This window comes from Mesorhizobium sp. M7A.F.Ca.US.011.01.1.1, assembly GCF_003998295.1.
In the GTDB taxonomy this organism is placed as follows: Bacteria; Pseudomonadota; Alphaproteobacteria; order Rhizobiales; family Rhizobiaceae; genus Mesorhizobium.
In genome coordinates this window covers 1-56,017 of the sequence record NZ_RZRT01000004.1, presented here as the reverse complement: position 1 = coordinate 56,017, position 56,017 = coordinate 1, and the positions used below count along the sequence as shown (strand labels likewise).

Sequence of the window (56,017 nt, the reverse complement as noted above, 5' to 3'; positions counted from 1 at the left end):
GTGCGCAGCACGACGACCGACAGTCCCATCTCGGGACGGTCCTCGGCGACGACGTTCTGCATCATCACGCATTGTTCCGAGGTGGCGCCGGCCGGTGTGTCGCAGATGATCGACCATGCGCCATGCGTCGAGCGCACGGTGCCGCTCGGCTGCGCGGCGTTGGCCGTGCCGGACACGATCGCGGACAAGCCGATGCCAGACAGGGCGGCGAGAAAGATGACCTTCGCCCAGTTTCTCGAAAACCGAGAGTTTCTCGAAAGCCAGTAATTCATGACGGCTCCATTGCGAATCACGGCACTTTAAGCCGCGCCAAAGCCAAGTAAAGGACGAGACCGCACCAGGTCTGCCCCGAAAAAGCCAATAGGGCGCTTTTCCCTGCCAATTTCGCCCGAATTGCGACGTTCGGCACCTGCGGCCCGCGGGAATGCTGCTACGGGCTCACTGTAGGCGATTCGGTGCTGCCGCGGCTGCCGCCAAAGGCACATCCGGGCTTGCGCGCAAAAATGCCGCACGGTTTCGTCCGCTCCTTTCTTGCGGAGGGAAAAAGAGTATGGTTTGAACCAGCTTGAAACTGTCGGGATTCCCGTCCCGGCATTGTTCGTTATTCTCGTGGGTACCGCAGCGAGGAACTGGGAGACGATGAGGGCGATGAGAAATTTCCTGGCAAACGCCAAGGTTCCAGCAAGTGCCAAGTTTCTAAGTGCTTGTGCCGCTATCACGTTTTTCGCCGGCGCATCCGCCCATGCCGACCAGCCCAAGAACTGGGAGACAACCTTCCAGGCGCCGGCGACCGACATGATGCGGCAGATCGAGTGGTTCGGGAACTACACCATGTGGTTCATCGTCCCGATCACCATCCTGGTGCTGCTTCTGCTCGCCTATTGCATCGTCAGATTTCGTGCGAGCGCGAACCCGGTTCCGTCCAAGACCAGCCACAACACGCTGATCGAGGTGATCTGGACTGTCGGTCCGGTCGTCATCCTGCTTTGCCTGGCTATTCCCTCGTTCCAGTTGCTGACCGCGCAATATACGCCGCCGGAAGAAGCAAAGCTGACCGTCAAGGCGACCGGCAACCAGTGGAACTGGGACTACGAGTACCAGACCGAAAACACGCTCTCCTTCAACTCCGCGATCCTCCAGGACGGTGATCGGGCCGGCGCCGGCAAGGAGGACCGCAAGGTCTATCCGCGCCTGCTGGCCGTCGACAACGAACTGGTGGTGCCGGTCAACACCATGACCCGCGTGCTCGTCACCGCGACCGACGTGATCCACTCCTTTGCCATGCCGTCGTTCGGTATCAAGATCGATGCCATTCCGGGCCGCACCAACGAGACCTGGTTCAAGGCGGAGAAGGAAGGTATTTTTTACGGCCAGTGCTCGCAGCTCTGCGGCAAGGATCATGCCTTCATGCCGATCGCCATCCGCGTCGTCTCCGATGCGCAGTTCAAGACCTGGCTGGCGGCAGCCAAGACCGATCTGCCCGGCGCCAACAAGACGCTGATGGCCGAGGTCAATGGCCAGAACAAGGTAGCGGCCGCCGGCAACTGATGCCGCGGTTAGCAAGATTTAGGGAACGGAGCGGAATATGGCAGACGCTGCAGCTCACGACGGGCACGACCACAAGCCTTATCACGGCTGGGTGCGCTGGGTTTATTCGACCAACCACAAGGACATCGGCACGCTCTACCTGATCTTCGCGATCATGGCCGGCATCATCGGCGGTGCCTTGTCGGTCGCCATCCGCATGGAGCTGCAGGAGCCCGGCATCCAGATCTTCAGCGGTCTGGCGCAGATGGTCTACGGCATGAACGGTGACGCCGCGATCGACGGCGGCAAGAGCATGTACAATGCCTTCGCCACCGCGCACGCCCTGATCATGATCTTCTTCATGGTCATGCCGGCGCTGATCGGCGGTTTTGCCAACTGGATGGTGCCGATCATGATCGGTGCGCCCGACATGGCGTTCCCGCGCATGAACAACATCTCCTTCTGGCTGCTGCCGCCGGCCTTCATCCTGCTGCTCACCTCGATGTTCGTGCCGAGCGCGCCGGGCGCCTTCGGCGTCGGTGGCGGCTGGACGCTCTATCCGCCGCTGTCGACCTCGGGCCAGCCCGGGCCGGCCATGGATCTGGCGATCCTGTCGATCCACATTGCCGGTGCGTCGTCGATCCTCGGCGCCATCAACTTCATCACCACCATCTTCAACATGCGCGCGCCTGGCATGACGCTGCACAAGATGCCGCTGTTTGCCTGGTCGGTGCTGATCACCGCCTTCCTGCTCCTGCTGTCGTTGCCGGTTCTGGCCGGCGGCATCACCATGCTGCTCACCGACCGCAATTTCGGCACCACCTTCTTTGCGCCGGATGGCGGCGGCGACCCGATCCTGTTCCAGCACCTGTTCTGGTTCTTCGGTCACCCTGAAGTGTACATCCTGATCCTGCCGGGCTTCGGCATCATCAGCCACGTCATCTCGACCTTCTCGAGGAAGCCGGTGTTCGGCTATCTCGGCATGGCCTATGCCATGGTGGCGATCGGCGCCGTCGGCTTCATCGTGTGGGCGCACCACATGTACACGACCGGCCTGTCGCTCGACACGCAGCGCTATTTCGTCTTCGCCACCATGGTCATCGCGGTGCCGACAGGCGTGAAGATCTTCTCCTGGATCGCCACGATGTGGGGCGGGTCGATTTCGTTCAAGACGCCGATGCTGTGGGCGCTGGGCTTCATCTTCCTGTTCACCATCGGCGGCGTCACCGGCGTCCAGCTGGCCAATGCCGGTCTCGACCGCTCGCTGCATGACACCTATTTCGTCATTGCCCACTTCCACTACGTGCTGTCACTGGGCGCGGTGTTCGCCATCTTCGCCGGCTGGTACTACTGGTTCCCGAAGATGACCGGCTACATGTATTCGCCCGTCATCGCCAACACCCATTTCTGGGTCACCTTCGTCGGCGTGAACCTGATCTTCTTCCCGCAGCACTTCCTCGGTCTCGCCGGCATGCCGCGCCGCACCATCGACTACCCCGATGCGTTTGCCGGCTGGAATTATGTGTCGTCCATCGGCTCCTATATCTCGGCCATCGGCGTCCTGATCTTCCTCTATGGCGTGTTCGAGGCCTTCCAGAAGAAGCGGATCGCCGGCGCCAACCCATGGGGCGAGGGCGCAACGACGCTCGAATGGCAGCTGCCTTCGCCGCCGCCCTTCCACCAGTGGGAACAGCTGCCGAAAATCAAGTAAGGCGGCTGCCCGCTCGAATACGAAACCGCCGGTCCGCCGGCGGTTTTGGCCAACGGATGATGGACTTAAGTACGCATGGCCCTTGTCGACGACCCATTGATTGACGAAGCGGGCTTTCGCATGTCGGAAGCGACGGCGGGCGATTTCTTCGCGCTGCTGAAGCCGCGCGTCATGTCGCTTGTGGTGTTCACCGCCTTTGTCGGCCTTGTCGCCGCACCCGTGACCATCAACCCTCTGCTGGCGGTGATCGCCATCCTGGCTATTGCAATAGGTGCTGGTGCCTCCGGCGCGCTCAACATGTGGTACGATGCCGACATCGATGCGGTGATGACCAGGACCGCCACCCGCCCGGTCCCGGCCGGTCGCATCCAGCCGCACGAAGCGCTGACCTTCGGGCTGGTGCTGTCGGTGCTGTCGGTGATGACGCTCGGCGTGCTGGTTAACTGGCTGGCGGCGACGCTGCTGGCCTTCACCATCTTTTTCTACGCCGTCGTCTACACGATGTGGCTGAAGCGCTGGACGCCGCAGAACATCGTCATCGGCGGGGCCGCCGGTGCCATTCCGCCTGTGATCGGCTGGGCCGCGGTGACCGGGACAGTCAGCCTCGAAAGCATTGTCCTGTTCCTGATCATCTTCCTGTGGACGCCGCCGCATTTCTGGGCGCTGGCGCTGTTCAAGTCCGAGGACTATGCCAAGGCCGGCATTCCGATGATGCCCAACGTCGCCGGCCACGCTTCGACCCGCCGCCAGATCTTCGCCTATGCGCTGGTGCTGGCCCCGGTCGGCGTGCTGCCGTGGCTGCTTGGCTACACCACGCCGTTCTATGGCGTGGCCGCCCTGCTTCTGGGAGTCGGTTTTGTCTGGTACGCGTGGAAAGTGCTTGGCATGGCCGACGATGACCGCGTCATGAAACCGGCCAAGGCCCTGTTCGCCTATTCGCTGCTTTATCTCTTCGCCATCTTCGCTGCCTATCTGGCCGACAGCGTTGTCGAACGCGCGCTTGCCATGGGTGGAGCATGACCATGATCGAGGAAAAGCTCGAGACCGTCACGTTGACCGAGCGTCAGAAGAAGGCGCAGCGCAGCCGTTCTATCGCCATCGGTGTGGCGCTGGCGCTGCTGGTGGTCATTTTCTACATCGCGACGATCGTGAAGTTCGGCCACAATCTGGGCACGATGTGATGAGCGTCGAGACCTCAAAAAAAGCGGCTGGCAAGAACGGCAACGTCATCGTCGCGGCTGTCTGCCTCGCCTTTTTCACCGGCATGATCGGCATGGCCTATGCCGCGGTGCCGCTTTACAAAATGTTTTGCCAGGCCACCGGCTATGGCGGCACGACGCAACGTGCCGAGAAGCAGTATGCCGGCCGCGTGCTCGACCGCGAGATCACTGTCCGCTTCGATGCCAACATCGCTGGCGTGCCGTGGGAGTTCCAGCCGGTCCAGCGCTCGATGACGATGAAGATCGGCGAGACCGTGCAGGCGCACTATCAGGCGACCAACAAGTTCGATCGTCCCGTGACCGGCCGCGCCACCTTCAACGTGCAGCCTGAACTGGCAGGTCCCTATTTCAACAAGGTCGAGTGCTTCTGCTTCACCGACACGACGCTGAAGCCCGGGGAGACGCTGGACATGCCGGTGCTGTTCTACGTGGACCCCGACATCGTCAATGTGCCGGAGCTCAAGGACGTGAAGACGATCACGCTGTCCTACACGATGTTCCCGGTCGAGAAGACCAAGCCGGTCGCCTCCTCGGAGCCGGCCGAGGGCAATAGCAAGACAATTTCGAATACCGAAGCAAATCTCGGGGGTTGATATGGCAGACGCGCACGCAAAACCACAGCATGATTATCATCTCGTCGACCCGAGCCCGTGGCCTTTCCTGGGATCGGTAGGCGCACTTGTCACCGCCTTTGGCGGCGTCTGCCTGATGGAGTACCTGAAGGGCGGCTCGTTCCCGATCTTCGGCTTCAACATCGCCAATCCATGGCTGTTCTTCATCGGCCTCGTGATCATCCTCTACACCATGTTCGCCTGGTGGTCGGACACCATCAAGGAAGCGCATGAGGGCCATCACACGCGTGTCGTGTCGCTGCATCTGCGCTACGGCATGATCATGTTCATCGCCTCTGAGGTGATGTTCTTCGTTGCCTGGTTCTGGGCCTATTTCGATGCCAGCCTGTTTCCGAGCGAAGCCCAGCAATATGCCCGCACCGCGTTTACCGGCGGTGTCTGGCCGCCGAAGGGCATGGAAGTTCTCGATCCTTTCCATTTGCCGCTCTACAACACCGTCATCCTGCTGCTGTCCGGCACCACGGTGACCTGGGCGCACCATTCGCTCATCCATGGCGATCGCAAAGGCCTGATCAACGGCCTGCTGCTGACTGTTGGCCTCGGCATGCTGTTCACCATGGTGCAGGCCTACGAGTACATGCATGCTCCGTTCGCCTTCAAGGATTCCATCTATGGCGCCACCTTTTTCATGGCGACCGGCTTCCACGGTTTCCACGTCATCATCGGCACCATCTTCCTGTTGGTCTGCCTGATCCGGGCGATGAAGGGTGATTTCACCCCCAAGCAGCATTTCGGCTTCGAGGCGGCCGCCTGGTACTGGCACTTCGTCGACGTGGTCTGGCTTTTCCTGTTCGCCTCGATCTACGTCTGGGGATCAGTCGGCGCGGTGATCGAGGGCCACTGATCCTGGCCTGAGGAATTTCCATTTCGAGAAGGCGGCCGCGGCAACGTGGCCGCCTTCCTTTTTTTGGCGCAATGATCGCTGATCGATAGCCGATGCGGCTGACAATTTTCCGGGCCATTTGCGCATTGATGATCGCGGCACTCCCGGCCTTTGCCGGCGAGAAGGTGGATCTGGTGCGTGTCCACAAAGCCGAACGACGGCTGGAACTGATCGGCGACGCCAAGATCCTGCGCAGCTACGGCATCGCACTCGGTGGCGATCCTGTCGGGCACAAGCACCAGGAGGGCGATCAACGCACGCCCGAGGGGAACTATGTCCTCGACTGGCGGAACCCGAACAGCATCGCGCACAGGTCGATCCATATTTCCTACCCCAATGCCGACGATGAGGCCGCCGCCAAGGCGCGCAATGTCGACGCGGGCGGCATGATCATGATCCACGGCCAGCCAAACGGTTATGGCTGGTGGGGCTGGCTGCTTCAATTGGTCGACTGGACCGACGGCTGCATTGCGGTTACGGACTCCGATATGGACGAAATCTGGGCGATGGTGGCCGATGGCACACCGATCGAGATCGAGCGGTAGGCAATGAGCGGCGACTCTTCCAAGAGTGAAGATAGGGCGATCTGGCCGCCGATCGATCCAATCTCGGCCGGCCTGCATGGCCGCTGCCCGCGTTGCGGCGAGGGGCGGTTGTTCTCCGGCTTCCTCACCGTCGGCAAGCGATGCGTCAATTGCGGCCTCGATTATTCCTACGCTGATGCCGGCGACGGGCCGGCGGTGTTCGTGATCCTGATCATCGGCTTTATCATCGTCGGCCTGGCGCTCTGGGTAGAAGTCACGCTCAGCCCGCCGCTCTGGCTGCATCTGCTGGTCTGGATTCCGCTAGCTGTTGTGCTGTGCTTGACGGCGCTGCGGCTGATCAAGGGCGTGCTGCTGACGCTGCAATACCGCAACAAGGCGGCCGAGGGCCGGCTGGATCGCGGCGAATGAGCGAGGCTTCCGTTAAAACTGACGGTCGTTCGCGGCCGCGATCGGCATTGCTGCTCGGCCTTGGCCTTATGCTGTTCCTGATCCTGCTGGTGCTCGGCACCTGGCAAGTGCAGCGCCTGTATTGGAAGGAAGGCCTTCTGCAGACCATCGACCAGCGTACCCATTCGGCGCCCTTGCCGTTGGTTGCGGTCGAGAAAGAGTTCGCCGCCACCGGGGATGTCGATTATACGCCGGTTACCGTCACCGGCACGTTCCTGCATCAAGGCGAACGCCATTTCTACGCAACCTGGGAAGGTGACGCCGGCTTCAATGTCTACACGCCGCTGGCGCTCGACGACGGCCGCTTCGTCCTGATCAATCGCGGCTTCGTGCCTTACGATCTGAAGGACGCCGCCAAGCGCGCCAAGGGACAGGTGACTGGCAGAGTGACCGTGACCGGGCTGGCCCGCAACCCGCTGCCGGCGAAGCCGTCGATGATGCTGCCCGACAACGACGTGGCGAAGAACATCTTCTACTGGAAGGACCGCGACGTGATGGCTGCGAGCGCCGGTCTGCCGGCGGGCGCCGCGCTGGTGCCGATTTTCATCGACGCAGACAAGACGCCAAACCCAGGCGGCTTGCCGGTTGGCGGAGTCACCATCATCGACCTCCCGAACAGCCATCTGCAATATGCGATGACTTGGTACGGGCTTGCCGCGGCGCTCGCAGCCGTGCTCATCCTGCGGCTTCGCCGTCCCGCGAAAGACGAATGAACGCGGCTGATGCCCTTGACAGGGCAGGGGTGCGCACCTCATTTCGGCTTTGATCAACCGGCCCGAATTTAATGCTTCAGACAACCACCAAACCACCTCTGACGATCCGGCTCTGCCAGCCGCGCGGTTTCTGCGCCGGTGTCGACCGTGCCATCCAGATCGTCGTGCTGGCGCTGAAGAAATATGGCGCGCCGGTCTATGTCCGCCATGAGATCGTGCACAACCGCTACGTCGTCGAGGGGCTGCAAAGCCTTGGCGCCGTCTTCATCGAGGAACTCTCCGAGATACCGGCCGAACATCGGCAGTCGCCCGTCGTGTTCTCGGCGCATGGCGTGCCGAAATCGGTGCCGGCGGATGCGAAGGCGCGCAATCTCTTCTATCTCGATGCCACCTGCCCGCTGGTGTCGAAGGTCCACAAGCAAGCGATGCGCCATCAGCGGCTCGGCCGTCATGTGCTGTTGATTGGTCACGCCGGACATCCCGAGGTGATCGGCACCATGGGCCAGCTGCCGGACGGAGCGGTGACGCTGATCGAAACCGAAGCCGATGCCGCAAAGCTCTCGCCCGCCGATCCGCAGGCGCTCGGCTTCGTTACCCAGACCACATTGTCGGTCGAGGACACCGCCGGCATCATCCGCGCCTTGCAGGATCGCTTTCCGGCGCTGCAGGCACCGGCGGCGGAATCGATCTGCTATGCCACCACCAACCGCCAGGAAGCCGTCAAGGACACCGCGCCGGGCGCCGATCTCTATCTGATCGTCGGCGCGCCGAATTCCTCCAATTCGCGACGACTTGTCGAAGTCGCGGAGCGTGCAGGCGCCACCATGTCGCTTCTCGTGCAGCGCGCCGCCGAGATTCCGTGGAATGACATCGGCAACATCTCGACGCTCGGCCTGTCGGCCGGCGCGTCGGCGCCCGAAATCATTGTCGACGAGATCATCGACGCGTTCCGGCAGCGCTTCGATGTCACGATCGATCTGGCCATCACGGCCACGGAAACGGAGGATTTTCCGGTCATGCGGGTATTGCGCGATGTCGAACTGACGCGGGCCGACATGGCCTTCGTCAATGGAGCCGCGTAAGCCACATGGCGGTCTACACCGACGTTGCGGAAGGCGAACTCGGCGCGTTGCTGAAAAACTATCCGGTCGGCGATCTCCTGTCCTACAAGGGCATCGCCGAAGGTACCGAGAACTCGAACTTTCTGCTGCACACCTCCAGCGGCTCCTACATCCTGACGCTCTACGAGAAGCGCGTCGAGAAGGCGGATTTGCCGTTTTTCCTAGGGCTAATGGGCCATCTCGCCAACAAGGGCGTGTCCTGCCCGCTGCCGGTGACCGCGCATGACGGCAGCGTCATCGGCACGCTCGCCGGCCGGCCGGCGGTCATCATCACCTTCCTGGAAGGGCTTTCGTTGCGGCGGCCCACAGCAACGCATTGTGCCGAGGTCGGCAAGGCGCTGGCGCAATTGCATCTGGCCGGCGCCGATTTTTCGATGACGCGTCCGAATGCCCTCGCCATCGACGGCTGGCGCAAGCTCTGGAACGCGGCCCGCGCCCGCGCCGACGAGGTCGAGCCGGGCCTAGCCGCCGAGGTCGATGCCGACTTCGCCGATTTCGAGCGCAACTGGCCCAAAGACCTGCCGCAAGGCATCATCCATGCCGATCTTTTCCCCGACAACGTTTTCTTCCTCGGCGAAAAACTGTCCGGCCTGATCGATTTCTATTTCGCCTGCGACGACCTCTACGCCTACGATGTCGCCACCTGTCTCAACGCCTGGTGCTTCGAGAAGGATTTTTCCTTCAATCTCACAAAGGGCAAGGCGCTGCTCGCCGGCTACCAGAGCCTCCGGCTTCTGTGCGACCAGGAAAAGGCTGCGCTGCCGATGCTGGCGCGCGGTTCGGCGTTGCGCTTCATGCTGACCCGGCTGTACGACTGGTTGACCGTTCCCGATGGCGGGCTGGTGATGAAACGCGATCCGACCGAATACATCAGAAGGATGCGGTTCCACCGGGCGATCAAATCGTCTTCGGAATATGGATTGGCCTGATATGGGTATCATGAGCAAACAGGTTGAGATCTTCACGGACGGCGCCTGTTCGGGCAATCCCGGCCCCGGCGGCTGGGGCGCGATCCTGCGCTTCAACGGCACCACCAAGGAGCTTTCCGGCGGCGAAGCCGAGACGACCAACAACCGCATGGAACTGTTGGCCGCCATTTCGGCGCTGAACGCGCTGAAGGAACCGTGCACGGTCGACCTTCACACCGACAGCAAGTACGTCATGGACGGTATTTCAAAGTGGATCCACGGCTGGAAGAAGAACGGCTGGAAGACCGCCGACAAGAAGCCTGTGAAGAACGGTGAACTCTGGCAGGCGCTCGACGAGGCCAACAAGCGCCACAAGGTCACCTGGAACTGGGTCAAGGGCCATGACGGCCATGTCGAGAACGAGCGCGCCGACGAACTCGCGCGCGAAGGCATGGCGCCGTTCAAGAAAGGCCCGTTGAGGCCTGCAGCAGCGCCAAAGCCTGCCGCGCCGGCCAAACAACCGGCAGTCGCGAAAGTGCGGCGCTCGACCCAGAGCTATTGAATTTCCGGAGCGGCGCGGTTAGGCGCGCATCGCGTTATCAACGGTTGACGGCCGACGACAGGCTGCCTTGACCAGCGTCCAGCGGACGTAAGGTGCGTCGCAGTTGCTCCAGAATACGGAGTGGGAGTAATATTTCCTACCATAGAGCAAAATGCGATAAGGAAACGGCGTGGCAAACGTAGAAAAAATGAGCGTGGCCGTGACCCCGCAACAAGCAGCTGTGATGCGTGAGGCTGTCGAGGCGGGCGAGTATGCCACCGCAAGCGAGATTGTGCGTGAAGCGGTGCGGGATTGGCTGGCCAAGCGTGAACTTCGGCATGACGATATCCGCCGGCTAAGGCACCTGTGGGATGAAGGCAAGGCAAGTGGGAGGCCGGAGCCTGTGGATTTCGACGCGTTGCGAAAGGAAGCTCGGCGAAGGCTGGCGGAAGCCTCGCGGAATGACCGTTAGGCTGGTCTGGTCACCCGCGGCCAAGGCGGACCTCATCGACGTCTACGTGATGATAGGCAGCGAAAACATACGAGCGGCCGATCGCTATTATGATCAACTAGAAGCGCGGGCCTTGTAGCTGGCAGACCATCCGCGCATGGGTGTTAGGCGACCCGATATCAGGTCTTCCGTACGGATGCTGGTGGAGGCGCCGTTTGTACTGCTCTACGAAACGATTCCGGACACGGACGATGGCCCTGTTGAGTGGGTTGAAATCGTCCGTGTGGTGGACGGTTGGCGGAATCTGAACCGTTTATTCTAGCAAACTGTTTAGCGGATCAGCAGCGCCGTGCCCCAAAGCCCAAGCGCGAACACCGTGTGCGACACCAGGTTCAGCGCACGGATCTGCATCGGGTTGGGCCGCTTCGAGGCGGCCCAACCGGCGCCCATGCCGGGTGCCAGCAGGAACCAGCCGGCGCCGACGGTGACGATGCCGAGGATGAAGGCCGGCAGGAATGTCGGCGCGGCAAGCCAGCCCGCTCCGGCCAGCACCACCAGGATGATGCCGTAGACGATGCCGACAAAATAGTGAAAGGCCCAACCCAGCGCCTTTTCATGCGCGTAGGGCGCTGCACCGCCGATATCATCGTGAAAGACCTTGTCGCGGAGATGCCAGACCCAGCGCCCGACCGGTCCCCAGTTCGGCCGTGGCTGACCGAACGCCTTGTGCAGGAAAATGGCCCAGAGATCCATCGCCACCGTAGCGCCGATGCCGATCGCGATAGCACGCCAGAACATGTCAAACATCGAGGTCCCCCCAAAGGCAATCCCTGGAATACAAGGGCGATCGTCGGGCGGCGGCACCGTTGCGGTCCAGCCCGACGTTGTCGCTGAAGTTCAGAGCTGCCCCAGAATATGAGCCGCACCGGACTCGTCGACACCGGGCTTGGTCTCGACATTGAGCGCGGTGACCTTGCCGTCGTCGATGATCATTGAGAAGCGCCTCGAGCGCAGGCCCATATCGTTGCTGATGTAATCGAGGCCCACCGCCTTGGCGAAATCGCCACTGCCGTCGGCGAGGAACAGGATCTTGCCCTCGCCGCCGGTGAAGTGCGCCCAGGCGCCCATGACATGGACGTCATTGACCGAAACGACGGCGATGGTGTCGACGCCGCGCGCCAGGATGGCATCGTGGTTCTCGAGATAACCCGGCAAATGGTTGTTGCTGCAAGTCGGCGTGAAGGCGCCGGGAACCCCAAACAGCACGACCTTCTTGCCGGAGAAAATCTCGGCTCCGGTGATCGGCTTGGCGCCATCGGCGGTCATCGTCTTGAAGGTCACGTCAGGCAGCTTGTCGCCAACGGAAATGGTCATGGATTCCTCGCTTGGGAAAATGGGAAGGACGTGTCTTTGCGTAGCGAACTCAACGGCTTCCTGCAATCGTTGGGACAGGCTGGATCAAGGGAAAGGCAGAACCCCTTCGACCGCGCCCGCCGCACTCGTCAGCGTATAGTGAAGCCCGCCATCGGTCGGCGTGGTCGAGGGGCGATCGAGGATCGGCACGGTGAAAATCAGCTTGCCGTCCTTTTCGCTGCGGGCCGGGGTGCCGAACATGTAGTCCCGCTCGCCGGCAACGAAGAAATCCGCCGCCGCCGGATCGCCGGGAAAGCTCGCCTCGACAATCAGCGTCTCGTGGTCGCCCGGCAGCACATTGATGCCGAAATCGGACCTCGCGGGCGCAGGCAGTGCCGTGAAGCTCGCCTTCACCAGCGCCGCGTCCTCGGCATTGTCCGGATCGGAGGCGGGATCGACTGTCAGCCGCGTCTGCACCGGAATGCAGATCGTTTCGCAGATGCCGAGAAAGATGTCGGCATCGATCACCGCCGGCTGGTTCGGTGTCGCCAGCGTGAATGTCACCGGCAGCGAAACCGGATAGTTATAGCCAGCCCATTTGCCATAGCCGTCGTCATGGCGCTGGGGGGCAGGAAACGACAGAGCGGCGTCGGCGATGTTGGTGCTGGCTGAAATGTCGAGCTGCGGCGGCACGCCCGCGTCGCCCGGATCGCGCCAGTAGGTCTTCCAGCCGGGCTTGAGCGCGATGTCGAGAACGCCTTGGATGCGGCCGGCATCATCGGCTTTGCCTGATGTCACCAGGCGGACCTTGCCGCCCTCGCTGTTGTACCACGCCGATGAGGAGGCGGCGGCGGGAAGAGCGGTCGCCGATCCGATGGCGGCGCCGAGCAGCAGGATTTTCAAGCTTCGCATGGCGGTGATTTGATCGTCCGTTCGTGGCCGCGCAATGATTTCATGGCCTTGCCGGTATCATATTTGCGTGACTTCGAGGGAGAAGAATGTTCGAGCCGCCGCAATAGGCTTTGGTCGAATCCAGCACGGCGCATCTTTTCGGCGCTTTGGAAACGCGTTACGCTCCCTTCATGGACTTGTTGCGCCACAAGAAGACGGTCGCCAGTCGCGGCTTTCTCGACGATCAGTTCCTGATTGCCATGCCCGGCATGAAGGACGACCGTTTCACGCGCTCGGTCATCTATGTCTGCGCACATTCCGATGAAGGCGCCATGGGCCTGATCATCAACCAGACGCAGCAGATGCTGTTTCCGGACCTGCTCGTGCAACTGGGCATCATGAACGAGCAGGAGGCAATCCGCTTGCCGGCTCAGGCCCGCGATTTCGTCGTGCGCAATGGCGGCCCCGTGGACCGCAGCCGGGGCTTTGTCCTGCATTCCGGCGACTATCGGGTGGAATCGTCGCTGACCGTTTCCGACGACATCTGCCTGACCGCGACCGTCGACATATTGCGCGCAATATCGTCCGGCCGCGGGCCTCGTCATGCGCTGATGGCGCTCGGCTATTCCGGCTGGGGCGCCGGCCAATTGGAGACCGAGATTGCCGAAAATGGCTGGCTGACCTGCCCGGCCAATGCCGAGCTTCTGTTCGACACCGATATCGAGCGCAAATACGACCGGATCCTCGCCTCGATTGGTATCGACCTTGCGCATCTCAGCCTCGCTGCCGGGCACGCCTGATCCGCTTACGCTTGCGTCAGCGGATACTGCTCCTTTAGCGTCTTCAGCACCTGGTCGCCCGGCATCGGGGCGCCGAACATGAAGCTCTGGACATATTCGCAGCCCATCTGGCGCAGTTCCAGCGCGTCGCTCTCGTCCGAAATGCCCTCGGCGACGACGGACAGGCCGAGTTCATGCGCCATGTTGACCATCGATTTCAGCAGCACCGCGCGCTTGGGCGTGTTGTCGTCAACGAAGCTCTTGTCGATCTTGATGGTGTCGAAGGGAAAACGCGTCAGATAGGCCAATGAGGAATAGCCGGTGCCGAAATCGTCCAGCGACAGGCCGATGCCGAGCTGCTTCAGCTTGGTCAGCACATGGGCGGTCTGCTCGGGATTGTCCATCACAAGCGATTCGGTGAGCTCCAGCCGGAAGCAGCGCGGCTTCAGATTGGCCCGAGCGATGACCGAGCGGACGTCGCTGACCAGGTCGCGGCGGATCAGCTGGCGGCTGGACAAATTGACCGAGACCGACAGCGGCGCGTCGCCGATCTGCTTTTGCCAGCTGGCGAGGTCTTCCGCCGCCTGCTGCATGGCAAACAGGCCGAGCTGCACGATCAGCCCACAGCTTTCGGCGACCGGGATGAAATCCGCCGGCGGGATCATGCCGCGGCGCGGGTGGTCCCAGCGCAGCAGCGCTTCGAAGCCGGCGACGCTGCCATCCTCAAGCCGCACGATCGGCTGGTAGGCAAGCGTGAATTCGCGTCGCTCGATGGCGCGGCGCAGGTCGGATTCGAACTGCAGCCTGTCGGTCCCTACAGTGCGGAAAGCCGGACGGAACGGCTCGATCCTGTCGCCGCCGAAGCGCTTGGCCTGGTGCATGGCAAGCTCGGCATCCTTGACCATGTCCTCGGCCGACATCTGCGGCGAATTCCAGGTGATCAGCCCGATCGACGCGGTCAGCACGATCTCGCGCTTGGCAAAGGTGATCGGATTGTTGATGGCATGCTTGATGGCATCCGCCACGGCGGCGATGCGGGCCGGGTCCTGTTCGGACAATAGCATCAGCGCGAACTGATCGCCGGCAAAGCGCGACAGCGAATCCTTCGGCTTGAGCAGCCGGTGCAGCCGGCGTGCGATGGTCAGCAAAATGGTGTCGCCGGCCGAGATGCCGAGCCCGTCATTGACCTGCTTGAAACGGTCGATGTCGATGACGAAGACGGTTGGCCGCACCTTTTCTTCGGTGCGCGCGATCGAGATAATCGCTTCCAGCCGATTCATCAAAAGTTCGCGGTTCGGCAGACCGGTCAGATTGTCGTGAACGGCATCGTGCAGCAGCCTTTCCTCGGACTTTTTCTGCTCGGTCACGTCGACCATGGTACCGACGCAGCGGATAACCTCGCCGTCGGATCCGATGACAGGGCGCGCGCGCAGCGAAAACCAGTGATAGTGGCCGTCGGCGCCGCGCAGGCGGAAATTCTGCGATACCCGGCCGCGACGGTGTTCGAGCACGACGTCGAGCGTGGTGCGGAACGTGTCGCGGTCGTCGGCATGCAGCACCGGGAGCCAGTTGCGGGCCGCGCCGCCAAGGCTGTTCGGCGCCAGCCCGAGCTGGATGCTGACGTCGGGCTTGGTGACGACGCGGTCGCGCAGCACGTCCCAATCCCATACCGTGTCGCCCGACCCGGCCACCGCCAGCGCCTGCCGCTCGAGGTCGGAGAACAGGCCCTGATGCAGCGCGCCGCCGGCAAAAGCATGCTGCATGACGGTGAAGCCGATCAGAAGGATGATCAGGATCAGCCCGCCGCCGAGCGCCGGCTGGGCAATGTCGTTGTCGAGCATGCCGGTGATCGCCATCCACGATCCGCATAGCCACAACAGCACCATGACCCAACTGGGCACCAGCATGATGGCACGGTCGTAGCCGCGTATGCCGAGGAAGATGATCAGGCCGAGCCCGGTCAGTGCGGTGGCGGCGAAGGACAGCCTGGCAATGCCGGCGGCGACCGCCGGATCGACGATGGCGACGCCGGCGATCAGCACCAGTCCGAGGATCCAGACCAGCGCGCCATAACTGAAATGGCCGTGCCATCGGTTGAGGTTGAGATAGGCGAACAGGAACACCACGAAGGTTCCCGCCAGCGCCACCTCCGTTCCCGCTCGCCACATCTGCTCGTTGCCGGGCGATATCTCGATGATCTTGTTGAGGAAGCCGAAATCGACGCAGATATAAGCCAGCACCGCCCAGGCAAGTGCCGCGGTTGCCGGGAACATCGAGGTTCCCTTGACCACGAAAAGGATGGTCAGGAACAGCGCCAGCAGGCCTGCAATGCCGATGACGATGCCGCGAAACAGCGTGTAGGAATTGACCGAGTCCTTGTAGGATTCCGGATCCCACAGGTAGACCTGCGGCAGCTTCGGCGAGGCCAGTTCTGCGATGAAGGTAATCACCGTGCCGGGGTTCAGCGTCACCCGGAAAACGTCGGCGTCGGGGCTGGTCTGGCGATCGAGCGCGAAGCCTTCGCTGGGCGTGATGGCGGCGATGCGGGTCGAGCCGAGATCCGGCCAGAAGATGCCGGAATTCACCAGGCGGAAATGCGGTGCGACGATCAGCCGGTCGAGTTGCTGGTCGGTGGTGTTGGCGAGCGCGAAAACAGCCCAGTCGCCGGTGGAACGGGCATCATTGGCCTCGACCTCGATGCGCCGCACGATACCGTCCGGACCCGGCGCGGTCGACACCTGGAAATTCTCGCCCTGGTTCCGGTAGATCTCGACGGCGCCGGAAAGGTCGAGCGCGACGTCGTCCCGGGCAATCTTGATCGGTTCGACGGCGAAGGCCGACGATGCCGCGCACAGCGTCAGGAGTGTCGCGAGGACAAAGGCGAACAGCGGCCCGTTGCGCAGGAGTTTCGTCAAAAATCAGTCCTTCGTTCCAACGCCCGGCGGATCGTCCGCAATCCGGGCGTAGAGGTAGTGGTCCTGCCAGATGCCGTTGATCCTGAGATAGGATCGCAGCAGTCCTTCACGCCGAAATCCGGCTTTTTCAAGCACGCGGATCGACCTGATGTTGTCGGGAATACAGGCCGCTTCAATCCGGTGCAACCTCAGCGTATCGAAGGCGAAGCGGGTCACCACCTTGACCGCGTCGGTCATCAGGCCGCGGCCGCCGAAGCGCTCGCCGATCCAGTAGCCGACATGGCCGCTTTGCGAGACGCCATGGCGTATGTTGCCGAGCGTGATGCCGCCAGCAAGCTTGCCGCTGCTCCTCTCGAAAATGAAGAAGGCGATCGCGGTTCCTTGCGCATAATCTTCGCGGTAGCGGCTAATGCGCAGCCGCCATGCGTTGCGGTCGAGTTCATCGGGAGTCCAGCGAGGCTCCCAGGGTTCGAGGAAGGCGCGGCTTTCGCCGCGCACCGCCGCCCACTCGCGGAAGTCGTTGGTGAACGGCACGCGCAGCGTGACGCGGTCGCCTTTCAGCGCCGGCAGGTCGCGGCGAAAGAAAGGGAGCGCGAACACGACGCTTCGAGGGGCTTAGACGGCGAGCTTACGGGCCGTGGTCTGCGTGCCTGCGAGCGATTCGAGGATCGCCTCGTATGGCGCCAGTGTGCCCACAGGCCCGACAGCGGTAAGCGTCGGCTTGGTCGAGAACAAACGCGACGATAGATCGGTCAGCCGCTCGACCGTCAGCGCCGACAGCCGTTCCATCAGTTCCTCCTTGGCGATCGGCCGGCCGAACAGAAGCAGCTGCCGTGCGATCTGCGAAGCGCGGCTGGCCGGGCTTTCGGCTGACATGATCAGTCCGGCGCGATATTGGGCGCGCGCCCGGTCGAGTTCTTCCTGCAGGATTTTCTCGCCGGCCTTCTGCAGTTCGTCGATGATGACAGGCACCAGTTCGGCGATGTCGCTTTGGCCGGTTGCGGCATGGACGCCGAAGACGCCGGTGTCGGAAAAGCCCCAATGGAAAGCATAGACGGAATAACACAGGCCGCGCTTCTCGCGGACCTCCTGGAACAGGCGCGACGACATGCCACCACCGAGGATCATCGACAGCACCTGCGAGGCATAGAAGTCACGCACATGATAGGCCCGGCCTTCGAACCCCAGCACGATCTGCGCGTCCATCAGGTCGCGGTCCTCACGGAAGTCGCCGCCGACATATTGCGCATATTGCGGGATGGTGCTGTCGGCCTTGCTGCGGAAGCCGCCGAGTTGCTTTTCGACCTCGCGCACGAAATTGTCATGCTTGATGTCGCCGGCAGCGACGATCACCATCCGCTCGGCGCCATATTGCCGCTCGATGAAGTCGTGGAGTTGCTTGGAGGTGAAGGATTTGACCGTTTCGGGCGTGCCGAGAATGGAGCGTCCAATCGTCTGATGGCGATAGGCGGTTTCCGTGAAACGGTCGAAGACGATGTCGTCGGGCGTGTCGTGCGCGGCGCCGATCTCCTGCAGGATCACATGCTGTTCGCGTTCGAGTTCCTGCGGGTCGAATTCGGACTCCTGCAGGATGTCGGCAAGGATGTCGACGGCCAGCGGCACATCGTCGGAGAGCACCCTGGCATAGTAGGAGGTGGTCTCGACGCTGGTGGCGGCGTTGATCTCGCCGCCGACGTCCTCGATCTCCGAGGCGATTTCGAAGGCGCTCCGCCTTTTCGTGCCCTTGAACGCCATGTGCTCGAGCAGATGAGCCATGCCATGCTCGTCCTCACGTTCATTGCGGGCACCCGACTTGACCCAGGCACCAAGGGCAACCGATTCGATGCTTTGAAGGGTTTCGGTGGCGACTGTCAGGCCGTTCGACAGACGGCTTACCTCAACACCCATATGGCTACTACTCCCTAACGCGCCGCCCGCGCGCGGCGGCCGACATAATCTTCCACCATTTTCAGGTCGGAGGGAAGTACCGTGTATTTTTCCTCCGATGTCATCAACCCACCTAGCCATGCGGGCAGTGCGGGCGACACGCCGCTGGCGGCTTCGACGGCGGCCGGGAATTTTGCCGGGTGTGCGGTACCCAGCACCACCATCGGCACGGCGCCTGACGCCTTGCCCGCAGCGACATGCACGGCGGCCGCGGTGTGCGGATCGAGCAGATAGTTGCTGGCCGCGAGCGTCGAGCGGATGGTGGCGGCGACCTCGTCCATATCAGCCCGGCCGGCGTCGAATTCCGACCGCATCCCGGCGATTTGCTGGGGTTCGATGGTGAAAGCGCCGGACTGCTTCAGACCGTCCATGTAGCGCCGCACGGTCGCCGCGTCACGGCCGGAGGCCTCGAACAGCAGGCGTTCGAAATTGGACGACACCTGGATATCCATCGACGGCGACGTGGTCGCAAAGACACCCTTGGTGCGATATTCCCCTGTCGCGAAGGTCCGCGCCAGGATGTCATTGTCGTTGGTGGCGATGACCAGCCGCTCGATCGGCAAGCCCATCTTCTTGGCCGCGTAGCCGGCGAAGATATCGCCGAAATTGCCGGTCGGCACGGTGAAGGAGACCGGCCTGTCCGGTGCGCCGAGCGACAGCGCCGAGGAGAAATAATAGACGATCTGGGCCATGATGCGGGCCCAATTGATCGAATTGACGCCCGAAAGCGCAACCCGGTCGCGAAAGCCGTGATCGTTGAACATGTCCTTGAGCAGGCCCTGGCAATCGTCGAAATTGCCTTCGATCGCCAACGCATGGACGTTTGCAGCCGTCGACGTCGTCATCTGCCTCTGCTGCACCGGCGAGACGCGGCCGTGCGGGAAAAGGATGAAGATGTCGGTCCGGCTGCGACCGGCAAAGGCATCGATGGCCGCCCCGCCGGTATCGCCCGAGGTGGCGCCGACGATGGTGGCGTGCTGGTCGCGTTCGGCAAGCACATGGTCCATCAGCCGGGCCAGAAGCTGCATCGCCACGTCCTTGAAGGCGAGCGTCGGCCCGTGGAAGAGTTCCAGGATGAAGGTGTTGGGGCCGGTCTGCACCAGCGGGCAGACGGCCTCGTGGCGGAAGGTGGCATAGGCTTCGCGCACCAGCCGCTCGAAAACGGAGGCCGGGATCTCGTCGCCAAGGAACGGCGACAGCACGCGGATGGCAAGGTCGGGATAGGCAAGGCCGCGCATGGCGCGGATCTCGGCGGCGGAAAACTGTGGCCACTCGCGCGGCACGTAGAGCCCGCCGTCGCGCGCCAGCCCGGCCAGCACGGCGTCGGAAAATCCAAGAACGGGGGCTTCCCCGCGGGTACTCACATAGTGCATGTCACAATTCCGTTACTGCTTGGCTTTTCCATCCACCGCAAGGTGGTTAATTTCTGCGCTGGCTCAGTCGCATTTTTGCCGCGCGGTTGATATACGTCACCAGCTTTGCGAGAGGGAAGTGCAGTTTCATGGCGTTTCGTACATTCAGTGGTCGCTTTTTGGCGGGTCTTGCGCTCACCGGCTTTATGCTTGCCGCCGCCGGCTGCCAATCGGGCGACAATGGCATCCTGAACCTCGGCATAGGCAAGAAGGAGGACCCGACGGCGCCACCGCCGCCCCAGGATCCCAAGATACTGGCCAGCCAGTTGCAGGCCTATTGCCCTCGGGTGACGGTGCGCGACGGCACGGCTTTCTTCAACACCTATTCCAAGGAAGCTCAGAAGCCCAAGCCCAGGATCAAGAAGACCGGCGACGCCGCGCAGGATGCCGCGGCCCAGGCCGAGGCTGACGCCGCTGCTGCAACTCCGCCCGACGAATCGGCCAACATCATCTACCAGGCATCGGTCAGCGACGTGACACGCGACTGCAGCCGTGCCAACGGCCAGCTGACGATGAAGATTGCGGTCGCCGGCAAGATTGTCCCCGGACCGAAGTTTTCTCCAGGCACCATCACCATGCCGATCCGCACGGCTGTGATGCATGGCACCGAGGTCCTCTATTCGCAGCTCCACCAGTATCAGGTCCAGGTCACCGATCCTTCGGTCGCCACGCAGTTCGTCTTCACCGATTCCAATGTCGTCGTGCCCGAGCCGACGGCGCAGGATTATCAGGCCTTTGCCGGCTATGACGAAACCGCGCATCAGGCAATGGCCGACAAGCCGAAGAAGACCCGCCGCAAGAGGGCTGCCGCGACGAACTAGGCGGCGAACACAAGACATTGGCGGGCTACGTGTGGCCCTCCGGCCATTCTCTGGCCCCATGAACAATGGCGATGATTTCAACGTCGCTGCCGCGCACCCGGTAAACAACGATGTAGGGTGTCCGCGCTATCACAAGCTCGCGGGTTCCGCCCGCTCGCCCCTTGCGTCCGATCATGGGATTTGACGCCAGGAGTTCGTCGGTGCGGCCAATTATATCGGCTGTTAGCCGATACGCCGCAACGGGACTGTCCTGCGCTACAAAATCCTGAATCTGGTCGAGGTCATCGAGAGCCGCGCCCGTCCATGAAACCTGCATCAGGTGGGGCGGTACTTGTTCAACACCCGCTCGATATCGGCACGGCTGGCAAATTCACCACGATCGGCCGCTTCAATTCCTGCGTTCACCTTGTCTAAAAACCGCTCCTGCCACTCAAGGGAGTGGCCGTTCTCAAGCGCATCCGCAACGACTTCCGACGCGGACAGGCTGGACCGCGCCGCGATAGCATCGATGCGGGCCTGTAGCTCTGGCGTGATTTCAAGCTCAATCGTCATGACGCAATCATCGCATAGCCATCAGGGTTTTGAAATGAAAAACCAGCTCCCAAAATTGCAGTATCGCCTCCTACCACTCTGAAGCACGAGAACGGTAGATCGACCGGGCGAGAAAAGTCCCGCCACGAGGGCGGAATTCAATCCCCCTCAGGCGTCCGACCACTCCGACAGCGCCGCGATCACGCTTTTCAACTCTGCCCAGCGGCGGATCACCGTTTCGGCGCCGGCCTCGGTGAGCGCGTCGGCATGGCCGGGATAGCTGTGGGCGGCTCCGGTGAAGCCGATCACCCGCATGCCCGCCGTCCTTGCGCCGTGAACGCCGTGCACGGAATCCTCGATAACGAAAGTGTTCGCCGGGTTGGCGCTGAGTTTCTCCGCCGCGAACAGGAACACGTCCGGCGCCGGTTTCGTTTTCCCGGTCGGTGTTTCCATCGCCGAAAAAATCCGGTCGGTGAAAAACGGCAGAAGATGCACCTTTTCCAGCATGAATTCGATCCGCTCGGAGCGTGAATTCGAGCAGACGCAGCGCGGCACGGTTACCGCGGCAACGGCCTCGCGCACGCCATCGATGGCGCGGACGTCGCTTCGCAGTTTGCGGTCGACCAATTGTTCCTCCCTGTCGATCAGAGAGGCCTGGAAGGGGATGCGGGACTTTTCCTCGACCCGCAGCATGATGTCCTTGAAGGTCAGGCCGGCATAGCTCTCCGAAATCTCCTCAGCCGATATCTCGTATCCTGCCAAGGTCAAAAGCTCGGCGTCGACGCGGGCGGCGATGATCTCGGAATCGACGAGCACGCCGTCGCAATCGAAGATGACAAGGTCTGGCTGGGGCATGGTGATCCGGACAATGGGAGGGCGAAGTGGCCTCGGAAGGCTCAGGCGGCGCGGCATACACCAACAGGGCCACCTTCGCAAATTCGCCACACCCGTCCCTTGGCCTTCACCGAATATTTACGCTGATCGGTAACCATAACCAGGAGTAAACAGTAACGCGTGCCCTGGGTGTCAGAATGTCTGCCGTGCGTCTTCTCGACGAGCTATCCCACGCTCCCCAGCAATCCGAGTGGCTGGACACGATCCTCAAGGGCGACTGCGTCGCCGCGCTCGACCGGCTGCCCGAAAAGTCGATCGACGTCATTTTCGCCGATCCGCCCTACAATCTGCAGCTCGACGGCGACCTGCACCGGCCGGATCAGTCCAAGGTCGACGCCGTCGACGACGACTGGGACCAGTTCGAGAGTTTCGAGGCCTATGACGCCTTCACCCGGGCCTGGCTGCTGGCGGCGCGCCGGGTGCTGAAACCCAACGGCACCATCTGGGTCATCGGCTCCTATCACAACATCTTCCGTGTCGGCGCCAAGATGCAGGATCTCGGCTTCTGGATCCTCAACGACGTGGTCTGGCGCAAGACCAACCCGATGCCGAATTTCCGTGGCCGCCGTTTCCAGAATGCCCATGAGACAATGATCTGGGCTACGCGCGACCAGAAGGGCAAGGGCTATACCTTCAACTACGAAGCCATGAAGGCGTCCAACGACGATATCCAGATGCGCTCCGACTGGCTGTTTCCGATCTGCACCGGCGGCGAGCGGCTGAAGAACGACAATGGCGACAAGCTGCATCCGACGCAAAAGCCGGAAGCGCTGCTTGCCCGCATCATGATGGCCTCGACCAAACCGGGCGACATCGTGCTCGATCCCTTCTTCGGCTCCGGCACCACGGGCGCGGTGGCCAAGCGTCTCGGCCGCCATTTCGTCGGCATCGAACGCGAGCAGGCCTATATCGACGCCGCCAACGAGCGCATCGACGCGGTGCGGCCACTGGATGGCGCCGATCTCACCGTGCTGACCGGCAAGCGCGCCGAGCCGCGCGTTGCTTTCGTCAGCCTGATCGACACCGGCCTGATGATGCCGGGTGCGACGCTCTACGACGCCAAGAAGCGCTGGGCCGCCAAGGTGCGCGCCGACGGTACTGTGGCGATCGGCGACAGCGCCGGTTCGATCCACAAGATCGGCGCCGAAGTGCAGGGGCTCGATGCCTGCAACGGCTGGACCTTCTGGCATTATGAGCGCAGCGGTGGCCTGACCCCGATCGACGAGCTTCGCCGCATCGCGCGGCTCGGCATGGAGCGGGCAGGGGCCTGAACCCCTGCCAGTTGCTTCGAATTCCGTTGATTCAAAGGCTCAACGGATCGCTCGAAGCGATTCAAATCACGCCTTGATTCCGAGACGCTCAAGGTCTGCTCGAAGTGTTTTCGCATCGGTGAACAGCACCGATTGCCAGCCGGCCGCCTTGGCGCCGTCGACATTCTTCTGGCTGTCGTCGATGAACAGCGTCGCGGCCGGTTCGAGGTCGAAGGCAGCGATGTGATGATCGTAAATGCCGCGATCCGGCTTGGTCATGCCGATCTCGCCCGAGATGGTGACGCCGCGCGGACGATTGAGAAAATCGAAGCGCTCGCGGGCTTCGGCCAGCGTGTCGCTGGCGAAGTTGGTCAGCATGGTCACGTCGTGGCCGCTCTCGATCAGACCGACCATAATGGCGACGCTGTCGTCATAGGCATGTGGAACCATCTCGTGCCAGTGGCGGCGGAAACCGCGAATGTGTTCCGCGTGATCGGGATGGTCCGCGATCAGCAGCGCCTCGGCCTCTTCCCAGGTGCGGCCGCGATCCTGCTCGATGTTCCAGTCATGCGTGCAGACATTGTCGAAAAACCACTTTCTCTCTTCGGCATCCGGAATGAGGCGGCTGAACGGAATGTTGGGATCGTAGTGGATCAGCACTCTGCCGATGTCGAAAACGATGTGGCGTATTTCAGTCATGGGGCCTCTTTGCACTGTGGCGATGGCTTTTTCGTCGCGCCGGGTATCGCAGCCTCGATTGCCTTTTTCATGACAGTCGGCAGCGCCTCGCCGGAAATCTCGTGAGCGAGCGACCAGAAATGCCCGGCTGGCGCATCACCTTTGATGTGAGCGTGAAAGACTTCGAGTTCGAGAGCGAAATGCGTGAAGACATGCGCAATGCGGCCCGCATGCCGCCAGTCGGCGGGAAAGGGCGCGGCCGCTTCCGTGATTGCCCCATCGATCCGCGCGGTCCAGCCCGTCGTCGGCACCTCGGTCATGCCGCCGAGCAAACCCTTCTCTGCCCGTTTGCGCAGAAGGATGGCGCCGTCGGCCCGCACGGCGACAAAGGCCGCGCCGTGCCGCTGCGGCTTGTCGGCCTTGGGCAGGCGCACCGGGAAGTGCTCGGGATCGCCTGAAAGGACGGCGTCGCAGTCTTCGCGCAGCGGGCACAGCATGCAGCGTGGCCGGCGTGGCGTGCAGATGGTGGCGCCGAGATCCATCATCGCTTGGGCGAAGTCGCCTGGCCTTGTCCCGGGCACCATGCGCTCGACATGGGCACGGATCTCGGGCTTGGCTTCGCTGAGCGGGGTTGCGATCGAAAACAGCCGCGAGATGACGCGTTCGACATTGCCGTCGACGACGGCGGCAGGGCGGTCGAAGGCAATCGCCGTGATGGCCGCCGACGTATAGGCGCCGATGCCGGGCAGTTCTCTCAAACCAGTCTCCGTGTCGGGAAACCGGCCGCCACGCGCGGCCACAAGATCGGCACAGGCCTTGAGATTGCGGGCGCGGGAGTAGTAGCCGAGCCCGGCCCAGGCCTTCATCACGTCCTCGGTGGGCGCCGCGGCCAGCGCCGCGACATCGGGCCATTTCTCGACGAATACCCGGAAATAAGCCTTCACCGCTTCGACGGTGGTCTGCTGCAGCATGACCTCGGAGAGCCAGATGCGGTAGGGATCAGGCCGCACGCCGCGCGCATGCTCAGGGGGCGTGATGCGCCACGGCAATTCGCGGTGATGCACATCGTACCAGCCGAGCAGGCGGGACGCGATATCGCCGCTGATACCGGATGCAGCTGTCCTGCTATCTCTGGATGTGGCTTTGCCACTATCCCAGGATGCGGTCTTGCGGGTCTGGTCTGCTGATGCCATTGATCTTGTATTGGCCTGGCCGGTATCTGCTGGGTCGTCGCTGGAGGACGTACATGGCAGGGAGAACGCCCTACGGCAATCCCGTCCCGGTCAGCGATCTCGCGACCAGGATCCTCGATCCGGTGCTGCGCAAGCGGGCCGGCATTTCGATCGGCCTCGTCCAGTCATGGGACGAGATCGCCGGCCCGCGGCTGGCCAGCCATTCGCGCCCCGAAAAAATCCAGTGGCCGCGCCGTATGCATGAGGACGATCCGTTCGAGCCGGCCGTGCTGGTCATTGCCTGCGAAGGCATGGCGGCACTTCATCTGCAGCACGAGACGGGCGAGATCATCAACCGGGTCAACGCCTTCCTCGGCTTCACCGCCATCAACCGCATCAGGATCCTGCAGAAGCCGGTGACGGCCGACAAAGGAAAGCGCAAACCGGCCCTGAGGCCGCTGACGGCGGCTGAGAAGACGAAATTGTCGGGAACTGTCGGCCTTGTCGATAATGATGAACTGCGCGCCTCGCTGGAGAAACTTGGCGCGACCATTATTGGGGAGAGAAAATCATAGACGTCTCGAAGAAAGTCATGGATTCGTCGTCAATATCTCGCATTCGTGATCGCTCTTGTCAGGTTTCGCGATTGGATTGGGGATCGAGATGTCTTAATTCGCGCCAACTCTCGCCTTTTCGTGCCTTTGCATTGCAAAATCCAACCCTTGTCAGGTGATTCGTATGAACCGTCCCCCGTTCGGCCAAAGCTTGTCTCGCAGAAACCTCCTGTCTTCGCTGGCCGCCATTCCGGCGGTGGCCCTGCTCGCCGCCTGCAGCGACTCTGGCGAGGAGGCGAAGGCTGCGGATGTGAAGCCTGCGGCCCCGGCCGCCCCCGCGAAGCCGGCCACGCCGGCCGCTGCTACCGCGCCGGAGGCCCAGGGCACCGTGGATGTGGCGGAACTGATGAAGCCGGGTGCGCTGCCCGACAAGCAGCTTGGCAAGGATGACGCCAAGGTCACCATCGTCGAATACGCCTCGATGACCTGCCCGCACTGCGCGCATTTCGCCGAGACCACCTTTCCGGACCTGAAGACCAAGTACATCGACACCGGCAAGGTCCGCTACATCCTGCGCGAATTCCCGTTCGATCCGAGCGCCGAAGCCGGTTTTATGCTGGCGCGCTGCGCCAAGGATAACTATTACCCTATGGTCGACGTCCTGTTCAGGCAGCAGGCGAACTGGGTTGGCGTTCAGAATACCAAGGATGCGCTGCTGCAAATCTCGAAGCTCGCCGGTTTTACACAGGAGTCCTTCGAGGCCTGCTTGACGGACCAGAAACTTCTGGACGATGTGAGATCGGTCCAGAAGCGCGGCGCCAATGAATTCAAGGTCGACTCGACACCGACCTTCTTCATCAACGGTAAGACCTACAAAGGGGCGATGTCGATTGAGGAAATGTCGGCCATCATCGACCCTCTGCTCTGACGTCCGGTCAGCCCTGAGGCGGCGGCGCTTCGGCGTGCGCGGCTTCCTGTCGTGCCGCGAATTCCTTTCGCAAAATCACGGAAATCCGCTTAGTGGGCGGGGCGAATGAAGTTTTCGCGCCTTCGCCTCCTCGGTTTCAAGTCCTTCGTCGAGCCCGGCGAGTTCGTCATCGAACGCGGCCTGACCGGCATTGTCGGGCCGAACGGCTGCGGCAAGTCGAACCTTGTCGAGGCGCTGCGCTGGGTGATGGGCGAAAGCTCCTACAAGAACATGCGCGCGTCCGGTATGGACGACGTCATCTTTTCCGGCTCGGGCACTCGGCCCGCACGCAACACCGCCGAAGTCACGCTTTTCCTCGATAATAGCGACCGCTCGGCGCCCGCTGCCTTCAACGATGCCGACGAACTGCAGGTGTCGCGCCGCATCGAGCGCGAGGCGGGCTCGCTCTACCGCATCAACGGCAAGGAAGCGCGCGCCAAGGACGTGCAGCTTCTGTTCGCCGACCAGTCGACCGGCGCGCGCTCGCCGTCGATGGTCGGCCAGGGCCGCATCGGCGAACTGATCCAGGCCAAGCCGCAGGCGCGCCGCGCTCTGCTCGAAGAGGCGGCCGGCATTTCCGGCCTGCACACCCGCCGCCATGAGGCCGAGCTGCGGCTGAAGGCGGCCGAACAGAACCTTGAACGGCTGGACGACGTCGTCGGCGAGCTGGAAAGCCAGATCGAAAGCCTGAAGCGCCAGGCGCGCCAGGCCTCCCGCTTCAAGAACCTGTCCGCCGATATCCGCAAGGCCGAAGCAACGCTCTTGCATCTTCGCTGGACGCTGGCCAAGACCCAGGAAGGCGAAGCGCGCTCGGCGCTTGCCGTTGCCACGGCACTTGTCGGCGACCGTGCCGCCGCCCAGATGGCCGCCGCCAAGGAGCAAGGCATCGGCGCTCACCGCCTGCCGGATCTGCGTGACGCGGAAGCCGCCGCGGCCGCCGCCTTCCAGCGCCTGTCGATCGCCAAGTCGCAGATCGAGGAGGAAGCCGGCCGCATCCGCGCCCGTCAGAGCGAACTGGAGCGCCGGCTGCAGCAACTCGACGGCGATATCGCACGTGAAGAGCGCATGGTCCGCGACAATGCGGACATTCTTGAGCGCCTTCGCACCGAAGAGGCCGCACTCAATTCGGAAAATGCCGGCGCCGCCGAACGCGAAGCCACCACCCGTGCGGCGTTCGAACAGGCGGCGTCGACGCTTTCGCAAAGCGAAGCCAAGCTCGCCGCGCTGACCGCCGAACGGGCCGAGGCTGCCGCCTCGCGCAACCAGATCGAACGGACGCTGCGCGATACCGCCGAACGCTGCGACCGCTTCGCGCGGCAGCTTGCCGATGTCGACCGGGAGTTGTCTGAGATACACTCCAAAGTCGCTGGCCTGCCCGATCCGGCCGAGAAGCGCGTGCTGGTCGAACAGGCCATGGCGCTGCTGGAGGAGGCCGAGGCTGCCGTGTCCGAGGCCGAGCAGTCGGTCATCGATGCCCGCGCTACCGAAAGCGCTGCCCGGCCACCGCTTCAGGATGCCAGGGCCGAGCTGGCACGGATCGAAACCGAAGCGCGCACGCTGGCAAAAATCCTGAATGCCGCCAGCGGCGATCTCTTCCCGGCCGTGCTGGAACAGATCAGCGTCGATCGCGGTTTCGAAACGGCGCTGGGTGCGGCCCTTGGCGAAGATCTCGACGTGCCGCTCGACCGCAGCGCTCCGGTGCATTGGGGCGAAAGCGCGATCCAGCCCGGCGACGCGGCTCTGCCGGAAGGCGTCAAAAGCCTGGCCAGCGTGGTCCACGCGCCGGCACAGCTCGCCCGCCGCCTGGCGCAGATAGGTATCGTCGATGCCGCCGGCGACGGCCGCCGGTTGCAGTCGCTGCTTGCTCCCGGCCAGCGGCTGGTCAGCCGTGAAGGCGCGCTCTGGCGTTGGGATGGCTTCACCGCCAGCGCCGATGCGCCGACCGCCGCAGCACAAAGGCTGGCGCAGAAGAACCGGCTGGCTGAGCTCGATGCCGAGGCGATACAAGCAACACTCGTCCTGCGCCAGGCTGAGGAGGCGCTGGGAGAGGCTGAACAGGCGCTCCGCCTGGCGAGCGAGGCCGAGCGCAACACGCGCCAGGCCGGTCGTGACGCCCAGCATCGGCTGGACGCTGCCCGCAATGCGCTGGCCGAGGCCGAGAGGGCCGGCGGCGAATTGCAGAGCCGGCGCGCCGCGCTCGATGAAGCGCGCGCCCGCATCGTCGACAGCCATGAGGAGATTTCGGCCGCCTTCGCAGAGGCCGAAATGCTGCTGCAGGACGCGCCCGATCTTGGCGATCTGCAATTGCAGCTCGAACAGTCCTCGGCCAATGTCGCCCGCGACCGCGCCGCGCTTGCCGATGCGCGTGCCGTGCACGAGGGTCTGCGGCGCGAAGCCGAGGCGCGCGCGCGCCGGCTCGATGCCATTGGCGCCGAGCGCAGCAATTGGCTGGAGCGGGCCGAAAACGCCTCGACGCAGATCGCATCGCTCGGCGAACGCAAGGCCGAGGCCGAGGCCGAACGCGAGCGGCTGGCCGATGCTCCCGATGAAATCGACGCCAAGCGGCGTGCCTTGCTGTCGCAGCTCACCGAGGCCGAGAGCTTGCGCAAGGCGGCGGCCGACCGTTTGCAGGAAGCGGAGAACCGGCAATCCGAACTGGACAAGGCCGCCACCGGCGCCATCCAGTTCCTGGCCGAGGCGCGCGAGACTCGCGTTCGCGCCGAAGAGCGGCTGACCGCGGCCGACGAACGCCGGCTGGAGGTCGAGGCGCGCATCCAGGAGACGCTGAACACACCACCGCATCTGGTTATTCGCCATACCGGTCTTGAGGCTGACAGCCCGATCCCTGAGATGGCCGAGACCGAGCGTCAGCTGGACCGGCTGAAGATCGAGCGCGAACGGCTCGGCGCCGTCAACCTGCGCGCCGAGGAAGAGCAGAAGGAGCTATTCGACCGGCTGGAAGCGATCGTGTCGGAGCGCGAGGACATCATCGAGGCGATCCGCAAGTTGCGGCAGGCGATCCAGAGCCTCAACCGCGAGGGCCGTGAGCGGTTGCTGGCCGCCTTCGAGGTCGTCAACGGCCATTTCCAGCGGTTGTTCTCGCATCTGTTCGGCGGCGGCACGGCGGAATTGCAACTGATCGAATCGGACGATCCGCTCGAGGCTGGCCTCGAAATTCTTGCCCGCCCGCCCGGCAAGAAGCCGCAGACCATGACGCTGCTGTCCGGCGGCGAGCAGGCGTTGACGGCGATGTCGCTGATCTTCGCGGTGTTCCTGACCAATCCGGCGCCGATCTGCGTGCTCGACGAAGTCGACGCGCCGCTCGACGACCACAATGTCGAGCGCTTCTGCAACCTGATGGACGAGATGGCCGCCACCACCGAGACGCGCTTCGTCATCATTACCCACAATCCCATCACCATGGCGCGCATGAACCGGCTGTTCGGCGTGACCATGGCCGAGCAGGGCGTCAGTCAGCTGGTGTCGGTCGACCTGCAGGCGGCCGAGGCGATGCGCGAGGCAAGCTGACCCAGGTCGCGCTACCTGCGAATGGGCGGCTCTGGAGCGATTTCAGGGAAAAGTGTGAACCCCGGCAAAAAAATCAGAGCGTCGGATTGTGTTTGTGCGAATGCTGTTTGGCCGAAGCCCAGACGAAATAGAGTGATCCCAATTTCAGCACAGGCACCCTGCGATCCCGCTCGCGATCACGCAGTTCGCGGTAGGTCTTCACCTTCAGTGTGCCCCCCGGCAATCTGATTCGCAAAGTCATGATGCATAGAGATTACGTGCCTTTTCCAGTCGATGGAAGCGTCATTTCAAGCTCCTTGTCAGTATTCGAGCTCTTGGAGGGTCGATCAGGAATTGTACTGGGCCACCAGATGACGAAATATTTGCCAAACTGCCAGACCGGGACTTCGCCCTTGTGCTCCCGCCGCCGCAACTCATGACGTTGCTTGACCTTCAACACACCGCCCGGAAGCCTGATCTTGATCGTCATCGTCCCTCAATACTGATGGCGCGCTTCCTGGGTGCCGCGCCCGAAGATTCATCTGTCCGGCCAAGGTAGAAAATCGCCCACTCTCGGATCGGATCGTTGCAATCCGATTTCGCCGAGTCAATGGAGCCGAGGGCGAACTCCTGTGGCTATCGGCGCCCGTGCACATAAGGCTTGAGAACAGGCTCAATCTCTGCACCGCAAGATCCAGTTCACACAGATCACGGCCACGAGGCCACATGCGATGCCGGCGCAATCGGCAACCCAGTCGAACACATCCAGATCACGTCGTATCAGCGCCGTGCCCTGAAGGACCTCGATCGCCGCTCCAACCATGGCGAGGAAGACGATCAGCCTTGTCTTGCGATCGGGCCAGCCGAGCCCTCCAAGGAAAGTCATGACGGCAAAGGCGCTGGCGTGGTTCAGCTTGTCGGACCGGAAACCGATATCGATCCCATACTCCTCGAGTCGGGGTATAGGCAGCAATGCAAGGGCAAGAACAGCGATAAGCGTGCCGAAAAAAGCGATCCGTTCGGCGGCTGGATAAAATCTCATTCTGTTCCAATCTGTGCCTGGCCGCCGCGAAGGTCGAATCCGGCTCGGTATTGGTGGTTCAGGCTGAAACTCAGATCGACGGCGTTGTCTTTCAAAGCCGCAATTTTTGCTTGAGCCTTTTCAGCCAGGTCTGTTCCGCCTCATCCTGGTTTTGATGCGCCGGGACGTAGCGTGGCCGTATCTTTTTTCCTTTGATGTAGAATGGCTTTTCGACTTCTCCAACCAGGTTGACGAAAAGCCGGGATTTGTTGGTGGGTTGGCGGACTGTGACGCCGTGGACCGATTCAATCGAATTGATGAACAATACAAGAATGTTCTTGTCGTATTTCACTGTTTCGACGCATTCCAAATGGGTGTCGTCGACATAGGCATCATTGAAGAGTGTCGCTTTGGCTTTCAGCGTGGCGTATTTGGACTTGAAACGACTAATTGTCAGGTCCCCGCCAACGGCATCATAATCTTCCGGCCTCATATAAAACAGGCCAGAAAATAGCTTGTCGCCATTGTCGATGTGGCTTGTCCGCACCGATCCGGCATCGGTTACCGGCGTGTTCCCGCTGAGCATCGCATCCATCAGTATGTCGCGCGTTGCATAGGTGTCACTAAACCTGATGCCCGCTTTCATATTCTTGAGGCGTTCATAATTGGGGTAATAATCAGGGTAAAGCTTGTGAATATCGTCGTAGAACAGTTCGGCGATTTCGGCGAAAAATGCTTGAGATACATGGTAGGCGATAAAATCGCGCCATATTTGCGGCACAGCTTCGTTCGACCGAATGCGGTGGGCCTCATAGTCCCATCTGGTGTTGTTGCGGCGCGGATCGATTTCGAGCGCTTCCGGAGCGGGAAACGTGTCGGCCAACTCCTGGTAGAGATCGAGGGGAAGGGCGTCGCGCAGGATGATGTGCGGAAACGGCTCCGATCGAACGTCGGCCCTGGTGGCACGTTGAAGGACTGAAAGCGGCTTTGACATCGATGGTGTCTCAGATCGAGTTTGCCTGAGTTGGATTCAGAGGATCGTGTTCAACCTGTTCGGGCTGCCGCCTTTCAACGGATCCTCGGTTGCGTTCAAAGATTGGAGCCCTGAAAAGGGCTCCGCATGGGCTTTCACCATTTCGCTCATTAGAATATCCGCGCCGGTCATCAGGGGGATCAAGGTTTCCGCGAATGTGTATGTTTTGATGCCGTAAAGCCACTTCAGGTAGAGAAGGGCAGCTGACGTGCCGGAGACGCACCCAACAATGTTCATCCGGGATACGACAAGCTCTATCGGATATATGTGTGGGAGGCTCGCCTCCATGATCCTGGTGCTGGCGTCGGCCGTCACATTGCCTACCGTATCCAGCAATTCGGGGAAGAAGGGCGTGCTTATTCTTGGATGTTCCTTCCAGACGACGTCGTATCCCCTCTCGACGATCTGCTCCGCAATTCGTCTATAGATCGCCGCCTCTTGCGCGTACGACATTATGCCGTTTCGCGACAATGCTTGGCCGAGCAGCAGGATCCGTGGGTTGGCTGACGCACGGCAATGTTTGCCGCCGGAAAGCGCATCCCTGCAGGCTTCATCTATTACGTCGCGCATCAGCGAAGCGCCGACCTGAAATCTTGGTACGTTCTCCAGAGCATCGTGAATGGGGATTTCGTGAAGCAAAGAATAAAACTTTGTCACCCGCCTCAGATGGTGTCTTTCTATCTTGTCGGCCGCTTTCCTCAGTCGGAACGCCGGTGAAATTGTAGAGAGTCCTGCAATCAAGGCTCCGGTGATGCGCCGTCTAAACCTGGTGCCTGGCGGCCGTGACATGGTTGACATTTCGAATGGAAGGTATGACGTCAAGCCATCCTCATACAAAATGATCTTGGCTTCTGGGTATGAGTCCAGCAGTATTTTTTCCGATGGCCGGTTAACGAAGCAGGCCCAGATTTCAGCTGCGGTACTCGCGTCGAGACCAATTGTGTCTCGGATCAGACGATGGACCCGGAAAATTTGCAGTTGCCCATATTTACGCTCGGACGTCAGAAGGTCGTACGCCCATATGATCCGTCTCCAGGTCCATACTGCAGACGCAAGTTCAGCAAGACCGGTCTTGAAATGCTCGGAAACGCCGGCCGTTTCATAGAGCAGAAGGTAATCCTCATGCTCCTCATCCGCCGGGGAGCTTCCATCCATTGTTGATTGGCGAAGTGAGGCAACCAGGCTGAGCAATTGCCAGCTGCCAAAGACGCAGCATATTCGAGCTGGCAATTTAAGATCTCCAGATTGGATGGAAATAACGCTGCATGTTCCGCGATCTCAACGCAAAATTGCTTCATATCCGACAGGCGGTGGCTTGGGGCGTCCCACCCGCTTCATAATACTGCCTATCGCGTCAGCAGGAAATATCTCGCAGATGTCGGTTCTAACGTTCGAGACAGGCTGGAGTTCCGCACAATAGGCAGGCGAATTCACTCCAACTGAGCGGCAGAGACCTGTTGAGATCCGGCATAACATCAGGCGGCGGCAAACCGCTCATGCGGGTCGTCTTGCTGCCTCGGCTCCCCGTCGGCACCAAGAGCGCAATTCTCCCGGTTTTCGGGAAGGTCGTTGCCCGGGAAAGCGGGTTTCACTTCCATCAGTCAAAAGTAAGCTCCAGCCATGAACCGGAGCTTGATGATGACAGAGGCGGAAACCAAAAAGTTTCACCCGCTTGATGTGCCAACCGGTCCGGTGCGGTGGCCCGGAATCCCGGCCGACCTGCCAAGGCATGGCGCGTGTGGCCGCACCTGCGCATCATGCCCGATGCGAAGCCCGCACTGCTCCTCGGATGCCCTTGATGCCGACGCTTCGGCGCAACTTTCCCGGTGAGCAGGCGAAGGGCGGCGCCGAAAATGCGCCACCCTGTCGGAGGGATTGCCCGCGATCAGGCGGCGAGCCAGGCCCGGGTGAAATCCTGCTCATAGGCCTGATGCATCTGGTAACCCATCAAGGCAGGTTTCATGTGGCAGAACAGCTTTCGCCAGTAGGGCTGAACGATGATGCCGGAATCCTGCAGCATGACCTGCAGTTCCTTCATCACCGCACGGCGCTGCTCCGGATCGGCGATGGCGTTGGCCTTGTGGACCTTGGCATCGAAGTCGGGATCGGCGAACCCTGTCTCGTTCCATGCCGAACCGGTCTGGTAGGCAAGCGCATAGGTCTGGATGCCGAGCGGTCGGGCGTTCCAATTGGTGGTCGCGAAGGGATACTTCGTCCAGTCGTTCCAGAATGCCGATTCCGGGATGACGGTGCGTTTCACCTTGAAGCCCGCGTCGCGCATCTGCTGGGCGACGGCATCGGAGCTTTCCTTGCGGTAATCGGCTTCGACCGAGATCAGATCAAACTCGAAATCGAGCTGGCCGGCTTCCTCGAGCAATGCCCTGGCCCGGACCGGATCACGTTTGATCGGCGGCAGGTCGGCGTGTTCGGGATGCATCGGTCCGACATGATCGTTCTGCGCGACGATACCCATGCCGTCGGCGCCCAGTTGCAGCACCGCTTCGTTGTCCACCGCAAGCTGTATGGCGTTGCGCACGCGCTTGTCGTCATAGGGTTTGGCGTTGACGTTGCAGCGCGAGACCAGGGTGGCGGCAGTGACGATCTCGCTTTTCTTCAGGCCCAGCCTGTCAAGCATGGCGACGTCATAGGACTGCGTCTGCCCATTCAGGTCGATCTCACCGGATTCGAAGGCGGAGACGGTGGCGGCCGAGTCGGTGCCGTAGTCGGTCCAGTCGATGCCGTCCAGGAACACCTCGCCGCCCCACCACGACCCGTCCGGCCGCTTGCGCACCGAGGCAGCAACGCCGACATCGAGTTTTTTAAGTTCGAACGGGCCCGTGGAAACGGGGTTGGCCGACAGTGGCGCAGCCTTCGGATTGAAGGTGTGGTGGACGATCAATGCCGGGTAGTCGGTCATCGCGGGGATGATGGTGATGTCGGGCTGAGACAGTTTCAGGACCACGGTGTGGCCGTCGCGAACCTCGATAGCACCAGTGCGCGCCACCTTGGTGTCGGGATCGATCAGCGCGGTCATGCGCCCGGCCATCGAGTTGCCGGCGGCATCCTTCTCGCACCAGCGCGTGATGTTGAAGGCGACATCCGTGGCGGTGAAATTGTCGCCGTTCGACCATTTCACCCCCGGGCGCACCTTGAGCACATATTCCGTGGCGTCCGCATTGATCTCCCAGCTCTGCAGCAGCACCGGCTCGAAGGTGAAATCCGGCTTCCAGCGCACCAGCGGTTCGAGAAACTGCATGGCGATGTTGCCCATCTGCGAAACCTTGAACTTGCGCGGGTCTTCCAGCTCCATCACCTGCATGGCAACACGCAGCACGCCGCCCTTCCTGGGTTGGGCGGCTTCCTCGGCCCGCGCCGGGACCGGCTGACCGATGAGCCCATAGGCAATCGCCGTGCTGGCGCCGAAGGCGCTGGCCAGCGCCAGGAACTCGCGGCGGCCAAGCGCGCCGCTCTTCGCGCCTTTCGCAAATGTGCCGATCGCCGGATGTAGAGGTCTGGATGTCATATCGGTTCTCCCATTGTTGATTTTACGCCCAAATTCGGTGGAATGCCCTTGCCGCGTCGTTGCTGGGCGCTGTTTTCTACAGGACGCAGCCGATGGCGGCGGGGCCGCGACGGCGAGGGGAAGGCAAGATGAATCTTCTGACGGCGATGCGGGTGTTCGATCGGGTCTGCCTGCTGGGCAGCCTGTCGGCGGCGGCGCGCGATCTCAACATGTCGACGACGGCGGTCAGCCGCACCATCAAGGAACTGGAAGACGACCTCGGCGTCCGGCTCATCAATCGCACCACAAGGCGTCTTAGCCTCACCGAGGCGGGCCGCGACTATGCTCCGCGTGCGCGCAGCCTGCTCGACGACATTTCCGAACTGCAGGATTCGACGCGCGGCCTGCACAAGGAGACGCGCGGCCTGATCCGGGTTTCCTGCTCCAATGTTCTGGGCCACACGCGCATAACCAAGCTGGTGCCGAAATTCCTCGAAGAAAACCCGCTCACCACGATCGAGTTCGACCTCACCGCGCGTTATGTCGTCGGCATTGTCGAGGAAGGCTACGATGTCGCCATCCGCTTCGGCGGTCAGGCGGATTCCGCCCTGATTGCCCGCCGGCTTGGTGAAGTCCGCAACTATGTCTGCGCCACGCCCGATTATTGGGATGCAAACGGCCGTCCGGTCCACCCGGATGAGCTGGCAAGCCATTCCTGCGTGCTGAGCAATTTCGCCAAGCGCCTTGGCACGTGGCCATTCATCGGACCCGACGGCCCTTTCGATGCGGCTGTCGGCGGGCGCATCTCGACCAACAGCGTCGAGGCCGCCTACCAGATGACCACCGCCGGTTTCGGCATCGGCAACCTGCCCAGCCTGCTGGTCGACGCTGCGATCAGGGACGGCCGGCTGGAAGTGCAACTGGATGAGTTTCGCCCCGGCTCCAGCCCGATCTACGCACTCTATCCGCACCGCACCTATATTGCGGCCAAGGTGCGCGCGTTCGTCGATTTCCTGATCCGCGAACTGTCGGCCGACTTCACCGCCTGAAATGCTGCCCGATTGCCCATGGCCAACGCCGTCAGGGGCCTGGCGCGAACGCCAGGCCCCCTCTGCCCCCGTCGCCCGACGCGGCAGCGTCATTTCCACCAGGCGGTGGTGTCGTACATCGGTCCCGGCTCCTCGAAGAGCTTTTCGTATTTGCACAGTGCCGGCGTCTTGCCGAGCGGCACCGAAACACCGTCCCTGAACGCCCATTCGCCACGTTGCGTCGTATCGGCCCGCACATAGCTGGACAGCGCAAAGGCCCGGTCGTGCTGCGATTTGTTGGGCGAGGAGCCGTGCACGGTAAGCAGCCCCCATAAAGCAAGGTCGCCCGGCTCCAGCACCAGCGGAACGATGGTCGCCGGGTCGATGCCGACCTTGCGCAACTCTTCTTCGGCGGTCAGGCCCTTCATCAGTTCGCCGGTTCCCTCGTCCGACAGGCCGAGATAGCCTAGCTTGTGGCTGCCGGGCACGACCTGAAGGCAGCCATTGTCCAGCGTCGCCCCATCGACCGCGAGGCCTGTTGTCACGGTGGCGTCGGCGACATTGTCGAAGGCGGCCTGGTTACGGAAGCGCAGATCCTGGTGGAAGCGATAACCCGTGACATTGGCGCCGGGCGGCTTCCAGTGCAGCTGTTGGGCGATCTGCCTTATGTCACGGCCGATCAGGCCCTCGAGCAGCTTCAGATAGTCGGGATTGCGGCGGAATTCTTCGAAATAGGAATTGATCCAGGAAAACCAGTAAGCCTGCAGCACATAGCGCTGGCCAAAGTCCGATTCAGGCAGGATCTGGAAATTCAGGTTGCCGTGCCGGAAGGTGGCGTGATGCTTGAGGCCTTCGGCATAGACCGCATCGGTTTCCTTCTTCAGCCGGATCATCTCGTCGCCGTCGACGAATTGTCGAACGACCGCGTATCCTTCCTCGCGGTACTGCTCCACCGCCTCGCGTGCCTGCCTGTCCGTCAGCATGTCCGTGACAACCCCTGTCTGTGATCCGTGTCGATCGTAACGAAGGGGTCGCCGGCGATAAGCCATGGATTTTGGCATCGACTTTCCCGATTATCGGGAAATTGAGCGGGGCGTCAAAGGTGCATTGGTCGCAATCGGCTGGTCAGATACGTGCTGCGCCGGCAGGCCCTAAAAATAGGTCCGCGGCGCGACAAGGTTCTTCTGCTGGCGAACATAAAAACAGTAGAAGCCGAATGCCCCGGCAAACCACATGAAGGCCTCACCCATGGCCAGCCGGTTGTTGGAATTGGTAAGGATGCTTAGGGCGAAGAAGACCAGTGTGGAGATGTAGCAGGACCATGCGGCCGGAGCGACAAGCTTGGCTCGCATGGCCAGTAGAACCTGCCTGGCCGACCAGGTGTAGAGAAAGGCAAAGAACGCCAGTCCGACCACACCATAGCGCACGGCAATCTCCAGATAACCATTGTGGAAGACGTTGAAGATCATGGGATGATAGGTTCTGTTCTGCCATTCGGTCAGCCAGCTGGAACTGGCTCCGAAGATCGGGTGGCGCTTCCAGATATTGATGGCATCCGCCCACAGCATCAGCCTCTCCTTGGCTGCAAGCGGAACCGCGTCGCTCGCAATGGCGCGGTCGAAGGCGGGGAGGACCCCATGCCTGAACACATCCGGAACCAAGGTTTTGATGAATGCCATGGTATCGTCGGCGGTGGACGAGAAGATGTTGTGTGCTGCGACAATGCCGGCCGCCACGATCACCAGCACGCCACCCGAAACCAACAGTTCGCGACGATGGCCTCTCGCCAGGGTCATGACCGCCAACAAGAGCAGAGCGAGCGCAAGCGCAAGCCACACTCCCTTTGACCGCATCTCGATGATATTGACGAGGGCAAGCAGCAGGACGGCTGTCGACAGGACCCAATGCAGGTTCTTGGTTGCTTTCCCGAGGTCCGTTCTCTGGGCCGAGTAGGCCATGAATTGCAGCGTGCAGAGGAAGATGAAACCGGCCGCTACCGACGCGTGGATGGGATTGTTGAAAAGCCACGGGGCCGGTTGGATGCCTTGAAACATGTCCGAATAGAAGGTGTCCGCCGCCAGGAAGACGAGACTGAGGATCATGAACCAGAGCACGAGCCGTGCGGGTTGCCTGACAAACAGCAGAAACGCGAAGCCGGTCGTCGCGTAGAACAGCGGAAACATGTAAATGCCTTCGGCGCCACCCAACTGGTGGGTGCCGAAATAGACGATCGCCAGTCGGATGAAGACATAGAGCGACCAGACCAGACACAGAAAGCCGACCCAACCGATCAGCGGTTTGCTGTAGGTCCACAAATCCACCCTGAACCAGCGGATGACCGCGACCAGGGCCAGCGCCAGGCCCGCATAGCGGTAGGTGTCGGCCTCGCGCCACACCGCGGAGACCAAAGCGAGAATGGCGAGTGCCGCAAGCAACAGAAGCAAGGTGTGGCGCGGCGCGTTGTCCTTGGCATCATCCAGGGCATCTCGCGGCAGAGGGGGCGGCAGCAGGACGTGATGCAGGCGGCGCAGCTCGTCGCTGGCCCGCAACACCCCGGCACGTAGCCGGCTCGGCCCGCCCAGCCTTGCGGATTTGTAGCTTCCCGAGGGGCCGGCTATGCCCGAGATCCCACTGCTGGCGGCGAAGCCAAGCACGTTTTGGCGGACCGAATAGACTTTCAGGCCGGTATCCCAAAAGCGCTCGAGTGCAACGTCCCATGGCATTTTCATAACGGCGAGCGCCGACAACAGACCCTGCGCGCCCTCCCGCGTCACCAGATAGGCGGCGGCCGAGCCTTGCGGGCCATGCAGCGCACGACCGATCTCGTCGCCTTCCACTGTCTCGACCGCGCGCATGAAGAAGCTCATGCGATGGTTGGTCAGCTTGATGACATCGAAATCCGGCACCGCCGCGATGATGGCCTCGATGCGCCGCATGGTGTTTTCGCTGAAGAGGACGTCGTCCTCGACGATCAGGCCATGGGCGCTGCCACCGGCCAGGAACATTTCCAGCGCCTGGATATGGCTGCGGTAACAGGCATATTCGCCCGAAAGGATGTCGCGCCCGCTCAGCTTGCGCGCGGCTGGCAGATCGATCTCCGTCCAGTCTTTTTCAGCAAGCGCCCGACCGTCGACGGCGGCAATGCGCTGCAAGGTCAGTCCTGCCGCTTCGGCGATGGCGAGCAATTCGCTCCAGCGCTGGGTCTCGCGATCGAGGTTGATGGCGAAGATAGGAAGGTTCATTGAAGTTCCATGTTGAGCCGCCACCCACCTGGCCGACCTATGTATGGAAAGAGGAAGATGTTCAAGGCGACACTGTCCAGATCATGTGCAAATGCTGACCCGAATTTGCGGCTATGGCGTTGGTTTCGCTGAACTTATGACGCAGTTGAACTATTAACCGACCGGCTTCATGGAAGATCGCAAAGGTACTCGCGGGTCCTATGTGTCCGGAATGGACCTGAGCGGGATGGCTGGGGCGCCAGGATTCGAACCTGGGAATGTCGGTACCAAAAACCGATGCCTTACCACTTGGCGACGCCCCAATTGCCGTCAGAGTCGCTTGTGCGGCGCGTTATTAGCAGAGCAGCCAAAAAGCACAATCCTTATGAGTGACGGTTGGAACGCTCGAATTGGGCAGGCAACGCAGCGCTGCCAAATGATATGCAGCGGGCTATTCGGACCACACCGCCATCTCGTTTCCGGCTGGATCGACGAAGTGGAAGCGCCGGCCGCCGGGGAACGGGAAGATCGGTTTGACGATCGTGCCGCCGGCGCTTTCGACAGCGTCGAGGGTTTGCTCCAGATCCCTGCTGTAGAGCACGGGCAGCGGCTTTGATGGCGCTTCCGCGGCATCTGCCTGGAAGCCTCCGTCCAGGCCTTCGGCAAAAGCCGAATAGGTCGGCCCATAATCGGTGAACGACCAGGCAAAGGCAGTACTGTAGAAAGCCTTCAGCCGGTCCAGCGTTCCACCGGTCGCGGGCATTTCCAGATAGTCGAGTTTTCCGGGCAGTTTCATGGCGCACCTGTTTGTTCCCTTTATGTTCTACATCAAAACTCTCGGAATGGCAAGTCATTTTGCCGCATCTTCGGACGCGGCTTTTGCTTAATCGATTGTAGAAGGCCGACCGCTTTGCCGGCGCTTGCCTTTCGCACTGCAGCATCATATCGCTCCAAGACGGACCGGCGGAACTTTCCGTTTCGCCAATCTTTCCAATCTCCTGCAACCGGAGAGCGATGCATGACCAAATGGGTTTTCACCTTTGGCGATGGTGCGGCGGAAGGCCGTGCCAGCGACAGGAATCTCCTGGGCGGCAAGGGCGCCAACCTGGCCGAGATGTGCAGCCTGGGGCTGCCGGTGCCGCCGGGCTTCACCATCACCACGGAGGTCTGCAACGCCTACTACGCCAACGGCCGTATTTATCCGGCCGGGTTGGAAGCCGATGTCGCGGTCGCGCTCGATCACATCGGCCGGCTGACCGGCCGTCGGTTCGGCGACCCGTCGAAACTGCTGCTGGTGTCGGTGCGTTCGGGCGCTCGCGCCTCGATGCCCGGCATGATGGACACCGTGCTCAATCTGGGCCTGAACGACGAGACGGTCGAGGCGCTGGCCGCCGATTCCGGCGATGCGCGCTTTGCCTATGACAGCTACCGCCGCTTCATCCAGATGTATTCCGATGTCGTCATGGGCCTCGATCATGAGGTGTTCGAGGAAATCCTGGAGGATCAGAAAGGCGGGCTCGGGCACGAGCTCGACACCGAACTCACGGCGCTCGAATGGCAAGGCGTCATCGCGCTCTACAAGGCCAAGGTCGAGGAAGAGCTCGGCAGGCCTTTTCCGCAGGATCCGCATGAGCAGCTCTGGGGCGCGATATCAGCCGTGTTCTCGAGCTGGATGAACAACCGCGCCATCACCTATCGCCGCCTGCACGACATTCCCGAAAGCTGGGGCACGGCGGTCAACGTCCAGGCCATGGTGTTCGGCAATATGGGCGAAACCTCGGCCACCGGCGTTGCCTTCACGCGCAACCCTTCGACCGGCGAAAAGATGCTCTATGGCGAGTTCCTGGTGAACGCGCAGGGCGAGGACGTCGTCGCCGGCATCCGCACGCCGCAGAACATCACCGAAGCGGCGCGTATCGCAGCCGGCTCGGACAAGCCGTCGCTGCAGAAGCTGATGCCTGACGCGTTCCAGTCCTTTGTCACCATCTCCGACAATCTGGAGAAGCACTACCGCGACATGCAGGATCTCGAATTCACCATCGAGCGCGGCAAATTGTGGATGCTGCAGACCCGCTCCGGCAAGCGCACCGCCAAGGCGGCGCTGAAAATTGCCGTCGAGATGGCGCGGGACAGGCTGATCACGAAAGAGGAAGCCGTCGCCCGTATCGACCCGGCCTCGCTCGACCAGTTGCTGCATCCGACCATCGACCCCAAGGCCGCGCGCGACGTCATCGGCATCGGACTGCCGGCGTCGCCCGGTGCCGCCACCGGCGAGATCGTCTTTTCCTCCGGCGACGCCGAGGAATTGAAGACGCAGGGCCGCAAGGCGATCCTGGTGCGCATCGAAACCAGTCCTGAAGACATCCACGGCATGCATGCGGCGGAAGGCATCCTGACCACGCGCGGCGGCATGACCAGCCACGCCGCGGTGGTGGCGCGCGGCATGGGCAAGCCTTGCGTCTCCGGGGCCGGCTCGCTGCGTGTCGACTACAAGGCCGGCACGCTGATGGCGATGGGCTCGACCTTCCGCAAGGGTGATATCATCACCATCGATGGCAGCAACGGCCAGGTGCTGAAGGGCGCCGTGTCGATGTTGCAGCCGGAACTTTCCGGCGATTTCGCCGCCATCATGGAATGGGCCGACGCCGTGCGTCGCATGAAGGTGCGCACCAATGCCGAAACGCCGCTCGACGCGCGCATGGCGCGCTCTTTTGGCGCTGAAGGCATCGGCCTTTGCCGCACCGAGCACATGTTCTTCGACGGCGAGCGCATCGTCGCCATGCGCGAGATGATCCTGGCAGACACCGAAAAGGACCGGCGCGCCGCACTTGCAAAGCTTCTGCCCATGCAGCGCTCGGACTTCCTCGAACTGTTCGAGATCATGGCCGGCCTGCCGGTGACGATCCGCCTGCTCGATCCGCCGCTGCACGAATTCCTGCCCAAGACTGAGGAGGAAGTGGCCGAGGTCGCCGCCGCCATGAATGTGTCGCCGGACAAACTCAGGCAGCGCACCGAGGCGCTGCACGAGTTCAACCCCATGCTCGGCCATCGCGGCTGCCGCCTGGCCGTCTCCTATCCCGAGATCGCCGAGATGCAGGCACGGGCCATTTTCGAGGCGGCCGTGGAGGCCGGCAGGAAGGCCGGCGCCTTGGTGGTCCCCGAGATCATGGTGCCGCTCGTCGGCCTGGTGAAGGAGCTCGACTACGTCAAGGCGCGCATCGATGCGGTTGCCAAGAGCGTCATGGAGGAAACCGGCGTCAAGATCGATTACCTCACTGGAACCATGATTGAGCTCCCCCGCGCCGCGATCCGTGCCCATGTCATTGCAGAGTCGGCCGAATTCTTCTCCTTCGGCACCAATGACCTGACCCAGACGACCTTCGGCATCTCGCGCGACGATGCGGCCTCGTTCCTGGAAACCTACCGCCAGAAAGGCATTATCGATCAGGACCCGTTCGTCTCGCTCGACATCGACGGCGTCGGCGAACTGGTGCGCATGGCCGCGCAAAAGGGCAAGGCAACGCGGCCAGACATCAAGCTCGGCATCTGCGGCGAACATGGCGGCGACCCGGCTTCGATCCGCTTTTGCGAAGAGGTCGGCCTCGACTACGTGTCCTGTTCGCCCTATCGCGTGCCGATCGCCAGGCTGGCGGCCGCGCAGGCAGCGGTGCTGGTTGCGAAGGCAGGCCGAGGATAGGATCCATCCAGCTTACCATTTTGTAAGGCAATTCACGCGAACGTGCTGGCGGCGTCGCGTAATCTCGACATTGTTCCTGCCCAATTTGCGGCCATCCGCAAATTGCTCCCGGAAACAGATGCTGCAGATTTCTCCCGCGCCGTTCCACTCGATCCTGGTCGTCCAAACCAAGTTTATAGGCGATCTCGTCCTCGCCTCGGCGCTCGCCAAGAACCTGCGGCTCGAATTCCCCGGCGCCAGCATCGTCTTTCTGTGCGAGGCCCGCTTTGAGAGCTTCGTCATGGCCCATGGTATCGCTTCCGAGGTGGTCGCATTCAGGCGCGACCGCATGCGCGGAACGCCCTTGGAGCGCGGCAAGGAGCTCTACGCCATGGTGCGGGCGTTGCGCCGCTTCCGTTTCGACCTGACCATCGACCTGACCGATTCGAAGACGTCGCGCATCGTCACCGGGCTCGTCAAGGCAAAGACCCGTGTCGGTTACAATCCTTCCGAAAGACCCTTGCGTATGTTGGAGCGGCAACCCGCCAATGTCTTTGCCAAGCCCTACGGCTTTGATGGTCAGCATTTCCTGTACCGCTACCTCTCGCCGCTCGAAGCGCTCGGCATCGAACTTCGCACGGTGATTCCGAACCTTCAGCCGCTGCCAACGGAGACGGCGAAAGCATTGGCGCTGCTGGGTAAGCACCATCTGCGGCCAAACGCATTCATCGCCGTGCATGCGGGTGCAAGTTTCGAGGGCCGACGTTGGCAGCCGGAGCGGTTTGCAGCAGTGATCGTCGAGATTGCCGGCGAGACCGGCCTGGATGTCGTCCTAGTGGGCGGCCCTGACGAGCGCGAGATCGCCGAACGCATCGTCGCCAGGACCGCGCCGTCGGTCGTCAATCTCGTCGGTGACCTGTCGCTTGAAAGCCTGCTGGCGTTGCTGAAACAGGCTCGGCTGTTTCTCGGCAATGAGAGCGGCCCGATGCACATGGCCGCAGCCACCGGAACCCCGGTTGTCGGATTGTTCGGTCTGACGGAGCCGTCGCGCTGGGGTCCCGTCGGCGTGCCCAGCATCTCGCTCCAGCCGCCGATGCCTTGCGCCTGCATGGCCGAAAACCTCTGCCGCGCGCCGGATCCGAGCAAAGCATGCTGCGTCTGGGGCCTGGAGGTCAAGCCTGTGGTCGATGCGGTGCGCGAGGTTCTTTCGCGCACCGAAATGAAGCTGGAACGCGCCATCTGAGATCATGCGTCACACGCACGACGCTCGACGCGGCGGAATGACCCCCTTCGCCACAGGAACGGTCACATTGTCGCGGAGCGCTTTTCTGCTATGCGCCATCCCGATTTCCGCCTTCATGCGGGTCGTTGGGATGCCTGCTTGAAATGACGGGTCAGGGAATCGGTTTGATGCGCCTGCTGCAAAAAAATCTCTGCATGATCGCCCTGTCGTTGGCGATGGCATCCGCCAGCCATGCCGCGCCGCTCGTCGAGCCGACGCTGCACATCAAGTCGCAGGCGAGCGGAGCCGGCCGCGTGGCGCTTACGCTCGACGCGTGCGGTGGACAGACCGACAACCGGATCCTTTCGGCGCTGGTGGACAACAAGATTCCCGCCACCATTTTCGTCACCGGCATCTGGCTGAAGCGAAATGCCGCCGCTGTCGAGATCATGCGGGCGCATCCCGATCTGTTCGAACTGGAAAATCACGGCGGCCACCACATTCCGGCGGTCGACACGCCGCGGAAAATCTACGGCATCCGCAGCGCCGGCAGCCCGGACGCGGTATTGGCCGAGGTCGAATCGGGAGCCGCCGCTCTTGCCGGGACCGGCGAGCCGGCGCCGAAATGGTTTCGTGGCGCAACCGCCGAATACAGCCCGTCGGCAATCGCCATGATCCGCAAGCTTGGCTTCAAGGTCGCGGGTTTCTCGATAAACGGCGACGGTGGCTCTTTGCTTGGCGCCAAGGAGACCGCCCGGCGCATCGCGGCGGCCAAGGATGGCGACGTCATCATCTCGCACATCAACCAGCCGACCCATGCGGCCGGCGAAGGCGTGGTGCAGGGGCTGCTGGCGCTCAAGGCCAAGGGCTTGACCTTTGTGCGGCTCGACGATGCCGAAGGCATCGGCAACAACGGCACGACGGAGTGAGTGGCCAGCCGAGCGGATCTCGATGCCTTCGGCGTTGGCTCAGTCTGGTTTGGCTTCGATCGTGACCTTGCTGGCGTAGAATGCGCCGTGGTTGCGGATTTCAGCCATTTCGTCGAAAGGCCGCTCGTAGGCCCACATGGCGTTCTGGCCGGTCTCGCCGGCAGGCAGCACGCTCCAATAGCTTGCATCGCCCTTGTAGGGGCAATGGGTCGAGTGGTCGGTGCGGCCAAGCTTGCCGAAATCGATGTCGGCGAACGGAATGTAGAAGGCCGCCGGATAGGGGGCCTCGGTCAGCACCTTGGCCTCCGCTGTTGAAGCGATGACCACGTCTCCGGCACGCACGGTAACGGTGCCGGCATAGGGCTCGATGGTGATGATTTTGTCCGGGTTGCGTTGGAAACCGGGTGCGGGGTTGGCGATCTGATCCATGCGGGGGCTCTCCTTGCGTGACTTTAAGGTGTGTCGCGCAAGCGCATTGTGCAAGCCGCTATCGCCATCCAGCACGCAAAACTTGCCGGGCCGACGCCGATGGATCGCGCCTTGGAACCCTCGAGATACTTGTCGTCAGCTGTCAGGCAGCGGCCTTGAACACGTCCATGAGACCGGCATAGGCGGCAGCGATCCCGGCGACCGGGTTGCTGCTTCTCGATACGGTCTCGACCTTCAAGGAACCGCCGCCGGTAGGCAAGGTGAGCAGCAGGAACTGGCGGTTTCCGCCATCGCCGACTGACGCGGCCGCGACGTGCTGGTCCTCGCCCTGATTCTGGACGCACATCTTGAACAGCAGCGTGCCGCCGACCGCTTCCAGCGCGCCGCCGACAACTTCAACAAATTCATCTTCGGAAACAGTCTTTGTGTCCGGCACCACATCGGCCAGACTTTCGGCAAGCGTACTCTCGAGAGCCTTGTCGTCGAGCTGCGCGTCCATGCGAACCTCTTCCAGTCGCCAATCGCACCCCTTTGCCCGTTAACGAAGCTTAACGCCGACGATGGCCGGATTGTGGCGGTTGTTCCCAATGCAGCGCTCGGCCGTATTGGCGGCTGGACAATCCGCCGGTTCGCTCCACAATAGCCCGAAAAGCACAACGCAAAAGCGTGAGGGAGGACCGAATGCTGGGACTGATGCAGGAATGGCCGCTGCTTTGCCATAAGCTCATCGACAATGCCGAGCGGCAGCATGGCGTGCGCGAAATCGTGACGCGCTCGATCGAGGGGCCGATCGTGCGTACCACTTACGCCGACATCCATCGTCGTGCCCTGAAGGTCGCCCAGCGGCTGGAGCGCGACGGCTATGGGCTGGGCGACCGTATCGCGACGCTGGCCTGGAACACCGCACGCCATATCGAAGCCTGGTACGGCATCATGGGCATCGGCGCCATCTACCACACGCTCAATCCGCGGCTGTTTCCCGAGCAGATCGTCTGGATCATGAACCATGCCGAGGACAAGGCAGTCTTCGTCGACCTGACCTTCGTGCCGCTGCTCGAGAAAATCGCCGGCGCCGTAAAATCGCTGAAACAGGTGATCGTGCTGACCGACAGGGCGCATATGCCGCCGACGACATTGCCCAACGCGGTCGCCTATGAAGATTGGCTTGACGAAGCGGATGGCGACTTCGCCTGGAAGACCTTCGACGAAGGCACCGCCGCCGGCATGTGTTACACGTCCGGGACCACGGGCGATCCCAAGGGCGTCGTCTACAGCCATCGTTCGAACGTGCTGCACGCCATGATCGCTGCCATGCCCGACGCCATGGGGCTGTCGTCGCGCGATACGATCCTGCCTGTCGTGCCGATGTTTCACGCCAATGCCTGGGGCCTTGGCCAGAGCGGGCCGATGATCGGCGCCAAGCTTGTTATGCCCGGCTGCAAGATGGACGGCGCCTCGATCTATGAACTGCTCGACACCGAGAAGGTGACCTTCAGCGCCGCCGTGCCGACCGTCTGGATGATGCTGCTGCAGCATCTGGAGGAGACCGGCAAGAAGCTTCCCTATCTGAACAAGGTTGTCATCGGCGGCTCGTCCTGCCCGCGCGCGATCATGACCAAGTTTCAGCAGAACTACGATGTCCAGGTTATCCATGCCTGGGGCATGACCGAAATGTCGCCGCTCGGCACGCTGTGTACCCTGAAGCCGGACTATGCCGGTCTTGAGGGCGAAGCCCGGCTCGATGTCCAGCAGAAACAGGGCTATCCGCCGTTCGGCGTCGAAATGAAGGTGACCGACGACGACAACAATGCGCAACCCTGGGACGGCAAGACATTTGGCCGCCTGAAAGTGCGTGGGCCGGCCGTTGCCCGTGCCTATTATGGCGGCGCCGGCGTGGAGCAGTTCGATGAGGATGGCTGGTTCGACACCGGCGACGTCGCCCACATCGACGCCGGCGGCTATATGCAGATCACCGATCGCGCCAAGGACGTCATCAAGTCCGGCGGCGAATGGATTTCGACCATCGACCTCGAGAATCTGGCTGTTGGCCATCCCGATGTCGCCGAGGCGGCAGCCATCGGCGTTCAGCATTCGAAATGGGGCGAACGGCCGCTGCTGGTCGTCGTCCGCAAACCGGGCAAGGAACCGACCAAGGCTGACATTCTCGACTTCATGGACGGCAAGGTGGCCAAATGGTGGATGCCGGACGATGTCGCTTTCGTCGGTGAAATTCCGCACACCGCCACCGGCAAGATCCAGAAGATCACCTTGCGCCAGCGATTCAAGGACTATCGCTTGCCGACGGATTGACGCGATGGTGCATGTTTCGGCTTCATGCCATCGCAAAAAGGCACTAAGTCTCCGTTCGGGTTGGGGCAGCACGGAAAACGATGGTTAGCATTCCTGAACGGCAAACGTCGAAGGCGGCCGGCTGGTCGCGGCGCACGGCCGCTTTTTCGTTGGTGCTGCTGCTGACGGTCTTCGTCGGCCATCGCTTCGATCTCGTCGAAACACCTATCTTTCTGTGGGTGCTGGGCATTGTCGCGCTGCTGGCGGCGATAGCGCTGTTGTTTGCCGGGTTTGCCTTTTCGCGGCTCTGGAATTTCGGCGACCGCGGCGGTCGCGACCTGACGGTCGGCGCGCTGCTGGCGCTGCTGGTGCTCGCACCCTACGGCGTCGCCGCATACTGGGCGACGATCTATCCGCCGCTCAGGGATATCTCGACGGATTTCGACGAACCGCCGGCGCTCGACGTGAGCGACCGCACGAAGGATATGAACGTGCTTGCGCCGTCGACGCCTGGGGAACAGCGGCTGCAGACCGATAGCTATCCGCTGGTCAGCGCACGCAGCTACGACCTGCCGTTCGAGACTGTCGTCAATGCCGTCGAAACCGTACTCGACCGGCGCGACTGGGAGCTGTCGGAACCCTATCCCGATCTCGCCGGGCAAAGCGAGGTGACCATCACGGCCGTCGCCAAGGGCTTCGTGATCGGCCTTCCCGCCGATGTGGCGATCCGCGTGACGGACGATGGCGACACGGTCATCGTCGACATGCGGTCGGCATCCCGCTACGGCCGCTACGACCTTGGCGACAATGCCGCGCGCATCACCGAATTCCTGGCGGAACTCGACCAGGAGGTCGCCGATCAGGTTGGCGCCGCGCCGGCCGAATAAGGCGTCGGCACCTGGCAGCGGTCCAGGCGGCCTATCCGGCCGGCGTGAAAATGCCGTCGATGGCCGGTGCGGCATCGGTCACAACCAGGCCGCGCGCCGTCAAATCCTCGAGATGGGCAAGCACCGACAATCCGGCGGCGGCATGCAGCCGCGGGTCGGTGTCCCTGTAGATCGCCTTGACCATGTCCACGATCGTCCGGTCGCCTTCTCTGACCCGCTCCAGAATGGCGCGCTCGCGCATCTTGCGATGCGTCTTCAACCCACGCATGAAAGCGCGCGGTGCTGTCACCGGCCCGCCATGTCCGGGCAACAGCAAGCGGTCCCCGCGTTCGATCAAGCGATCCAGCGAGGCCATGTAGTCGGCCATCGCTCCATCCGGCGGGGCGACGATGGAGGTTGCCCAGGCCATGACATGATCGGCCGAAAACAGGATGCCGGTTCCCTCCAGCGCGCCAATTCTTTCCAGCGCGAATGCCGCATGATTGGCGGTGTGGCCCGGGGTCAGAACCGTCCTGATCGACCAGCCGTCGCCGTCGACCACCTCGCCGTCGGGCAGGGCGACATCAGGGACGAAAGCCGTGTCGGCACTGGCATCGAGCGCATTGGTCTCGCGGATATGCAGGGCTCTTGCCGGCCGGTGCGGCCCCTCTGCCAGCACGAGGGCGCCGGTGCGCTCTTTCAGCCGGGCCGCCAGCGGGGAGTGGTCGCGATGCGTGTGGCTGACGAAGATATGACTGACCGGCCGGTCTGCGATCACGCCGAGCAGGGTCCGCAGATGCGCCTCGTCATCCGGCCCCGGATCGATCACCGCCAGCGTATCGCGGCCAATTATGTAGCTGTTGGTGCCGTGAAAGGTGAAAGGGCTTGGATTGCGGGCCGTGATGCGCTGGACATCGGGCGCGACGTTCACCCCCTGGCCATAGAAGGGGTCGAAGCCGGTATCGAATTTCAGTGCCATGCGTCGGTGCCTTGTTTCGGGAAACGGCAAAACCGATTGCCGCATAACACGCAAGCCAATATAGGAGGATGTGAGGCCGCGAACATCGGTGTGCGGCAATCGGATTGGGGAAATACCATGGCAATTGCAACTACGACGCGTCCGCTTGTTTCTCTGGCTCTGCCGCAAAATGGCGCGGCGCGGCTGGCAACGCAGCTTTTCCTGGCCATCGCCGGAACGCTTGTGCTGACCCTGTCGGCCAAGACCAAGGTTATGCTCGGGCCGGTCGACATTTCGATGCAGACGCTGGCCGTGCTGCTGATCGCCGCCGCCTTCGGCATGCGTCTCGGCGTCGCCACCCTGCTGCTCTACATGGCGGAGGGCGCCATGGGCTTCCCCGTCTTCCAGAGCACGCCTGAAAAGGGGCTCGGCATTGCTTACATGCTCGGCTCGACCGGCGGCTATCTCGCCGGCTTCGTGGTCATGGCGGCAATTGTCGGCTGGGCGGCGGATCGCGGCTGGGACCGCCATCCGATCAAGCTTTTCAACGCCATGCTGGTTGGCGAAGTCGTCATGATGGCAATGGGCTTTGCCTGGCTGGCTCTGCTGATCGGCCCGGAAAAGTCGTGGCAGTTCGGCGTCGTGCCCTTCATCGTCGGCGACCTGATCAAGGTTGCTCTGGCGGCAAGCCTTGTGCCGGCCGTTTGGACGCTGCTGAAGCGCGGCTGAAACGCGAGCAGGGCCAGCGGCTTGAGCAATCAAGCCTTGGCTGGCATGGCGTGATTGGCGGATTTCGGCGTGGCGTCCGCCAAGTAATCTCACCTAGGTTTCTGGAAACAGCTTCGGAAACAGTGAATCCAATGCGTCGGCCGGGAAGCGTAGCGACACCGGACCTTTGGGTGTTTCCGACGCCAACAAACCGAGCGCGATCACCTCATTGAACACGCGGCGCGCCGTGCGCTCGGGCAGTCCGCTAATGCGTGATGCTTCGCCACGTTCAAATTCACCGCGCATTAGCGCTTCCTCCAGGAAGCGGCCGGCTTCGGGTTTCAGGCCGCTGCGCTCGACGTAGCGACGCAGCCGCTTCGCGAGCGTGTCGAGATCGAGCAAGTCGGTCATAAAGTTCACCTGATCGATGCACACCTGCATGAACCATAGCGTAAAGTCGCCGAGTGCGCGCTCGGAGAGGTTGCCCCGTCCGTCGAGATCACCCTGGCGGGGCATATCGGCATGATCCATCATGCGCTTGTAGTCCGTGCGGCTTTTCACGCCGCGCGCCAGACCGCGTGAGATCGACCACAGCCCATGCGCGGCGATCCCGGCCTCATGGGTCATGGCATGGCTCATCAAACGGCTGACGCGGCCATTGCCGTCGGGGAACGGGTGAATGTAGTTGAAACGGTGATGCGCAGCAGGAATGGCCAGGATCCGTCCGGCTTTGCCCAGCCCACCGAAGCGATAGCGCATGGCAAAATACTGCATGAAGTCGTCGACGCGCTCGCTCGAAGGCGGCTCATGCCGGCCGACGGCGACGTCATGCTCTGGCTTCGACCGCCACTCGCCTCTAGTCATAACGAATTCGCGGCCGGAACCCTTGATGGTCAGCATGGGCGATTCCGCATCGCGGTAGAATTCCGCATGCAGCCATCGCAAAAACTCGGTGGATGCAGGCTCAGGCAACCGCTTCTCGGCGGCCATACGATCGATCTCGGCTTGCAGGCGAACATGGGCGGCCGCTTCTAGCTGCAGGTTGCGGCGGCTCTCGTCTCGATCGAAATTTCCGGCCAGCGCCCGCTCGATGTCGTGCGGGCGCGTATCATGGCCCTCGATCAGGTTGCTGTAGTAGGTGTTCATGATGCGTACCAGATCGGCGAGGTTGGCAGCGGTACGTGGGTGCAGGCTTTGGCCCAAAATGGCCGACGTGGCCGATAGCTCCGCAAGCGCATCCGATATAGTTTCGGATACATCCGTCAGGCGTGCCGGTTCGATGCGCTGTACGCTTTCTTCCATGGCTGGCCGATCTTGGCTTTCGCTAAATACGTAATTATAAAGATATATTTCGAATTCGCTAGGATATTTGGCCGATCTTCCGACCGATCATCGGCACCCTGTCGGCTTCCGCTGGCCATAGGCATCTGTCACCGCTGCAGGTATTGGGCATTCAGCGATGTTGCCGATGCCGATGATGATCATGGTGGCCGATGTTCGGCGTGCCTAACATGCTGATAACCATGCACAAAGCCGCGGTCGCCCGGAATATTTGGCCGATCCTTTGGCCGAACTTTGACGATCGAAGGATAGATGGGACAACGACGACGCGAAATCCAGCGACTTCGGGAACACAAAATCCCGCTCTCGAAATCTATCGGTCCAAGCTCGCGCGCGACTCGCTAAGGGATGTGATCGCCGAAGCGGTGCTGAAAAACTGCAGCGCGTCAGCAATCATCCCAGCATCGGCGCTGCGCGCACCGCGGCTTTTCTACAGAATCAAACAATGCTGTTGATCATAACTTCCCCCAACCGTTGACGTGAAATAGATGCTTGCTGGTGCCGCCGCACTGTCGTAGCCCTTGGTCTTCGACTGTATCGAATCGCCGGGAGGCGAGACGTCCGATTCGTTGTTGTGAGCGATCAGGTCAGATGCACTATCGCGCTGGTCTGTCGCCGACACGGCAGCTTCGGGGAAGGGGGAAGACGTTGAATGTCGCAGCGTCGACTATTGTCGGAAGCCGGCACTTCCTGTTCAGGATTCGGTTTCAACTGCTTGGCGGACTGACATTCGCGATTTTTGCGCCGGCGATCATCCGGATTGTCTTCAATCCTGAATTTATCTATTCGGCCAATCTTCAGGTCACGGTGGCCGCTGCGGTCATCGCGCACCTTGTGGGCTTTTTGTCCTATCGCCGCATCGGAAATTTCCCGGGCGTGGCCGCGGCAAGTTACATCTTGCCGACATTTGCCCTGTCCTACGGGGCTGTTTTCCTGACCATCTTCTTTTTTCGGTTCGAGTACAGCCGGTTTCAGGCCGCCGCCAGTTTCACGCAGTCCACCCTCTGGTACTTCGGCCTGAGCCTGTTGACGCGGCGTCTCGATCCGTACCGGCTCGTGGTGATTCCCGGCGGAGATGTCGAGCGCCTCAAGACGTTACCGGGTGTGCATTGGTTTTGGATCAAGTCGACCAGTACGATAATCGAAAGAGCCAGCGGCGTGGTCGTTGATCTGCGTGCCGATCTTGGCGCGGAATGGGAACGGTACATCGCGGATCGGGCCCTTTCGGGAACGCCCGTATACCACGTCAAGCAGGTCAGCGAGTCGCTGACCGGTCGGGTCGAGATCGAGCACCTGTCGGAAAACACGCTTGGTTCACTCAATCCGAACCAGGCCTATCTCAAGATCAAGCAGGCAGCCGACTGGGTCTCGGCACTTGTCTTGATTATCGTTCTTTCCCCGGTTCTGGCGTTGATAGCGCTGCTGATCCGGCTGGATTCGGATGGTCCCGCGCTGTTTCGCCAGCAGCGCATGGGCTACCGGGGCAAGATCTGCACGGTCTACAAGTTTCGCTCGATGCGCCAGCACTCTGGCGCCGGCAGCGACAAGGAGAGGGCGATCACCAGGCGCGATGATGATCGCATCACCCGAGTCGGGCGTTTCCTGCGAAAATCCAGGATCGACGAACTGCCGCAGGTCATCAACATCCTGCGTGGCGAAATGAGTTGGATCGGACCGCGACCGGAAGCTGTCGTGCTGTCACAGTGGTACGAGGCTGAGCTGCCATTCTATCGCTACAGGCATATCGTCAGGCCGGGCATAAGTGGGTGGGCACAAGTAAATCAGGGGCATGTGGCTGCCGTCGATGACGTTATGGAAAAATTGCACTATGATTTCTATTACATAAAGAACTTTTCGCCTTGGCTGGACGTTTTGATAACCCTCAAGACAATGAAAACGATGCTTACCGGCTTTGGTGCACGATAACCAATGCGAAGCATGGCTCTGGAATAGCAAGCGCAGGAAGCAGATGGATCTCGCCTCCAGGAAAATAGCGATCATCGGGCTTGGCTATGTCGGCCTGCCGCTGGCGGTCGCTTTTGGCGCCACCAGGGATGTCGTCGGGTTCGACATCGACCAGTCGAGGGTGGACGCGCTGAAGTGTGGTGACGATCATACGCTGGAAGCCAGCAGTGATGAGATCAGTGCTGCGTCGCGGCTGACATTCACCACAGACAAGGCCGATCTGCGCGATTGCGGGATTTTCATCGTCACGGTTCCGACGCCGATCGACAGGGCCAACCGTCCGGATCTGAAACCGCTGATCATGGCATCGACTTTGGTCGGTGAGGTCATATCGCCAGGCGCGGTGGTGATCTTCGAATCGACGGTCTACCCCGGCTGCACGGAAGAGGTGTGCGCTCCGCTGATCGAGAAACATTCGGGCCTGCGCTACAATGAGGGGTTCTTCCTCGGCTACAGTCCCGAGCGCATCAATCCGGGCGACCGCGAGCATCGGTTGCAGACGATCGTCAAGGTCACCAGCGGCTCGACGCCGGAAGCGGCCGAAGGTATCGATGCGCTCTATGCCTCGATCGTGCCGGCAGGCACGCACCGTACCTCGAGCATTGCGGTCGCCGAAGCGGCCAAGGTCATCGAGAACACTCAGCGCGACCTCAACATCGCGCTGATGAACGAGCTGTCGCTTATCTTCGGCAAGCTCGGCATCGACACGTCCGAAGTGCTGGAAGCCGCCGGCACCAAATGGAATTTCCTGCGCTTCACGCCTGGTCTCGTCGGCGGCCACTGCATCGGGGTCGATCCCTACTATCTCACCCACAAGGCCCAGGAACTCGGCTATCATCCGGAGGTGATTCTTGCCGGCCGCCGTATCAATGACGGCATGGGTCAGCACGCGGCGGATCAGACGGCCCGCCTGATGATGCGCAAGGGAATACCTGTCGTTGGCAGCCGGATTCTGGTGATGGGCGCGGCCTTCAAGGAAAATTGTCCGGACCTGAGGAATTCCAAGGTCGCCGATATCGTTGCCCAACTGAAGGAATACAATGCCGGCATCGACATATGGGACCCCTGGGTCAACGCGCAGGAATGCGCGCGTGCCTTCGGCATAGCCAGCATGAAGGACATTCCCGATCAGCGCTATGATGGCGTTATCGTGGCCGTCGGCCACAGGCAGTTCCGCGCGCTGGGCGTCGACGGCCTGCAGGCGCTTTGCAAGACCCCGGGCGTCATCTACGACATCAAGGGTCTGTTCCCCAGGCATGTTACGGATGGGCGCTTCTGATGAGGGTTCTGGTCACCGGCGCGGCCGGCTTCATAGGGTATCACGTAGCGAAACGGCTGCTGGAGCGCGGTGACGAGGTCGTCGGCATCGACAACGTCAACGACTACTACGATCCGCAGATCAAGGAGGCGAGGCTGCGGCTTCTGGACGAGGCGAGCCGCAAGACCAATGCCGGCTATC

General features: G+C 61.9%; 54 protein-coding genes, 1 tRNA gene and 1 pseudogene (1 of these 56 cut by a window edge). 30 read left to right on the top strand and 26 right to left on the bottom strand.

What is annotated here, in order from left to right; genetic code table 11:
• Positions 1-272: the beginning of an invasion associated locus B family protein gene (locus EOA13_RS07090; protein ID WP_023808613.1), read on the bottom strand. 283 nt of this gene lie to the left of the window's left edge; only the first 272 of its 555 coding nucleotides appear in the window; its start codon is at positions 270-272; the stop codon falls past the left edge of the window.
• A 259-nt stretch (positions 273-531) separates the two neighbouring features.
• Here EOA13_RS07090 and coxB point away from each other — a divergent pair, with 259 nt between their 5' ends.
• The 14 genes and pseudogenes from coxB (at position 532) to EOA13_RS38585 (ending at position 11,021) form a co-directional block, all read left to right on the top strand.
• Positions 532-1,548, top strand: coding sequence for a cytochrome c oxidase subunit II (gene coxB, locus EOA13_RS07085; protein ID WP_164780007.1), 1,017 nt, complete (start codon positions 532-534; stop codon positions 1,546-1,548).
• A gap of 37 nt (positions 1,549-1,585) precedes the next feature.
• The gene (ctaD, locus tag EOA13_RS07080; protein WP_023808611.1) at positions 1,586-3,238 is read left to right on the top strand and encodes a cytochrome c oxidase subunit I; all 1,653 of its coding nucleotides are present in this window, start codon (positions 1,586-1,588) and stop codon (positions 3,236-3,238) included.
• A gap of 75 nt (positions 3,239-3,313) precedes the next feature.
• Positions 3,314-4,258, top strand: a complete 945-nt coding sequence (locus tag EOA13_RS07075) for a heme o synthase (RefSeq protein ID WP_127290860.1) — start codon at positions 3,314-3,316, stop codon at positions 4,256-4,258.
• 2 nt (positions 4,259-4,260) lie between these two features.
• Entirely contained in the window at positions 4,261-4,419 is a 159-nt protein-coding gene (locus tag EOA13_RS07070; RefSeq protein WP_013532777.1) for a hypothetical protein, read from the top strand.
• Complete coding sequence (locus EOA13_RS07065; RefSeq protein ID WP_127290858.1) at positions 4,419-5,051, top strand: cytochrome c oxidase assembly protein; 633 nt, start codon at positions 4,419-4,421, stop codon at positions 5,049-5,051. The genes EOA13_RS07070 and EOA13_RS07065 overlap by 1 nt, the downstream gene beginning before the upstream one ends.
• Before the next feature lies 1 nt (position 5,052).
• On the top strand, positions 5,053-5,934 hold the full coding sequence (locus EOA13_RS07060; RefSeq protein WP_127290856.1) for a cytochrome c oxidase subunit 3: 882 nt from the start codon (positions 5,053-5,055) through the stop codon (positions 5,932-5,934).
• 92 nt (positions 5,935-6,026) lie between these two features.
• On the top strand, positions 6,027-6,518 hold the full coding sequence (locus EOA13_RS07055; RefSeq protein ID WP_127290854.1) for a L,D-transpeptidase family protein: 492 nt from the start codon (positions 6,027-6,029) through the stop codon (positions 6,516-6,518).
• A 3-nt stretch (positions 6,519-6,521) separates the two neighbouring features.
• The gene (locus EOA13_RS07050) at positions 6,522-6,926 is read left to right on the top strand and encodes a DUF983 domain-containing protein (protein WP_127290852.1); all 405 of its coding nucleotides are present in this window, start codon (positions 6,522-6,524) and stop codon (positions 6,924-6,926) included.
• Positions 6,923-7,678 carry an SURF1 family protein gene (locus tag EOA13_RS07045; RefSeq protein ID WP_023808605.1) on the top strand — a complete coding sequence of 252 codons (756 nt, stop codon included), beginning with the start codon at positions 6,923-6,925 and terminating at the stop codon, positions 7,676-7,678. The genes EOA13_RS07050 and EOA13_RS07045 overlap by 4 nt, the downstream gene beginning before the upstream one ends.
• 71 nt (positions 7,679-7,749) lie before the next feature.
• The gene (gene ispH / locus EOA13_RS07040; RefSeq protein ID WP_023808604.1) at positions 7,750-8,760 is read left to right on the top strand and encodes a 4-hydroxy-3-methylbut-2-enyl diphosphate reductase; all 1,011 of its coding nucleotides are present in this window, start codon (positions 7,750-7,752) and stop codon (positions 8,758-8,760) included.
• 5 nt (positions 8,761-8,765) lie between these two features.
• A complete protein-coding gene (locus EOA13_RS07035) occupies positions 8,766-9,728 on the top strand; it encodes a homoserine kinase (RefSeq protein ID WP_127290850.1) in 963 nt (320 codons plus the stop codon).
• Between the two features lie 10 nt (positions 9,729-9,738).
• Positions 9,739-10,269, top strand: a complete 531-nt coding sequence (gene rnhA / locus EOA13_RS07030) for a ribonuclease HI (protein WP_127290848.1) — start codon at positions 9,739-9,741, stop codon at positions 10,267-10,269.
• A 169-nt stretch (positions 10,270-10,438) separates the two neighbouring features.
• Complete coding sequence (locus EOA13_RS07025; RefSeq protein WP_127290846.1) at positions 10,439-10,720, top strand: type II toxin-antitoxin system ParD family antitoxin; 282 nt, start codon at positions 10,439-10,441, stop codon at positions 10,718-10,720.
• A pseudogene (locus EOA13_RS38585) lies at positions 10,710-11,021 on the top strand (type II toxin-antitoxin system RelE/ParE family toxin). The gene EOA13_RS07025 and the pseudogene EOA13_RS38585 overlap by 11 nt, the downstream one beginning before the upstream one ends.
• A gap of 8 nt (positions 11,022-11,029) precedes the next feature.
• On the opposite strand, the gene EOA13_RS07015 reads toward EOA13_RS38585, so the two are convergent.
• The 3 genes from EOA13_RS07015 to EOA13_RS07005 form a co-directional block, all read right to left on the bottom strand.
• Positions 11,030-11,506, bottom strand: a complete 477-nt coding sequence (locus EOA13_RS07015; RefSeq protein WP_127290844.1) for a DUF2938 domain-containing protein — start codon at positions 11,504-11,506, stop codon at positions 11,030-11,032.
• 90 nt (positions 11,507-11,596) lie between these two features.
• Positions 11,597-12,073, bottom strand: a complete 477-nt coding sequence (locus tag EOA13_RS07010; RefSeq protein ID WP_023808596.1) for a peroxiredoxin — start codon at positions 12,071-12,073, stop codon at positions 11,597-11,599.
• 84 nt (positions 12,074-12,157) lie between these two features.
• Entirely contained in the window at positions 12,158-12,964 is an 807-nt protein-coding gene (locus EOA13_RS07005; RefSeq protein WP_027164141.1) for a protein-disulfide reductase DsbD domain-containing protein, read from the bottom strand.
• A gap of 170 nt (positions 12,965-13,134) precedes the next feature.
• Between EOA13_RS07005 and EOA13_RS07000 the strand changes: the two genes are divergently transcribed.
• On the top strand, positions 13,135-13,743 hold the full coding sequence (locus EOA13_RS07000) for a YqgE/AlgH family protein (protein ID WP_023808594.1): 609 nt from the start codon (positions 13,135-13,137) through the stop codon (positions 13,741-13,743).
• 5 nt (positions 13,744-13,748) lie between these two features.
• Here the strand turns inward: EOA13_RS07000 and EOA13_RS06995 are convergent, their stop codons facing one another.
• The 4 genes from EOA13_RS06995 to thrC are packed head-to-tail and all read right to left on the bottom strand — an operon-like array spanning position 13,749 to position 19,957.
• Positions 13,749-16,637: an EAL domain-containing protein gene (locus EOA13_RS06995; RefSeq protein ID WP_127290842.1), complete on the bottom strand. Its 2,889-nt coding sequence runs from the start codon at positions 16,635-16,637 to the stop codon at positions 13,749-13,751.
• Between the two features lie 3 nt (positions 16,638-16,640).
• Entirely contained in the window at positions 16,641-17,237 is a 597-nt protein-coding gene (locus tag EOA13_RS06990; protein ID WP_023808592.1) for a GNAT family protein, read from the bottom strand.
• Between the two features lie 15 nt (positions 17,238-17,252).
• On the bottom strand, positions 17,253-18,545 hold the full coding sequence (locus tag EOA13_RS06985) for a pitrilysin family protein (RefSeq protein WP_127290840.1): 1,293 nt from the start codon (positions 18,543-18,545) through the stop codon (positions 17,253-17,255).
• 14 nt (positions 18,546-18,559) lie between these two features.
• Positions 18,560-19,957 carry a threonine synthase gene (gene thrC, locus EOA13_RS06980; protein WP_127290838.1) on the bottom strand — a complete coding sequence of 466 codons (1,398 nt, stop codon included), beginning with the start codon at positions 19,955-19,957 and terminating at the stop codon, positions 18,560-18,562.
• Between the two features lie 128 nt (positions 19,958-20,085).
• Between thrC and EOA13_RS06975 the strand changes: the two genes are divergently transcribed.
• Entirely contained in the window at positions 20,086-20,817 is a 732-nt protein-coding gene (locus EOA13_RS06975; RefSeq protein ID WP_127290836.1) for a hypothetical protein, read from the top strand.
• Positions 20,818-20,842: 25 nt separating this feature from the next.
• Here the strand turns inward: EOA13_RS06975 and EOA13_RS06970 are convergent, their stop codons facing one another.
• From EOA13_RS06970 to EOA13_RS06960, 3 genes are all read right to left on the bottom strand, one after another.
• Positions 20,843-21,133, bottom strand: a complete 291-nt coding sequence (locus EOA13_RS06970) for a type II toxin-antitoxin system RelE/ParE family toxin (RefSeq protein ID WP_127290834.1) — start codon at positions 21,131-21,133, stop codon at positions 20,843-20,845.
• Positions 21,133-21,369 (bottom strand): transcriptional regulator, encoded by a 237-nt coding sequence (locus EOA13_RS06965; protein WP_023808587.1) that lies wholly within the window; start codon positions 21,367-21,369, stop codon positions 21,133-21,135. Before EOA13_RS06965 ends, EOA13_RS06970 begins: the two co-directional genes overlap by 1 nt.
• A 147-nt stretch (positions 21,370-21,516) precedes the next feature.
• A complete protein-coding gene (locus EOA13_RS06960) occupies positions 21,517-22,203 on the bottom strand; it encodes an HAD family phosphatase (RefSeq protein WP_127290832.1) in 687 nt (228 codons plus the stop codon).
• A gap of 176 nt (positions 22,204-22,379) precedes the next feature.
• Between EOA13_RS06960 and EOA13_RS06955 the strand changes: the two genes are divergently transcribed.
• Positions 22,380-23,513 (top strand): site-specific DNA-methyltransferase, encoded by a 1,134-nt coding sequence (locus tag EOA13_RS06955; RefSeq protein ID WP_127290830.1) that lies wholly within the window; start codon positions 22,380-22,382, stop codon positions 23,511-23,513.
• Between the two features lie 66 nt (positions 23,514-23,579).
• Here EOA13_RS06955 and EOA13_RS06950 read toward each other — a convergent pair whose 3' ends face one another.
• Together EOA13_RS06950 and mutY are read right to left on the bottom strand one after the other, a co-directional pair.
• A complete protein-coding gene (locus tag EOA13_RS06950; protein ID WP_127290828.1) occupies positions 23,580-24,191 on the bottom strand; it encodes an HAD family phosphatase in 612 nt (203 codons plus the stop codon).
• Complete coding sequence (mutY, locus tag EOA13_RS06945; RefSeq protein ID WP_127290826.1) at positions 24,188-25,363, bottom strand: A/G-specific adenine glycosylase; 1,176 nt, start codon at positions 25,361-25,363, stop codon at positions 24,188-24,190. Before mutY ends, EOA13_RS06950 begins: the two co-directional genes overlap by 4 nt.
• Positions 25,364-25,416: 53 nt before the next feature.
• Between mutY and EOA13_RS06940 the strand changes: the two genes are divergently transcribed.
• From EOA13_RS06940 to smc, 3 genes are all read left to right on the top strand, one after another.
• The gene (locus tag EOA13_RS06940) at positions 25,417-25,917 is read left to right on the top strand and encodes a DUF721 domain-containing protein (protein ID WP_127290824.1); all 501 of its coding nucleotides are present in this window, start codon (positions 25,417-25,419) and stop codon (positions 25,915-25,917) included.
• A gap of 163 nt (positions 25,918-26,080) precedes the next feature.
• Entirely contained in the window at positions 26,081-26,824 is a 744-nt protein-coding gene (locus EOA13_RS06935; RefSeq protein WP_127290822.1) for a DsbA family protein, read from the top strand.
• A gap of 105 nt (positions 26,825-26,929) precedes the next feature.
• Complete coding sequence (gene smc / locus EOA13_RS06930) at positions 26,930-30,391, top strand: chromosome segregation protein SMC (protein WP_127290820.1); 3,462 nt, start codon at positions 26,930-26,932, stop codon at positions 30,389-30,391.
• A gap of 253 nt (positions 30,392-30,644) precedes the next feature.
• On the opposite strand, the gene EOA13_RS06925 is transcribed toward smc, so the two are convergent.
• The 5 genes from EOA13_RS06925 to EOA13_RS06905 all read right to left on the bottom strand — a co-directional run bounded on the left by EOA13_RS06925 (position 30,645) and on the right by EOA13_RS06905 (position 35,947).
• Positions 30,645-30,860, bottom strand: a complete 216-nt coding sequence (locus EOA13_RS06925) for a hypothetical protein (RefSeq protein WP_127290818.1) — start codon at positions 30,858-30,860, stop codon at positions 30,645-30,647.
• Positions 30,861-31,043: 183 nt separating this feature from the next.
• The gene (locus tag EOA13_RS06920) at positions 31,044-31,412 is read right to left on the bottom strand and encodes a hypothetical protein (RefSeq protein WP_127290816.1); all 369 of its coding nucleotides are present in this window, start codon (positions 31,410-31,412) and stop codon (positions 31,044-31,046) included.
• 91 nt (positions 31,413-31,503) lie between these two features.
• Positions 31,504-32,385, bottom strand: a complete 882-nt coding sequence (locus EOA13_RS06915; protein WP_127290814.1) for a hypothetical protein — start codon at positions 32,383-32,385, stop codon at positions 31,504-31,506.
• Positions 32,386-32,421: 36 nt separating this feature from the next.
• On the bottom strand, positions 32,422-33,615 hold the full coding sequence (locus EOA13_RS06910; protein ID WP_245490321.1) for an alpha-2,8-polysialyltransferase family protein: 1,194 nt from the start codon (positions 33,613-33,615) through the stop codon (positions 32,422-32,424).
• A gap of 694 nt (positions 33,616-34,309) precedes the next feature.
• Positions 34,310-35,947, bottom strand: a complete 1,638-nt coding sequence (locus EOA13_RS06905) for an ABC transporter substrate-binding protein (RefSeq protein WP_127290812.1) — start codon at positions 35,945-35,947, stop codon at positions 34,310-34,312.
• Positions 35,948-36,075: 128 nt separating this feature from the next.
• On the opposite strand from EOA13_RS06905, the gene EOA13_RS06900 reads away from it, so the two are divergent.
• Positions 36,076-36,975: a LysR family transcriptional regulator gene (locus EOA13_RS06900; RefSeq protein ID WP_127290810.1), complete on the top strand. Its 900-nt coding sequence runs from the start codon at positions 36,076-36,078 to the stop codon at positions 36,973-36,975.
• A gap of 89 nt (positions 36,976-37,064) precedes the next feature.
• Here the strand turns inward: EOA13_RS06900 and EOA13_RS06895 are convergent, their stop codons facing one another.
• The 4 genes from EOA13_RS06895 to EOA13_RS06880 form a co-directional block, all read right to left on the bottom strand.
• Entirely contained in the window at positions 37,065-37,937 is an 873-nt protein-coding gene (locus EOA13_RS06895) for a phytanoyl-CoA dioxygenase family protein (RefSeq protein ID WP_245490320.1), read from the bottom strand.
• A gap of 168 nt (positions 37,938-38,105) precedes the next feature.
• Positions 38,106-40,196: an O-antigen ligase family protein gene (locus EOA13_RS06890; RefSeq protein ID WP_127290806.1), complete on the bottom strand. Its 2,091-nt coding sequence runs from the start codon at positions 40,194-40,196 to the stop codon at positions 38,106-38,108.
• A gap of 227 nt (positions 40,197-40,423) precedes the next feature.
• Positions 40,424-40,498, bottom strand: a tRNA-Gln gene (locus EOA13_RS06885).
• Positions 40,499-40,626: 128 nt separating this feature from the next.
• The gene (locus EOA13_RS06880) at positions 40,627-40,971 is read right to left on the bottom strand and encodes a VOC family protein (RefSeq protein ID WP_127290804.1); all 345 of its coding nucleotides are present in this window, start codon (positions 40,969-40,971) and stop codon (positions 40,627-40,629) included.
• Positions 40,972-41,193: 222 nt separating this feature from the next.
• Here EOA13_RS06880 and ppdK point away from each other — a divergent pair, with 222 nt between their 5' ends.
• From ppdK to EOA13_RS06865, 3 genes are all read left to right on the top strand, one after another.
• Positions 41,194-43,872, top strand: coding sequence for a pyruvate, phosphate dikinase (gene ppdK, locus EOA13_RS06875; protein WP_127290802.1), 2,679 nt, complete (start codon positions 41,194-41,196; stop codon positions 43,870-43,872).
• Positions 43,873-43,990: 118 nt separating this feature from the next.
• A complete protein-coding gene (locus EOA13_RS06870; protein ID WP_127290800.1) occupies positions 43,991-45,094 on the top strand; it encodes a glycosyltransferase family 9 protein in 1,104 nt (367 codons plus the stop codon).
• Positions 45,095-45,261: 167 nt separating this feature from the next.
• Positions 45,262-46,002, top strand: a complete 741-nt coding sequence (locus EOA13_RS06865) for a polysaccharide deacetylase family protein (RefSeq protein ID WP_127290798.1) — start codon at positions 45,262-45,264, stop codon at positions 46,000-46,002.
• Between the two features lie 39 nt (positions 46,003-46,041).
• Here the strand turns inward: EOA13_RS06865 and EOA13_RS06860 are convergent, their stop codons facing one another.
• Complete coding sequence (locus EOA13_RS06860; RefSeq protein WP_127290796.1) at positions 46,042-46,431, bottom strand: DUF427 domain-containing protein; 390 nt, start codon at positions 46,429-46,431, stop codon at positions 46,042-46,044.
• Between the two features lie 142 nt (positions 46,432-46,573).
• Positions 46,574-46,930, bottom strand: a complete 357-nt coding sequence (locus EOA13_RS06855) for a hypothetical protein (protein ID WP_023808564.1) — start codon at positions 46,928-46,930, stop codon at positions 46,574-46,576.
• Between the two features lie 182 nt (positions 46,931-47,112).
• Here EOA13_RS06855 and EOA13_RS06850 point away from each other — a divergent pair, with 182 nt between their 5' ends.
• Both EOA13_RS06850 and EOA13_RS06845 read left to right on the top strand, forming a co-directional pair.
• Positions 47,113-48,741, top strand: a complete 1,629-nt coding sequence (locus tag EOA13_RS06850; RefSeq protein WP_127290794.1) for a fatty-acid--CoA ligase — start codon at positions 47,113-47,115, stop codon at positions 48,739-48,741.
• Positions 48,742-48,821: 80 nt separating this feature from the next.
• Positions 48,822-49,607 carry a DUF1499 domain-containing protein gene (locus EOA13_RS06845; protein ID WP_127290792.1) on the top strand — a complete coding sequence of 262 codons (786 nt, stop codon included), beginning with the start codon at positions 48,822-48,824 and terminating at the stop codon, positions 49,605-49,607.
• 31 nt (positions 49,608-49,638) lie between these two features.
• On the opposite strand, the gene EOA13_RS06840 is transcribed toward EOA13_RS06845, so the two are convergent.
• A complete protein-coding gene (locus EOA13_RS06840; protein ID WP_127290790.1) occupies positions 49,639-50,565 on the bottom strand; it encodes an MBL fold metallo-hydrolase in 927 nt (308 codons plus the stop codon).
• 117 nt (positions 50,566-50,682) lie between these two features.
• Here EOA13_RS06840 and EOA13_RS06835 point away from each other — a divergent pair, with 117 nt between their 5' ends.
• A complete protein-coding gene (locus tag EOA13_RS06835; protein ID WP_127290788.1) occupies positions 50,683-51,273 on the top strand; it encodes a biotin transporter BioY in 591 nt (196 codons plus the stop codon).
• A 93-nt stretch (positions 51,274-51,366) separates the two neighbouring features.
• Here EOA13_RS06835 and EOA13_RS06830 read toward each other — a convergent pair whose 3' ends face one another.
• On the bottom strand, positions 51,367-52,554 hold the full coding sequence (locus EOA13_RS06830; protein WP_127290786.1) for a Fic family protein: 1,188 nt from the start codon (positions 52,552-52,554) through the stop codon (positions 51,367-51,369).
• Between the two features lie 687 nt (positions 52,555-53,241).
• On the opposite strand from EOA13_RS06830, the gene EOA13_RS06825 reads away from it, so the two are divergent.
• From EOA13_RS06825 to EOA13_RS06815, 3 genes are all read left to right on the top strand, one after another.
• Entirely contained in the window at positions 53,242-54,519 is a 1,278-nt protein-coding gene (locus EOA13_RS06825; RefSeq protein WP_245490319.1) for a sugar transferase, read from the top strand.
• Between the two features lie 43 nt (positions 54,520-54,562).
• Positions 54,563-55,837: a nucleotide sugar dehydrogenase gene (locus EOA13_RS06820; RefSeq protein WP_127290782.1), complete on the top strand. Its 1,275-nt coding sequence runs from the start codon at positions 54,563-54,565 to the stop codon at positions 55,835-55,837.
• Positions 55,837-56,017: NAD-dependent epimerase/dehydratase family protein (locus EOA13_RS06815; protein ID WP_127290780.1), on the top strand; the 181-nt coding region annotated here is incomplete at its 3' end. The genes EOA13_RS06820 and EOA13_RS06815, both read left to right, overlap by 1 nt.

What these genes read in the sequence shown, in the direction of transcription:
- ctaD (WP_023808611.1), top strand. Translation starts at nt 1,586, where the DNA reads ATGGCAGACGCTGCAGCTCACGACGGGCACGACCACAAGCCTTATCAC.
- EOA13_RS07075 (WP_127290860.1), top strand. Translation starts at nt 3,314, where the DNA reads ATGGCCCTTGTCGACGACCCATTGATTGACGAAGCGGGCTTTCGCATG.
- EOA13_RS07070 (WP_013532777.1), top strand. Translation starts at nt 4,261, where the DNA reads ATGATCGAGGAAAAGCTCGAGACCGTCACGTTGACCGAGCGTCAGAAG.
- EOA13_RS07065 (WP_127290858.1), top strand. Translation starts at nt 4,419, where the DNA reads ATGAGCGTCGAGACCTCAAAAAAAGCGGCTGGCAAGAACGGCAACGTC.
- EOA13_RS07060 (WP_127290856.1), top strand. Translation starts at nt 5,053, where the DNA reads ATGGCAGACGCGCACGCAAAACCACAGCATGATTATCATCTCGTCGAC.
- EOA13_RS07055 (WP_127290854.1), top strand. Translation starts at nt 6,027, where the DNA reads ATGCGGCTGACAATTTTCCGGGCCATTTGCGCATTGATGATCGCGGCA.
- EOA13_RS07050 (WP_127290852.1), top strand. Translation starts at nt 6,522, where the DNA reads ATGAGCGGCGACTCTTCCAAGAGTGAAGATAGGGCGATCTGGCCGCCG.
- EOA13_RS07045 (WP_023808605.1), top strand. Translation starts at nt 6,923, where the DNA reads ATGAGCGAGGCTTCCGTTAAAACTGACGGTCGTTCGCGGCCGCGATCG.
- ispH (WP_023808604.1), top strand. Translation starts at nt 7,750, where the DNA reads ATGCTTCAGACAACCACCAAACCACCTCTGACGATCCGGCTCTGCCAG.
- EOA13_RS07035 (WP_127290850.1), top strand. Translation starts at nt 8,766, where the DNA reads ATGGCGGTCTACACCGACGTTGCGGAAGGCGAACTCGGCGCGTTGCTG.
- rnhA (WP_127290848.1), top strand. Translation starts at nt 9,739, where the DNA reads ATGAGCAAACAGGTTGAGATCTTCACGGACGGCGCCTGTTCGGGCAAT.
- EOA13_RS07015 (WP_127290844.1), bottom strand. Translation starts at nt 11,506, where the DNA reads ATGTTTGACATGTTCTGGCGTGCTATCGCGATCGGCATCGGCGCTACG.
- EOA13_RS07010 (WP_023808596.1), bottom strand. Translation starts at nt 12,073, where the DNA reads ATGACCATTTCCGTTGGCGACAAGCTGCCTGACGTGACCTTCAAGACG.
- EOA13_RS07005 (WP_027164141.1), bottom strand. Translation starts at nt 12,964, where the DNA reads ATGCGAAGCTTGAAAATCCTGCTGCTCGGCGCCGCCATCGGATCGGCG.
- EOA13_RS07000 (WP_023808594.1), top strand. Translation starts at nt 13,135, where the DNA reads ATGGACTTGTTGCGCCACAAGAAGACGGTCGCCAGTCGCGGCTTTCTC.
- EOA13_RS06985 (WP_127290840.1), bottom strand. Translation starts at nt 18,545, where the DNA reads ATGGGTGTTGAGGTAAGCCGTCTGTCGAACGGCCTGACAGTCGCCACC.
- thrC (WP_127290838.1), bottom strand. Translation starts at nt 19,957, where the DNA reads ATGCACTATGTGAGTACCCGCGGGGAAGCCCCCGTTCTTGGATTTTCC.
- EOA13_RS06975 (WP_127290836.1), top strand. Translation starts at nt 20,086, where the DNA reads ATGGCGTTTCGTACATTCAGTGGTCGCTTTTTGGCGGGTCTTGCGCTC.
- EOA13_RS06970 (WP_127290834.1), bottom strand. Translation starts at nt 21,133, where the DNA reads ATGCAGGTTTCATGGACGGGCGCGGCTCTCGATGACCTCGACCAGATT.
- EOA13_RS06965 (WP_023808587.1), bottom strand. Translation starts at nt 21,369, where the DNA reads ATGACGATTGAGCTTGAAATCACGCCAGAGCTACAGGCCCGCATCGAT.
- EOA13_RS06960 (WP_127290832.1), bottom strand. Translation starts at nt 22,203, where the DNA reads ATGCCCCAGCCAGACCTTGTCATCTTCGATTGCGACGGCGTGCTCGTC.
- EOA13_RS06955 (WP_127290830.1), top strand. Translation starts at nt 22,380, where the DNA reads ATGTCTGCCGTGCGTCTTCTCGACGAGCTATCCCACGCTCCCCAGCAA.
- EOA13_RS06950 (WP_127290828.1), bottom strand. Translation starts at nt 24,191, where the DNA reads ATGACTGAAATACGCCACATCGTTTTCGACATCGGCAGAGTGCTGATC.
- mutY (WP_127290826.1), bottom strand. Translation starts at nt 25,363, where the DNA reads ATGGCATCAGCAGACCAGACCCGCAAGACCGCATCCTGGGATAGTGGC.
- EOA13_RS06940 (WP_127290824.1), top strand. Translation starts at nt 25,417, where the DNA reads ATGGCAGGGAGAACGCCCTACGGCAATCCCGTCCCGGTCAGCGATCTC.
- EOA13_RS06935 (WP_127290822.1), top strand. Translation starts at nt 26,081, where the DNA reads ATGAACCGTCCCCCGTTCGGCCAAAGCTTGTCTCGCAGAAACCTCCTG.
- smc (WP_127290820.1), top strand. Translation starts at nt 26,930, where the DNA reads ATGAAGTTTTCGCGCCTTCGCCTCCTCGGTTTCAAGTCCTTCGTCGAG.
- EOA13_RS06925 (WP_127290818.1), bottom strand. Translation starts at nt 30,860, where the DNA reads ATGACGATCAAGATCAGGCTTCCGGGCGGTGTGTTGAAGGTCAAGCAA.
- EOA13_RS06920 (WP_127290816.1), bottom strand. Translation starts at nt 31,412, where the DNA reads ATGAGATTTTATCCAGCCGCCGAACGGATCGCTTTTTTCGGCACGCTT.
- EOA13_RS06915 (WP_127290814.1), bottom strand. Translation starts at nt 32,385, where the DNA reads ATGTCAAAGCCGCTTTCAGTCCTTCAACGTGCCACCAGGGCCGACGTT.
- EOA13_RS06905 (WP_127290812.1), bottom strand. Translation starts at nt 35,947, where the DNA reads ATGACATCCAGACCTCTACATCCGGCGATCGGCACATTTGCGAAAGGC.
- EOA13_RS06900 (WP_127290810.1), top strand. Translation starts at nt 36,076, where the DNA reads ATGAATCTTCTGACGGCGATGCGGGTGTTCGATCGGGTCTGCCTGCTG.
- EOA13_RS06895 (WP_245490320.1), bottom strand. Translation starts at nt 37,937, where the DNA reads ATGCTGACGGACAGGCAGGCACGCGAGGCGGTGGAGCAGTACCGCGAG.
- EOA13_RS06890 (WP_127290806.1), bottom strand. Translation starts at nt 40,196, where the DNA reads ATGAACCTTCCTATCTTCGCCATCAACCTCGATCGCGAGACCCAGCGC.
- EOA13_RS06880 (WP_127290804.1), bottom strand. Translation starts at nt 40,971, where the DNA reads ATGAAACTGCCCGGAAAACTCGACTATCTGGAAATGCCCGCGACCGGT.
- ppdK (WP_127290802.1), top strand. Translation starts at nt 41,194, where the DNA reads ATGACCAAATGGGTTTTCACCTTTGGCGATGGTGCGGCGGAAGGCCGT.
- EOA13_RS06870 (WP_127290800.1), top strand. Translation starts at nt 43,991, where the DNA reads ATGCTGCAGATTTCTCCCGCGCCGTTCCACTCGATCCTGGTCGTCCAA.
- EOA13_RS06865 (WP_127290798.1), top strand. Translation starts at nt 45,262, where the DNA reads ATGCGCCTGCTGCAAAAAAATCTCTGCATGATCGCCCTGTCGTTGGCG.
- EOA13_RS06860 (WP_127290796.1), bottom strand. Translation starts at nt 46,431, where the DNA reads ATGGATCAGATCGCCAACCCCGCACCCGGTTTCCAACGCAACCCGGAC.
- EOA13_RS06855 (WP_023808564.1), bottom strand. Translation starts at nt 46,930, where the DNA reads ATGGACGCGCAGCTCGACGACAAGGCTCTCGAGAGTACGCTTGCCGAA.
- EOA13_RS06850 (WP_127290794.1), top strand. Translation starts at nt 47,113, where the DNA reads ATGCTGGGACTGATGCAGGAATGGCCGCTGCTTTGCCATAAGCTCATC.
- EOA13_RS06845 (WP_127290792.1), top strand. Translation starts at nt 48,822, where the DNA reads ATGGTTAGCATTCCTGAACGGCAAACGTCGAAGGCGGCCGGCTGGTCG.
- EOA13_RS06840 (WP_127290790.1), bottom strand. Translation starts at nt 50,565, where the DNA reads ATGGCACTGAAATTCGATACCGGCTTCGACCCCTTCTATGGCCAGGGG.
- EOA13_RS06835 (WP_127290788.1), top strand. Translation starts at nt 50,683, where the DNA reads ATGGCAATTGCAACTACGACGCGTCCGCTTGTTTCTCTGGCTCTGCCG.
- EOA13_RS06830 (WP_127290786.1), bottom strand. Translation starts at nt 52,554, where the DNA reads ATGGAAGAAAGCGTACAGCGCATCGAACCGGCACGCCTGACGGATGTA.
- EOA13_RS06820 (WP_127290782.1), top strand. Translation starts at nt 54,563, where the DNA reads ATGGATCTCGCCTCCAGGAAAATAGCGATCATCGGGCTTGGCTATGTC.